Here is a 56,021-nt window from a genome sequence, read left to right as displayed (position 1 = left end):
CGTCGTACCACTCCACCAGGTTGCCGGCCGAGCCCTTGAGCGTGTTGGACACCGAGCGGCGCAGGCTGCCCGGTGCGGCGGCGGCGGACGGAGAGGTGGATGCACTCATGCGGTGGGCCTCATGGATGGACGTCACGGAGTATAGGCAGGCGCTTGCGAGGATCCTGTCGCGACGGCGGCCACGCCAGGCGTGCGCGCCATGCCCTCATTGCGCCTGCGGCGCGGCGAAGGCCTTGCTGTACATGCCCGAGCGGTCGAAGCAGCAGACCCGCCGCTTGCCCGCAGCGAGCATGTCGCAGGTGCTGGCGATGCGCTTGACCCGCGTCTGCGCCTGCTTGCCCGCGCCGATCCAGAAGATCCAGTCGCGGCGCGCCACGGTGGTCAGCGTGTCCCAGGCCACGCGCGCGGACGGATGCGCGGCCAGCGCGCGTGCCAGGTCGTCGGGCACCGCCGGTTCCGGCTCCACCGCCACCGGCGCGATCTCCAGCGTCACCGTGGCGCCGGGGTCCAGGCCCGCGGCCGCGCGCAAGGCCGGCTCCACCCGCAACCAGTGGCCACCGCGCCCATCCGGCTGCAGCGTCGCCTGGAACGGATGCCCACCGAACTGGCCTTCCACACTGGCCAGGCCGCGCGTCGGCAGGGCCGCGCTGGCCGCCGCGGGCAACCGCAGGAAATACCAGGTCGCGTCGGGCGGTGCGGCCGGACGCAGCAAGGTCGCCTGGAAGCGGATCGGGTCGGCGGTGCCGGTCATGCGCGGACCTTAGCACCGGCCGCGAGCGGTGCCATGCTGCACCTGCGCGCGGCGGTGGCGCGGCACGACCGGGTCCTGCCGGGCAGCAAACGCAGCGCCCTGCCCGCCGCGGACCGCCGCCGTCGGCGCCGCGGACAGGCACCGCGTCACGTTCCCCGCACCGCGCGAGCAGCGCCAAGGCCCCACCCCTTCAGTTCGACCCGGCATCGCCGCTATCCATGCGCCGGCCCGGGGACCAGCGCGATGCGCGCGTCACGCGGGCGCAGGCAACCTGCCTGCCCGTCCGCCGCCACCCACCGTCGATCCCTCTTCCTTCCCCCACTCCCCCGATCCCATGCACGTCCTTTCGCATCTGCGCATCGGCCAGCGCCTCGCGCTCGGCTTCCTCACGATCATCGTGCTGATGGTCCTGCTCACCGTGGTCGGCATCCAGCGCGTCCACAGCATCGACCGGCGGCTCACCGCGATCAACGAGGTCAACAGCGTCAAGCAGCGCTACGCGATCAACTTCCGCGGCAGCGTGCACGACCGCGCCATCGCCCTGCGCGACGTGGTGCTGCTGGACGATGCGGCCAGCCGGCAGGCGACCGAACAGACCATCGACAAGCTGGCCGGCGACTACGCGCGCGCCGCACAGCCGCTCGACGCCCTGCTCGCCGCCTCCACCGACGCCCAGGAAAAAGCGATCCTGCAGCGCATCCAGGGCATCGAGGCGCGCACCATGCCGCTGATCGCGCAGGTGCGGCAACTGCGCGATGCCGGCGACACCGTGCAGGCGCAGGCGCTGCTGCTGCAGCAGGCGCGACCGGCGTTCGTCGACTGGCTGGCCAGCATCAACGCCTTCATCGACCTGCAAGAGGCCAAGAACCGCCAGGCCGCCAAGGAGGCGATGGCCACCGCGCGCGGCTTCGCGTTGCTGATGGTCGGCTGCACCGTGCTGGCGCTGCTGCTGGGCGCGCTGATCGCCCTGCTGCTCACCCGCCGCGTGGTCCGCCCGCTGCGGCAGGCCCTGGGCCTGGCCGAGCGCATCGGCGCCGGCGATCTGAGCAGCCCGGACACCGCCACCACCCACGACGAGGCCGGGCAGTTGCTGCGCGCCATGCAGCAGATGCAGCGGCGCCTGCACGAGGTGATTTCCGCGCAACGCGAGATGGCCGCGCGCCACGACGCCGGCGCCATCAGCTACCGCATGGACGTGCAGCGCTTCCCCGGCGAGTACGGGCGCATGGTCGCCGACACCAATGCGCTGGTCGATGCGCACGTGCAGACCCAGCTGCGCATCACCGAGGTGATGGGCCGCTACGCCATCGGCGACCTCAGCCAGGACATCGCCCAGTACCCTGGCGAGAAGGCCGCGATCACCGCGGCGATGCAGCAGGTCAAGCAGAACCTGCACGCGATCAACGTGCAGATCCAGACCCTGGCCGAAGCCGCCTGCGCCGGCAACTTCGCCCACCGCGGCCAGCCGGAGAGGTTCGAGCACGCCTTCCGCACCATGGTCGAGAACCTCGACACCATGATGGCCACCGCCGACGCCAACCTGGCCAAGTTCTCGGCACTGCTGCGCTGCATCGCCGATGGCGACCTCACCGTGCGCATGAGCGGCAACTTCCATGGCGTGTTCGCCACCATGCGCGACGATGCCAACAGCACCGTGCACCGCCTCACCGACATCGTCGCGCACATCCAGCGCACCACCAACAGCATCGGCTTCGCCGCCGAGGACATCGCCAGCGGCAACCAGGAGCTGGCCAAGCGCAGCGAGCAGCAAGCGGCCAGCCTGGAAGAGACCGCCGCCTCGATGGAGGAACTGACCTCCACGGTGAAGCAGAACGCCGAGCACGCCCAGCGCGCCAACCAGCTGGCGCTGGGCGCGGCCGGCGTGGCCAGGGAAGGGCGCGACGTGGTCGGCCAGGTGGTGGCGACCATGGACGGCATCCAGGCCGCCTCCCGGCGCATCGCCGACATCATCGCGGTGATCGACGGCATCGCCTTCCAGACCAACATCCTCGCCCTCAACGCCGCGGTGGAAGCCGCGCGCGCCGGCGAGCAGGGCAAGGGCTTCGCGGTGGTGGCCGCGGAGGTCGGCACGCTCGCGCACCGTTCGGCCGGCGCCGCCAAGGAGATCAAGACCCTGATCGACGACTCGGTGCAGCGCGTGGCCCACGGCGCCACGCTGGTGCACCAGGCCGGCGCCACCATGGACCAGGTGGTGGCCAGCGTGCAGCACGTCACCGACCTGATGGGCCAGATCTCCGCCGCCTCGCACGAGCAGGCCAACGGCATCGCCCAGGTCAACCAGACCATCGCGCGCATGGACGAGACCACCCAGCAGAACGTGGCCCTGGTGGAAGAAGCCAGCACCGCGGCGCGCTCGCTGGAGGAGCACTCGGCGCAGCTGACCCAGGCGGTGGAAGTGTTCAAGGTCGGCGCCTACGTCTGACCGAGAGCGGCCGCGCCGTCCACCCAGGTGGGCGGCGCGCGGCCGGCCGCCCCCCGCGCGTGAACGCCAGGTGTCGGGTGATGCCGGCCATCGCATCGGTTGCCATGGCCGGCGCCGGCGCAGGCGGTACGATGGCGGCCTCCCACGTTCGCCCCCTCCCCGGAACCGCATGAAGGCTGGCCTCCCCGACGCCGCCGCGACGGCATGAGCCGCGCGTCGCACCGCGCGCCCGTCGCCGCCGAGACCCGCAGCGAACGCTGGCAGCGCTGGATCGCCTGGCTGCTCAGCGCGCTGCTGCACGTGCTTATGGCGCTCGCCCTGCTCTACGCGGCCAAGCCCACCATGTCCACGCCGCAGGGCGCGGCCGGCGGCAGCCGGATCCGCGTGGACTTCCTCGGCGACAGCGACAAGCCGGTGAAGCCGCTGCCGCCCAAGCCCAACCCGCCGCCGGCGTCCGCCGCGCCCAAGCGCACACGGGCCACCACCACCGTGCAATCCACCCTGGTCGCGCAGTCCGACGACCCGGAGCCGCCGCCCGATCGCGTCGACACGCCGAAAGCGGCGGATAAGCCCGCGCCCGCCCCGGCGCCACAGCCGCGTCCGGCACCGCCCGCCCCCACCCCGCCCGCGGACGCCCCGGCGCCGAGCCCGGCGCAAACCGCCGACAGCAATCCGCCGCCGCCGACCGAGCGGCGCCCGCAGACCTGGACCGGCCGCCCGCCCGGCGCGCTCGACACCGACACCGCGCCGGACAACAGCGGCCTGGCCGCCGGCCCCGGCAACCGCGGCAACCGCCACGACATGGACGCGGCCCAGCCCAGCCTCGAAGTCGGCGGCTACCTGGTCTATTACGACCTGGGCAGCGAGAGCCAGCTGCGCACCTGGCAGCAGCAGGGCATGAAAGAGATGTTCATCCTGCTGCCCGGCACTCAGTACCGCATGGTCTGCCCACTGGAGATCGCCCTGACCCGCGGCTCCGGCAAGTGCCGCGACCTGCCGCCGGACTCGCCGGAGTTGAAGGACATCGGCGATGCCCGCCAGGTCATCACCATGCTGCAGGTCTACCACCAGGGCGAACTGGTCTGGCGCGGGCCAGGGCCGTATCGCTGAGTTGCTGTGATTGGGCGATTGATGCGTCCAACCTCACTGCAGTCGGGACTGAAGTCCCTCCCACACAGAGCGCGCATCTGCCAGTGCTGCCGGCAGCGCTTCCTTCGCAGAAAAGCGCCCCGCGCGGCCTGCGCGACTGCCGCACGCGCGCTCGATGGCGTCGGCTGCTCCGCCCCCCGTAGGAGCGGCTTCAGCCGCGACGAGCGAAGCCTTCGTCGCAGCCGACATCACTGCAGTCGGGACTGAAGTCCCTCCCACAACGCGCCACCAGCCTTCCGTACTGCATCAGCGCCGGCAGGCCCGCTCGGGCTGCAGGAGCGGTTTCAACCGCGACCCAGGCGATGCGACGCGCAGGCGACATGGCGCGCGGTCGCCACCACCCGGCGCCCTCACGCCCGCTTTGCATTCGTCGCCGACGCGGTTGCTAGAGTCTGCCCGCGCCGCCGCGGCCGCCTGTCCCTGCTTTGCATGGACCGCCGGTTCGGCGTCTTTCCTCCATTGAAGGAGTCTCGACATGCCCTGGAAACTTCCCCTCGCAACGCTCGCCCTCGCAGCCGTCGCCCTGCCCGCGCTGGCCCAGTCCGACCGGCAGGTGGTCGAGGACATGCTGACCCGCTCGGCCAACGTCTGCCCCGGCCACAGCACCGAGCGCACGTCCCCGACGGTGAAGGCCGTGCCGGTGGGCGCGCTGCGGGTGATGCTCGACCGCGGCCTGGTGATGTGCCCCGACCGGCGCCTGGACGCCACCGCCCCGGCCGTGTTCTACGGCAGGCTCGGCGTGTTCGCCTGGAACCCCGAGGTCGCCGCCGGCTCCAGCGTGATCGTCAAGCAGATCGACGCGATGACCCGCAAGGACGAATACCCGTCCGAAACCCTGGTATGGGACGCCAAGGGCACCGCGCTGAAGCAGCAGACGGTGCCCGCGTTCGAACCCAAGCCCGGCGCTACCGTGCTGTATCAGGTGCGTTGAGGCCCTGCAGCTGGTCTGTGCGTGCACGGGCCTGCGATGAAGCCGGTGCGGCCCCCAGGGTCCGCCGGCTTTTTTGTGCCGCATGAAGGCCAGCAGTTCGCCGGGGCGCGACCGCGCCGCGATCGCGGGGACAGCCATGCCGCGCCATGCCGTGCAGAACCACCACGCTGTCCAGCTCGTGTCCTGCCGCCTTCCCCTTCTCGACACTGGAAATGACGCAACGACGCGCTCAATTATTTTGCTCAACGTCCGATTATCTTTAAGATCAAGATTATTAACTCCTGAAACATCCATGCGCGCCGTAGACAAATGCGGCCACACAGGCCTCGCCTGCGCACAATATCCGAATTCGGCCGAATTCGCGCGAAAACCAGCGGATGTTTCATCATTTCCTCAACGTCACTGTGGCGCATCGCACGCCATCGCCTCGACATGTGACCGGATTTTCCTACACCACATGTCGATTCCTGCGAGCGAATGCCACGCGAATCAATACCGCGGATAAACATTATCCCGCTGTGTCGCAAAAATAATGCAGACGACATAGTAGCGTCTGCGCCCTCCCCCCCCCCCGGGCGACCGGGCATCATTGCGAGGATGTTTCCATGGCCACACAGCGGAATCGGCTGGCGCTGCGCGCACTTTCCCTCATCGGCATCGCGGGCGCGTCGTTGCCCATCGCCGCCACGGCGGCGCCGGCGCGCGGCACCGTACTCAAGAGCAATGTCCTGACCAGCTACACCCGCCAGGCGATCGGTACCCTACTGGCCAACGACCAATCCCCCGACCAGGCCAAGTGCGACGTGCGCGTGGCCGAGTTCACCTACGCCACCATCGGCGTCGAGGGCGAACCCACTACCGCCTCGGCCGCGCTGCTTGTGCCGGGCGGCAGCCAATGCCCCGGTCCGTTCCCGCTGGTGAGCTACAGCCAGGGCACCGAGTCGCAGCGCCGCGCCGAACAGGCCAAGGAGATCCGCGATGCCAAGGGTGACGACACCATGGTCACCCACCTCGCCACCCAGGGCTACGTGGTGGTGAGCAGCGACTACCTCGGCATCGGCCAGTCCACCTACGCATTCCACCCCTACCTGCACGCCGCGTCCGAGGCCAGCGCCACCATCGATGCCCTGCGCGCCGCGCGCCAGGTGCTGCAACGACTCAACACCCCGCTATCGGGCAAGGTCATGCTGACCGGCTACTCGCAGGGCGGGCATGCCGCCATGGCCACCCAGCGCGAGATCGAAGCGCACCTGACCAACGAGTTCAACCTGGTCGCCAGCGCGCCGATCTCCGGCCCGTATGCGCTCAGCCAGACCTTCCGCGACAGCTGGAGCGGCCGCAACGCCGTGGGCGAGAACACCTTCGGCATCGTGCTGGCCAGCTACGCCATCGTCGGCATGCAGCACACCTACAAGAACCTCTATCTCGACCCGTCGCAGGTGTTCCAGGATCCGTGGGCCAAGCAGGTGGAGAAGCTGTTCCCCGGCAACCAGAGCCTGACCGACCTGGTGCTCGGCGACACCCTGCCGGGCGTGGACAAGATCCGCCAATACTTCCAGCCCGGCTTCTACAAAGACTTCGCCAGCAACGCCAACGACCCGTTCCTGCGCGACCTGGAGCGCAACGACCTGCTCGACTGGGCGCCGCGCACCCCGACCCTGCTGTGCGGCTCGGACAACGACGCCACCGTGCCGCTGAAGAACGCCACCACCGCCGTCGCCGCGTTCAAGGCGCGCGGCAGCAATCAGGCGACCGTGCTCGACCTGGGCACCGGCAAGCCCAGCGACAACAGCGCCCTGGAGCATCTGTTTACCCAAGAGGCCTGCACCATCGCCGTGCGCCAGCAACTGTTCGACAAACTTCGCTGAGGTCGCGGCGGGCGACAACGCAGGCGCACTCCTCCCCCGGCGCCTGCGATCGTCCGTCCCGCTTGCTGCCACGCCTGGGCGCAGGCGTGGCGGCGTTTTTCTGTGCGATGCGAGCGGCGCACGTGCCGGCGTCTCACGGCGAGGTTGGCGGCGGCGATGACGGCGCGTTGTGCTTTGCAACGCCAAAGCAGAGACGCCGACGCTAGGGCCACAACCGACTCAGACATCCGCATGACCGCAGATCGGCGAGGGTAGGCCGGCACCCGAGTCGCAAGCCGGCGCATAGTCCCCCACGCCCGTCATCACCCCGTGCCGAGACCGGCGCCGCGCAGCAACATCGACACCTGCTTTCGACGATTCCGCACATCGGCGATCGCCCGGCCTACGCCATACACCGACAACGGCGCCACCCAGCTCGCCCACAGCAGCAGCGCGATCAAGCCCGGCGACGGCGTCAGGCCCAGGCCGATCGCCGACGGCAACGACACCCGGAACACCACCGGCGCCAGCGTCGCCAGATAAGCGCGGACCATCCAGCGCTGGTGCCGCAGCACCTGCCCGCGCCAGATCGCCACCAGCCCCACCGACCCGGTGACCAGCCACGCCAGCGCCGTGGCCGCGAACGCCACCCGGATGGAAAGCGGCGCCGGCGAGGTCGCGATCAGCCCGACCGCCCCGACCATCGCCACCACCATCCCCGCGAAATACACCCTCCCCACCCAACGATGCAGCCGCGGCCAACGCCGCCACCGCTGCGTCGCGAACTGCAGCGCCCCCAGCAACAGGCCGACCGCCCCGCCACCGAGATGGCACCACAGCCACCCGCGGCGGGTCATGAACATGGCGTATGCAGGTGAATCTAGCGCCGCATACTTCAAGTAAACGTGGCGGACGAACTCGGCCGAAACCGCGGCCAGCGCGAGCCACAACAATGCCCACGCCACGCGCGTCACAGGCCTGCGTCGGCGCAGTTCGACACCCTCGCGTATCGGATCGACCCGCATGTCCGGCTCCCTCGGCTAGTCCGCTCTGGGGATGAAAACGCTAGCATGCCAACTACACTTTTTCTTGAGCTAGCCATGAAGGCAACGAAAGTCCATCTCGCCCTGCTTGCCTTGCTTGTTTCGGGGGTCGCTGGCGCCTCCGAAAGAAACGACCGTCCCGATTTGTCGCGCCTATTGTCCGATTCTGCGGATTTTTGCGAGAAAACTGGCAGTTTAGACAGGTCGTGCATCGATAGGCTGGACTATTACTTCGGAGTGATTTATGAGATGGACGAAACCGATTTGTCGACCAAGATCGATGAGCGCGCGATATTGGACATCGCGGAACTGCTGAAGAGCGACTACCCAAAGCTGTTCAGAGCGGCACGGATTCTTGGCGCGATGGGAAAGCGGGCAACGGTAGCGTTGCCGAGTTTGCGAGCTGCAGAAGCCGAGGCTGGCGTCGCGAGAGATCTAGACAGCTTGATCGGCAGCGAAGCACTTCAAAAGTCTCTCAGACTTAATATACAGCGGATAGAAGGCAAGCGTTGACTGCCCATATACCGTGTGAATCCAGCACTCACCGGGTTCGCCTGCGCTGCCGAACCATCTGCCGCGCCGCATCCAGCAGCCAGTACCCCATGGCTGCCGCCAGGGGAATCTCGATCACCCGCGAAGTGAGCGCGACGAAGCACACCAGCAGCAATACCGGCGCCACGCGCCACACGGGCTGGTGGAATGGATTCAGATAGTGCCGCTGGAAGCCGCGGACGCACGCGACGATCAGCAACGAAACCTGGGTCATAGTGCACTTTTTACCAGCCTGGCCTTGTCCAAAGGGGCCGACCCATCGGGCGATGCCTGAAGCTGACCGTAGAAGAAGTGCACTCTGACCGCGGTTTTCCGACCCCGGTTTTCCGGGTTCTTCGGGGGCGACTAATTACACAAAATTACGGACTTCATCTTGCGATGTCTCTTACATCAATCCTTGCGTCTTTCCAAACCTGACGGCTACTTGGGTCAGACCTATCTGGAAGTTCATAGGCGTCATCTTCAATTTCAAGATCTCCTATTTCATATCGTTTGGACGGAGGATATTTTGATCCATGAAAGGTACCGCTTACTCGGATGTATTTATAAGCAAAATCATCAAAGGCCTTTTCCTGCCTAGCCTCAGAGCCACGCAGTATAATAACGTTATCCTGCGATAGCGAATGCTTGTAATCCAGGTCGTTGGAGTAAAGGGAGAGTTGGTCTCTATCTATCACCAAAAACCCGCTCACAATTATTTCTTTTCCGTCATACTCATTTGGACTCATGGCCAAATCGCGAATCGTAGGAACACAAATTATATGGCCATTATCTTTTTTCGAACACCTTGATGGCAATGCTTTTTCAACCTCAGAGTTCTGGCACGCAGCCAAGATCGCTGAAATCATCATTCCACCCAGAACTTTCCGCAAACGGCTTTTCATACCATCCACCTCCTCTACCCAACCACACGCATCAGGAAACCGGGGTCGAAGATCACCATCTGTACCTCACTCACGGCCCCAAAGCCCAGCGAAATCGAACGAAAGCTGGCGGTAGTGGCGGATGGAGAGCAGATACACGGTGGAGGATTCTTCCGCCACCGTGTACAGCATCACGTAGTCACCGTGCAGGTAGATGCGCAACGCATCCGGCGCTCCCGCCGGCAATGCGGCCAGTTGCGCCAGCGCCTCGGCCGATTGAGGCGGCGTGTCCAGGTAGAGCCGGCCAATGCGCGGGAAACGCCGCAGGTTCGGGATCACGGTTGCCCGCAATTCGGCGAGCAGGTCGTCGAAGGCCGCAGCGACATCGGCGTCCAGCAGGAACGTTTCGATCGCGTCGAGGCACGCGAGGAAGCTCTCCGTCAGTTCGACGCGATGCAACGGTCAACCCCGCTTCTTGGTAGCCCGTTTGCCGGGGTCTGCGGGATGAGGCGCCTTGGCGGCCGCACGCCGCTGCTGCAGTTGGCCGATGGCCGCGTCGGCCTCTACGGTGCGGCCTGCTGCGATGTCAGCCAAGCCGCGCTTCGCATCGTCGAGCAACAGCAGATGGATGCGCTCGCGCTCGAGCCGGTGGTAGTAGTCCAGCCGGTCGGCGTCGATCAGCGCGACGTAGCTCTCGCCGTTCTTGGTGATGATCTTCTCGGCGCCGGCCTTCGCCTGGTCGGCCAGTTCGGAAAGATTGGCGCGCGCCAGGGTGAAAGGCACCACGTCGTTGACGGAAAAGCCCATGGCCGGCTCCTTTCACTATTGATTACAGGATTCTGTACAGGCTATCACCTGCATGGTGTCGCTGCCAGCGCACACGGAAGCTCATTCGGACAAGCCCAATGCGTGGCGATGGACAAAGCCGTACCAATGCAAGCCGCATCCTCCTCCTGAGCGCTGCGGGCGCTCCAGCCGCCGACCGGATTTCTGCGGCTCCGTCCTTGCCCCGCACTCTTGACCTCCCATACATCCAACCCATCGCATCCTCGCCCCGATTCCAACACCGGAGCGGGGACATGACGAAGTGGATGGGGGCGGCGCTGGCCGCGGCGATGCTGGTGACCGGCTGCGCCCGGGTGGAGGGCGAGAAGTTCGTCGGCCACTGGGTCAACGTGGAGTCCAAGGACGACACGATCGACATCGAGCGCAACGGGGAGTCGTTCATGGTGCGCAACACCACCCCGCGCTTCTTCACCCGCAAGCCCAAGACCGAGAGTTACCCGGCCATCTACAAGGACGGCGTGCTGCAGGTGACCAACGACGGGGAGACGGTGAACTTCGCCATCGATGAGGCCGATGGGCACCTCAACACCGGCAGCGACGAGTACCAGCGCGTGCCGGCCAAGTAATCGTGCGACGTCGAGCCCGGACCACCGGGCTCGCCTGGCCTGCCCGCATCGGAAGGTCCCTGCGGGTAGGGCATGGGTGCCGGCAGTTCGCCGGTTCCCGGGACGCGGCTTCGCTTACTCGCCAGTGGGCCGCTTGGTCCGCGTGGACCGGCGCTTCTCGCTCTCGAGCGCTTTCAGCTTGCGCGTTGCCTCTTCGAAATCGCGCTCTACCGGCGACGGTTCTTCCAACGTGCGCTGCCTGTAGCGGGCGAACTCGGCCTTGGAAAATTCCAATGCCTGTTCGCGGCCGATGCGGCCGGCATGGGTCAACACGTCGCGGTCGCTCAGGCGCAGGAAGTCGTCCAGCTTGGCGATCCATGCGGCCATGGTCATCGGCTTGCGGTTCATGGCCTGCAGCTCGGCGAACTCCAGGTAGGCGGTGACGATGCGGTTCAGTGCCTCCAGCTCCTCCGCGTTCAAGTAGCTCTTGGCGACGACCGCATCGGACGCACGCGGCGCGGCGCCCACCCAGTTGGTCATGCCGCTGTGCGGCTTGCTGGCGTCGGCGCGCTCCATGAGCAGTTCGGCGGCGGTGTGGCCATGGGCCGCCCAGTGCATCTTGTTCTGCACGGTGGCGAAGAAATGCTGGCTTGCTTCGGCCGACGGGTCGTAATCCACGCTGGTGGCGTAGATGTCCAGCACCTTGCGCCAGAACAGCTTCTCCGACGAGCGGATGTCGCGGATGCGGCCCAGCAGTTCTTCGAAATAGCCATCGTCAGGCCCGCGCTTGAGCCGTTCGTCGTCCAGCGCGAAGCCCTTGACCAGGTACTCGGACAGCCGCGCCGTCGCCCACTGACGGAACTGCGTGCCGCGCGCGGAGCGGACCCGGTAGCCGACGGCGAGGATGGCGTCGAGGTTGTAGTGATCGATGGTGCGGCGCACCTGGCGCTCGCCTTCGGCTTGAACTATCCGGAGTTTCCGGACAGTTCGTTCAGCTTCGACTTCTCCCTCTGCATAGATGTTCTGCAAATGTTCGCTGATGGTCTTGACCGAGACCTGATACAGCTCCGCGATCTGCGCCTGCGTCAACCACACCGACTCGCCTTCCAGCCGCACCTGGATCCGCGTCTGCGCATCCTCGCTGCGATACAGGATCAATTCCGAGGTGGGGGCTTCCTTGTCGTCGCTACGCATGCCGGCTCCTGATGCGGTTCGTCAAAACAGCGCGCCCTGGATCGGCGTGCCGGAGGGTGCGGGAAGGATATCGGCTGCAGGCGATCTCGGCGGCCGCTCCGCCCCACCCAACCGCCACGCCAACCCAGAGATCCGCGCCGCGTGCCGGGCCAGCGCAGCGCGCAGCACCGCTTCGCTGGCGGCGATGTGCAGCGCGCGGCGGGCGCGGGTGATGCCGGTGTAGACCAGTTCGCGGCTGAGCACGCGGGCGTCGCGTGCCGGCAACTGCAGCCACACTTCGTCGAACTCGCTGCCCTGGGCCTTGTGCACGGTCATGGCGAAGGCGCTTTCGTGCGCGGGCAGCGCGGCCGGGTGGAAGCCGCGGACCTGGCCGTCGCCGGCGCCGTCGAACCAGGCGACCAAGGTGCCCTGCGCGTCCTTCAGGCAGATGCCGACGTCGCCGTTGAACAGGCCGTGGCGGTAGCTGTTCTCGGTGATCAACAACAGGCGTCCGTGGAACCAGGGCGAGGCGGTGCCGAGGCGGCGTGCGCCGCTGGCGGTCTCGGCCAGCAGTTGTTCGATGCGTGCGTTGAGCCCGCGCGCGCCCTGCGGGCCGGCGCGCACGGCGGTGAGCAGGCGCAGGCGCGCGGCGGCGCGCAGGGCCTGCGCCGGATCGTCGGCGTCGCCGAGCGCGCGCCAATGCGCGAGCAAGGCGTCGCCGCCGACGGCGAGCGCGTCGTCGACGCCGTCATGGAAGTGCACGCCGGCGAGCTGGCCGTCGCGCAGCAGGCGCAGGGCGCCGTCGGCATCGCCGCTGCGCACCGCGTCGGCCAGCGGCGCCAGGGCGAAGTCCTGGGCCTGGCGGTAGCCGCGCAGCAGGTGCACGCGGTGCCCGGCGAGACCGCCGTGGTCGTGCGCGACCGCGCTGTGGCCGAGCAGCGGTTGCAGCGCCTGCGCGTCGTCGGGCTGCAGCGCGTCGCCGGGGCCGGCGGCCTGCAGGATCGCGGCGAGCACGTCGCCGGCTTCCACCGAGGGCAATTGGTCGGCGTCGCCGAGCAGGATCAGTTGCGCGCCGTCGGCCACGGCGTCGACCAGCTTGCACATCAGCGGCAGGTCGACCATGGAGGCTTCGTCGATCACGATCAGGTCGAACGGCAGCGGGTTGTCGGCGTCGTGGCGGAAGCGCGGCAGGTCGGGGATGACGCCGAGCAGGCGATGCAGGGTGCTGGCGCCGGCCGGCAGGGCCTCGGCCAAGGTGGGGTCGACGCCATCGGCGAGGGCGCGCGCCACCGCGGCGCGCAGGCTCTCGGCCATGCGTTCGGCGGCGCGGCCGGTGGGTGCGGCCAGGGCGATGCGCGGCGGTGGCAGGCCGGCGGCGCGTGCCTGGGCGAGGCGCAGCAGCAGCAGGCGGGCGATGGTGGTGGTCTTGCCGGTGCCGGGGCCGCCGGTGACCAGTAGCAGGGCGCGGCGCAGGGCCAGGGCGGCGGCCTGGGCTTGGCGGTCGGATGGGTAGGCGGCGGCCGTACCCTCACCCGCCCTGCGGGCACCCTCTCCCGGGGGGAGAGGGAAGAGCTGGGCGAACAGGGGCGCGAGGGCGGCGAGGTCGCTATGCGGCAGCGGCTGTGCGGCGAGGCGGCGCAGGCCCAGGGCGAGGCGTCGCTCGTACTCGCGGTAGCGGCGCAGGTAGAGCAGGCCGTGTTCGAGTACGAGTGGGCAGTCGGGGCTGGCCGGGTCTTCGGCAGCAGGTTGTGCGACCCAGCGCGAGGCGGCCAGGGCGCGGGTCCAGTCGTCTGCGGAGGGCAGCGCGGGGGCGACGCCGTCGCGGGTGTCGAGCAGGAGGCTGGCGCGAGCGGGGTCGAGGCCGGCGTGGCCGCTGGCCACCGCCAGCGAGGCCAGGGCGGCGCCGGCCAGCACCGGGTCGGGGGTGTCCGGGTCGAGGCGGCTCAGGCTGTGGGCGAAGGCATGGTCCAGCGTGCGCAGGGTGCCGCTGCGGTAGAGGGTGGCGAGGAGATTGGTGGGTTGGCTCACCGGGTGGCTCCGTGGGCGGACGTACCCTCACCCCAACCCCTCTCCCGGGGGGAGAGGGGCTTGAGCGGGCGCGGAGCGACGGTGCAGTGGCCGACGGCTAGGAGGTTGGTGGGTTGGCTCACGGGGTGGCTCCGTGGGCGGACGCGCCCTCACCCCAACCCCTCTCCCGGGGGGAGAGGGGCTCGGGCGGGGCACCGGCGAAGAGGGCGTCGACGCCTTCGATCAGGTCCGGGTCGAAGCGCCAGGCGTGCACGCCTGGCGACGGGTCGCGGGCGGCATCCAGGCCGCGGCAGAACAGGTAGCGCACGCCGCCGAAGTCGCGGGCGTAGTCGTAGGCGCCGCCCAGGCGGAAGCGCAGCCAGCGGTGCAGGGCCACGGTGTAGATCAGCGCCTGCAGGGTGTACTCGCTGTGTGCCATCGCCCGCGCCAGGGCGTCGGGGTCGTAGGCCGGCAAGCGGTTGGACTTGTAGTCGAGCACGTACCAGCGGCCGTCGTGCCGGTAGGTGAGGTCGATCAGGCCGGTCATCAGCCCCTCCAGGCGTTGCCGCGTGCCGAACGCCTGGCGCTCGCCGGCCACACCGAAGCGGTGCAGCAGCGCCAGCAACGCGTCCACGCGCGTCGGGCGCATCGCGAAGTGGAATTCCATTTCGTTGCGCCGCTGCTCCTCCGGCACCGCGGCCAGGCAGGTGCCCTCCGGCAGCGCCACGGTGAGGGTGTTGCCGACCAGGGCGGTGAGCATGGCGGTGCCGTCTTCCAGCTCGTCCTCAGCATAGCCGCCGCGCTGCAGGGCTTCGACGATGGCGGTGGCCTGCCCGGCCGGCGCCGGCTGGCCTGGCTGCCAGCTACGCCAGGCGGCGAAGTCGCAGCGCTCGAACACGTCGTGCATGGCCACGCCGAAACGGTTGCCGACGAAGCGGCGGTCGACCATGTCCACCTCCACCGCGGCGCTGACCGGCTCGCTGGCGGCGGGTTCGTCGCTGCCGCCGCTGCTGGGCACGGTGGCGCTGGCCATCGGGTCGCTGCCGGCGTCGGCATTGGCGAGCTGGGTGAAGCTGTACACCCACCACTCCGGCAGCACGCGCCGCTGCGGCACGCGCGCCGGCGGCACCGGCGGCGCCGGCTCGGGCGGCAGGCGCGGCAACTGCGCCGGCGGCGGGGTGCTGTCGATGGCGATGGCACCGGGCGCGGCGGCGGCCTGCAAGGCGTCGAGGTCGCGCAGCATCGGCGCCAGCGGCGTCCGCTCGTGCTGCGGAAACGCGCCGGTGGCGATCCACAGCGCGTGTTCGGCGCGGGTCAGGCCGACGTAGAGCAGGCGCGCGTCCTCGGCCCGCTGTTCCTGTTTCCACGCGGTTTCGGCCGTCTCCCAGGCCGGGTCGGACTCGCCGCCGCTGCGACCGGTGTTCCACTGCAATAGGCGCCCGCCCTGCGGCGCCGGCACCACGCAGTGGCGACCGGCGCTGCGCTCGCTGCGGCCGATGCCGGCGTACGGCAGGAACACCAGCGGATACTCCAGGCCCTTGCTCTTGTGCAGGGTGACGATCTGCACGCGGCGCGCATCCGACTCCAGCCGCAGTTGCTGCGCTTCGTCGCTGTCGTCGGCATTGGCGATGCGCCGCGCCAGCCAGTCGACCAGGCCATGCGGGCCGAGCGCGCGGGTGTCGGCTTCCTGCAGCAGTTCGGCCAGTTGCAGGTAATTGGTGAGGCGGCGCTCGCCGTCGACCAGCGCCAGCAGGCGTTGCCCGTGCGCGGCACCGAGGTCGCCGATCAGGGCGAGCGGGCCGCCGCGCTGCCAGCGTTCGCGCCAGTCCAGTGCCTGTTGCTGCCAGCGGCGGTGGCGCTCGCCGTCGTGGTCGAGCGCGGCGATGGCGGCGGCGTCCTCGCCGATCAGCACGGTGGCCAGTGCGGCGCGCAGGCGACCGTCGTCGCCGGGGTCGAGCAGCGCCTGCAGCAGCGCCAGCAGTTCCAGCGCCTCCTCGGTGGCGAACAGGCTGCGACGGCCGGCGGCGACCGCAGGAATGCCTGCCGCGGCCAGCGCCTGCTGGATGCGCGTGGCCTCGCCGTGGCTGCGCACCAGCACCGCGATGTCGCCGGCCTGCACGGGGCGGCCGAGCAAGCTCGCGCTGCCGTCGCGCGCATCGGCCAGCCAGCCGCGGATCGCCGCGACGCAGGCGGCGGTGCACAGCTCGCGGGCGCGGCCGGCGCTCCACGGCTTGGGCTTGCCCGGCCCCTTGGCGGTGGCCGGTGGCGGCGGTGGTTCCGGTGCGCGCCAGACGGTCAGCGCCGGGGCCGGCACGCCATCGCGCTGCAGGTCGGCATCGACGCGCTTGCTGCCCGGCTGCACCGGGTGGAAGGCGATGCCTTCGGTGAGGAAGGCCTCGGCGTAGCCGGCCTGCGCGTACAGCGCGTCGATCGCCGCCAGCAGCGCGGGGCGCGAGCGGAAGTTGTGCGCCAGCGGCGGCGCGCGTTCGGCGTCCGCGGCGGCGGCCAGGTAGGTGCGCACGTCGCCGCCGCGGAAGCCGTAGATGGCCTGCTTGGGGTCGCCGATCAGGGCGAGCAGCGGCGGCGTGTCGTCCGCTGTGGACAGCGATGGCGCGAACGCCGCGTCGTCCTGCGCCACGGCGGAGCTAGTCGTCTCCGGGGCGAACACCTTGCGAAAGATCGTCCACTGGCGATCGTCGGTGTCCTGGAATTCGTCGACCAGGGCCACTGCGTACTGCGCGCGCAGCCGCTGCGCCAGGGCGGCACCGTGCGGGCCTTCCAGCGCGCGCGCCACGCCCTCGACCAGGTCGTCGTAGGTCTGCACGCGGCGCTGGCGCTTGAGATAGGCCAGCCGCTCCGCCGCGTCGGCGCGCAATGCGTGCAGCAGGCGGATGCGGCGTTGCGTGCGCCACTGCGCCAGCTGCGCCAATGCGGCCATGTAGCCGTCGATGGCGTGACTCAGCGGCGAAGCCGGGGTGCGCTCGGCGTGCTTCTTGTTGGTGCCGGCGGCCAGGTCGGCGGCGGTGAGCTTGACCAGCTTCGGGTGCGACGGCGCGTCCGCCGATGGCGCCGCGGCGAAGGCATCCAGCCAGTGCCACAGCGCGGTCAGCCAGTCGGGCTTGTAGCTGACCTTGCTCAGCACGCCGGCATCCATCGCCGCGGCGATCGCTTCGAAACAGGCGGTGCCGTGCGTGCGGAACGCCTCGGCCAGCGCCACGCCGGCGCGCTGCGCGGCCTGCTGCAGCACGGCGCCGTCCTCGGCGGCGAAGACAGGGGCGGCCGGCAGCAGGGTCGGATGCCGCACCAGTTCGCGCAGATCGATGGCCATGCCGTCCGGCCCGCCCGGCCACAGCGCCACCAGGTCCTCGGCCATCGCCGGATCGGCGGCGCGTTGCCGCCACAGGTCGGCGGCGACGTCGCGCAGCAGTTCGCGGTCGTCGGTGAGCAGTTGCGGCGCGGCGAAGGCCTGGCCGCTTTCCAGCGCATGCTCGCGCAGCACGCGCGCGCAGAAGCCGTGGATGGTGAAGATGGCAGCGAGGTCGATGTCCTCGGCGGCCTGCTGCAGGCGGCGGCGCAGGGCGGCCGGAGTTTCGGTGCTGGCGGCCAGGTGCGCGGTGAGGATGGCGCGGGTGAGGGCGACGTCCGGGGGGGCTTGTTGCGGGGTTGGGCGCGATGGGTCGGTCGCGATATCCGTCGCGGCTGAAGCCGCTCCTACGAGGCTTCCATCGGCGTCCGGCACCAGCGTCGCAGCCAGCGCCAGGCGCTCGCGGATGCGCCGGCGCAGTTCCTGGGTGGCGGCCTCGGTGAAGGTGACGGCGAGGAGTTGGCCCAGGCGCAGGCCGCGTTCGACCACCAGGCGGGTGAACAAGGTGGCCAGGGTGAAGGTCTTGCCGGTGCCGGCGCTGGCCTCGATCAGGCGCACGCCGTGCAGCGGCAACTGCAGATAGGGGTCGCGGTCGGGTGCGGCGCTCATTCGGCGTCTTCCTGGGTGCCGCGCCAGCGCTGCCAGCTCTCGCTCAGCCGCTCGGGATCGAGTGCGGGGCCGGCGTCGCCCTGTTCGAGCAGGCCGAACACGCGCTGGCTGGTGGCGGCGAACTCGGCGAAGCGCTGCGCATCGGCGAACGGGTCGCGGCCGCGGCCGACCAGGCGCAGTTCGGGGCTGTCCGCCTCGCTCCAGCCGAAGCTGGCCTGCCATTGCGCGGCAGCGTCCTTGATCGCCTTGTCGAGATCGCCGGCGCGCGCGGCCTGGTAGTACTTCCAACTGCTGTACGGCGCGAACGCCAGCGGCGCCTGCCGGCCATGCTGGTACAGCTGCAGCAGTTCGCCCAGTGCCTGCTGCGCCTGGGCGGCGGGCAGCGGCTCGCGGTCCATCGGATGCGGGCCGAGGCTGTCGTCGTGGTCGAAGAAACGCACGTAGGGCGCGCGTTCTCCGGCGGCGCGCAGCAGCAACCATTCCAGCCCGTGGCGGATCGCGCTGCGCCCGCTCAAGGCGCCCACCTGCACGCGCGCCACGCCAGACGCATACCAACCCGGCAGGCGGCCATGCAGCGCGGTGCCGTCGAGGTCCACCTGCAGCCGCGGCGCCAGCGGCGCGTCGTCGCCGCCACGCCACTGCCGGAACGCCTCGGCGTACGGGCGCAACTGGCGCACGCGCTCGTCGAGCTGGCGCCGGCCCAGCGGCCCGGACGGCAGCAACGCGCGGGCGCGCAGGCGTTCGTACAGGGCCTCGGTGTCCTCGCGCAGCACCGCCTCGAACACCTGCTGCTGCAGGCCATACTGATCGAGCCCGCGGCTGGGCGCCAGCAGCGGTTCCAGATCGCTGTCGGCCTGCGCCGGATCGGGCAGGCGCAGGCCCAGGCGCTGGCGCAGGAACTGCCCGGCCGGATCGACCAGCAGCCGGCGCAGATCGTCGATGGACAGTTGCGCGGGCAGCGCATCGTCGGCCGCGGCCGGCAGCGCGTCGATCCATGGCGCCAGCGGCTGGCGCTGGCCGACCAGGCTGTCCACCGCCGGCCGCCACTGCCGTCGGTAGCTGAACCGGCGCGGATCGGCATCCTCGGCACCGGTGGCGCCGAACGCGGCGGCAGCGAACGGCTGCAGCGGATGCCGCACCACCAGCGCCGCGGCGGCGGCCGGGTCGGCGTGGTACTGGGCGGCGCAGGCCAGCAATTCGCCGACCAGCGGCGAGGGTTCGCGCACGCTGCCGTCGCGCGCGTCGGCGCCCAGGTAGCTCAGGTAGAACACCTCCTGCGCCGAGGCGAACAGCTGCAGGAACAGGAAGCGGTCGTCCTCGCGCGTCGAGCGGTCGCCGTGGCGGCGGCGGGTGGTGCCCAGTTCGGCGGTGAGGCGGTTGAGCCCGGCGGCCGGATCGCGGCGCGGGAAGTCGCCATCGTTCATGCCCAGCAGGCAGATGACCCGGAACGGCAGCAGCCGCATTGGCACCATGCGGCCGAAGCTGATGCCGCCGGTGAGCAGCGGCGCGCGCGTGTCCGATTCGCCCAGCACCGCGGCGAAGTGCGCACGCACCACCTCGGCCGGTACCGCCTCGGTGTAGTCGGCACGCGCGGCGTCGCGCGCGAACTGGTCGATCAGCGCGCGCAGGCGCTCCAGCGCGCGCTGCTGGCGCGGTGCCGACGGACTCTGCGGCAGCAGCGCCTCGAGCAGGCCCAGCAGCACTTCGCGCCACTGCGCCGGCGGCATCGGCTCGGCCAGCGCGGCCTGGTGGCGGTCGAGCACGCGCAGCAGGCGCAGCAGCGTGTCCAGCGCGGCCAGCGCGCTGCCTTCCAGTTGCGGCCACGGCGCCACGCCGTCGATGTCGTCCTCGGCGCCGCTGGCGTGGCCGAGCAGCAGCCGGTCCAGGGCGAAGCGCCAGGTGTAGGCGTCGTCGGCCGGCGCCTGGTGGCGCTGCCGGTGCGCCGCATCCAGCCCCCAGCGCGCGCCGGCGGCGTGCAGCCAGGCGCGCAGGCGTTCCAGCCCGGCCTCGTCGAGGCCCGCGGCCTCGGCGATCGGCGCGCTGGCGAGCAGGTCCAGGATCTCGTGCAGGCCGAAGCGTGCGATCGGCAGGCCGAGCAGCGCCAGGAACACTTCGGCCAGGGGCTCGCTGGCCAGCGGGCTGGCGTCGGCCAGTGCATAGGGCAAGGCGTCGTCGCCGGCGTGGCCGCCGAACACCGCGTCCAGGTACGGCACGTAGGGGTCGATGTCCGGCGACAGCACCGCGATCTCGCGCGGCTGCAACGGCGGCTCGAAGCGCGGGTCGTCCAGCAGCGCACGCAGTTGGTCGTGCAGCACCTGCAGTTCGCGCAGGCGGGTGTGGCAGGCGTGCACCTGCAGGCTGGGATCGTGCGGGTCCACCGCGGCCAGCGGTGCCGGCCGCGCCGGCGCGCGGCGATGGAACAGATCGCTCTGCATGCGCCGCAGCAGGCTGTCGCCGAGGCCGCCCTCGGCCAGCGCGCGCCGGCCCGACTCCAGCGGATCGGCATAGACCGCGATCTCGGCCAGCGGATGCACCACCTCGTAGTCGCCGATCAGCGCCATGAAATCGCGCCCGGCCGCGCCCCATGCCTGCAGCAGCGGGTTCTCCTGCACCTGCTCGGCGAACAGGTCCACCGCCCCGCCCTCGCGGCGGCGCTGCCACAGCGTCTGCAGATCACCCCAGTATCCCTGCGCCGGCGTCGGCAGGTAGAAGTGCAGCGTGCCGGCGCGCGCCTGCGTGGCCAGCACGCGCAGCACGTCGGGGGAGATGTTGAGCACGGCGAAGGCGAACAGGCGCCGCGGCAGGCCCTGCGGCAACGGCCCGTCCGGGCGCGCGTAGCGGTCCAGGTACTGGCCGATGCGCCGCGCGCGATAGGCGCGGCCGCTGGCGATGCGCCGCCACAGCCGCGCCTGCGGATCGTCCGGGTCGGCGCCGCCTTCCCAGCGCAGCAGCCAGTCGCGGCGCCAGGCCTGGTACTTCTCGAACACGTTGCTCAGCTCGCCGGCCAGGCTCCACGGCTTGAGCGCATCGCCGTCGGCCAGATAGCCGGCCAGCGGCGCCAGCGCCGCGTCGCTGCCCAGGTCGCCCTGCAGCGCCGCGTACAGGCGCCAGTGCATGGTCGCCATGTCCAGATCGTCGGCCGCGGCGCCGAGATTGCGCTCCAGCGCGCGCGCGACGAATTCGCCGGGGGTCAGGAATTCCAGGTTCGCCGCCACCCCGTGCACTGCGGCCAGGGTGGATTGCAGCCAGCGCCGCATCGCCACCTGCGGGATCAGCACCACCTCCGGCGCCAGCAAGGGCTGCCCCGGCGGCGGCCGGCGCAGTTCTTCGGCGAGCAGGGCGGCCAGGGTATCCAGCGCGTTGGACGGATACAGCCGGAAATCGGGCGCGGACGGGGCAGGCATGTGCCGGGCATTGTGCCGGATGCGGGCAGGTGGTGCTTTCGGGCGCAGCCTTGTGCATCCAAACATCGCGGGTCGCTTCGCGCCGGACCCTCACCCCAACCCCTCTCCCGATGGGAGAGGGGCTAGCCGCTCCCTTCTCCCCTCGGGACCATGGCCCCCTTTTTGGGGGAAGGTGCCCCGAAGGGCCGGATGAGGGTACGGGCGCCAGCCTGGTGCACCCAAACATCGCGTGTCGCTACGCGCCGGACCCTCACCCCAATCCCCCGGGGGGAGAGGGGCTCAAGCGTCAGTACTTCTTCTCGACGTTGAACATCCAGGTCTGGTCGCTGCCGCTGTCGCCGTCGGTCACGCCGCGGTACTCCACGCGCGTGGACAGGCCCTGATCGGTGCTGAACACCACGGCCACGCCCAGCATCAGCCGGTTGCGGTCGTACACGCTCTGCCCGGTGCGATACAGGGTGCCGCCGATGATGTCGGCATACCCCAGCGCGGCATCACCACGGCCCTGGAAGTCGTGCTGGTACTCGAGCCGGAACTGCGGGGTCAGCCGGCCCCAGGTCATCTGCCGGCGCCATTCCAGGCGCAGGCCGAGGTTGCCGGTGGTGGTGGCCACGTCCATGTCCTCGTAGCGCAGCGCGTACGGCGCCATCGCCGCTTCGCTGTAGGCGTCGAGCGTGGCGCGCGCGGCATCCACCCGCGCATACGGGGTGATCTGCCAATCGCCGCGCTGCAGGTCGGCACCGGCCGACAGCGACGCGATCCACTGGTGGCCGCTGCGGTCGCCTTCGGCCAGCGCGCCGTTGTCGGTGACGTAGCGGCGCAGGTCGTAGGACAGCAGCTGATAGCCGACCAGGGTGTCGAAGAACAGCGTCTGGCCCGGGTGATAGCTGGCATACAGCGCCAGCGTGTACGCGGTGGACTTGCTGTGGCTGCCGTCGCGGCCGACGTCGCTGTCGTCGCGACCGAAGCCCACGCCCGCGCCCAGCGCAAAGGCCGAGGAGACGCGGTAATCGGCGCCCAGGCTCAGGCCATCGGTCTGGAAATCCACGCCGGCGCGCTGCGACTGCTTGTCCAGGCTGCCGGAGCGGATCGCGCCGCCCACCCACAGGCCGAGGTCGCCTGCCGCGGTGGCATCGCGTGGTGCCGCCGACGCGGTGTCGGCGCCGCCGTCCATGGCGCCGTCGCGCAGGTCGCGGTTGGCCGGATCGCACGCCTGCGCGTCGAGGTAGCGGTCGCTCTGCAGCGTGCGGTCGCGCTGGCGGCATTGCGAGGTGGCCTGGAAGCTCACGCCGTTGTCGAAGCCGCGCGCACCACGGTGGGTCGCTTCCAGGCGGCGCTGGAAGTTGTCGATCTGCGCCTTTGCAAAGCGCCGGGTGGACTCGGCCTGCGCGTCGATCAGGCCACGCACCTGCGCATCCTGGGTCGGATCCGGGCGTGGCGCGATCACGAACACGATGTTCGCCTCTTCCGAGGTCGCATAGGCGTTGGACAGGGTGAAGCGCACCGTGGCGTTGCCGGAGAAGGCCGGGTTCGGCACGAAGGTGAGCATGAAGCCCGGGCCATCGTCCGCCGCCGCGGTCGGCACCCCGGCGGCCTTGGCCGCTGCCCGGGTGATCGTCGCGGTACCGGCGTTGGCCGGCAGCACGGCAACCACGGCAGCAGCCACGAACGGGCCACCGGTGGCGTCGCGGGTGACGTCCAGGGTCTGCGCCTGCCCGGTCACCGCCGGCACCGTCACCGACACCGCGATGGGGCGGGCGTTGACGGTGATGGTGACCACGGCCGGGGCCGAACTGCCGCCCGCGCCGACGGCGGTGTAGTGCACGCTGTCCACGCCCACGTAGCCGGGCGCCGGCGTGTACACCAGGCGCACGCCATCGACCGTGGCGGTGCCGTGGCTGGGCGCCGTGGCGATGGCGATGCTGTCGATGCTGCCGGTGTCGTTGCCGGTGACCGCCAGGGTCAGCGCGGTATCCACGAGGGTGGCGCCGGTGTCGTTCGCCGCCACCGGTGCCGGCACCGCCGAGGCGATGGTCAGGGTGTAGGCCTGCGTCGCCGAGAAGCCGTTGGCGTCGCTCACCTTGATACTGAAGGCGAAACTGCCGGCCGCGCCCGGCGTGCCGGACAGCACACCCGCCGTGGTGAGGCTCAGCCCGGTCGGCAAGGCGCCGCTGACCACGCTGTAGCTGTACGGCGCGGCGCCGCCGCTGGTGCTCAGGGTCTGGTTGTACGCGGTGCCCGCGGTGCCGGCAGGCAAGGTCGGCTGACTGGGGGTCAGGGTCGGCGCGGCGATGCTCAGCGTGTAGCTGCGGCTGGCCTGGCCGGCCACACCGGCGGTGCTGTCGGTGACCGTGGCGGTGAAGACGAAACTGCCCGCCTGGGTCGGGGTGCCGGACAGTACGCCAGCGGCGCTCAGGCTCAACCCGGCCGGCAGTGCACCGGTGGCGATGCTGTAGCTGTAGGGCGCGGTCCCGCCGGTGGCGCTGAGTGCCTGGCTGTAGGCACTGCCCGCGGTACCGGCCGGCAGTGCCGGCGGGGCCAGGGTCAGCGTCGGCGACGCAACCATCAGGGTGAACGCCTGCGCCGCAGTGAAGGCGTTGGCGTCGGTGACGCGCACGGTGAACGCGAAATTGCCGGCCGTGGTCGGCGTGCCAGACAACACACCACCGGCACTCAGGCTCATCCCGCTCGGCAAGGTACCGGCATTGAGCGTGTAGCTGTACGGCGCAGTACCGCCGCTGGTGCTCAGCGCCTGACTGTAGCTGGCGCCGATCGCCGCTGCCGGCAACGTCGGCGGGGTGATGGCCAGGGTCGGCGAGGCGATGGACAGGGTGTAGGCGTGCGAGCCACCGAAACTACCGGCGTCGGTGACGCCGACGACGAAGGTGAAGCTGCCGGCCACAGTCGGGGTTCCGGCTAGGACACCGGCACTGCTCAGGCTCAGGCCCGCAGGCAGGGCACCGGAGCTGAGCGCGTAGGTGTAGGGCGCCGTCCCGCCGCTGGTGCTCAACGTCTGGCTGTAGGCGGCACCCGCGGTTCCGGACGGCAGCGTGGCCGGAGCGACGGTCAAGGTCGGCGCGACGATCGCCAGCGTATAGCTGCGCGACGCCTGGCCCGGGGTTCCGGAGGTGCTGTCGGTCGCGGTCAGGGTGAAGCTGAAATTGCCGGTCACGGTGGGCGTGCCGCTGAGCGCGCCGCTTGCGCTGTTGACGGTCACGCCCGCCGGCAAGGCACCGGCAGTGACCGCATAGGTGTACGGCGCGATGCCGCCGCTGGCCTGGTTGATCGATGCGCTGTACGCCTGGCTGGCGGTGCCGTTGGGCAGGGTCGTCGCCGGCAGCGTCAGGGTCGGCGACGCCACCGTCAACGTGTAGGCGCGGCTACCGCTGATGGGCGACGCGCCGCTATCGGTCGCGGACACGGTGAAATTGAAATTGCCGGTGCCGCTGGGCGTGCCGGACAGGACGCCGGCGGAACTCAGCAGCATCCCTACCGGCAACGTGCCGGTGGTGATCGCGAAGCCATACGGCGCGGTCCCGCCACTGGCACTCAGGGTCTGGCTGTAGCTGGTGCCGGCGGTGGCCGCCGGCAGCGACGTCGGCGAGATCGTCACGACCGCATCGTCGTTGAGGATCGTGCCGGTCGCGGTGGCGCGGGCGATGGTGGCGTTGCTGGCGCCGGACAGCGTCACCGTGAATGTTTCATCCGGCTCGACCGTAGTATCGCCGTTGACCGTGACCGCCACGTTCTGCGTGGTGGTGCCGGGCGAGAAGGTCAGCGTGCCCGAGCGCGCGACATAGTCGCTGCCGGCGTTGGCGCTGCCGTCGGCGGTCGCATAGTTGACCGTAACGGTCTGGCCGCTGGCGGCGCTGAGGCTGACGGGGAATGTGGCCGTGGTGACGCCGCTGTTGCCTTCGGTGACGCTGACGTCGCCGATCGAGAGCGCCGGCACCGCATCGTCGTTGACGATGGTGCCCTGGCCCTGCCCGTCGGCGACGGTGGCGCCACTGACATTCGTGACGTTGACGAAGAAGGTTTCGTTCGGCTCGTTGAGCGTGTCGCCGATCACCTGCACGGTGAAGGTGGCACTGCTGCTGCCAGCCGGAATGGTCAGCCCGTTCACGCTGGAGGAGATGTAGTCGGTGCCCGCGGTCGCGGTGCCGTTGGCGGTGGCGATGTCGAAGCTGACCCCGCCGCTGCCGGCCGGCTGGCTGAGCGAGACGGTGAAGGTGAACGCGGTGTTGCCGGCATTGCCTTCGTTCTGCGACACGTCGTTGATCGACAGCGCCGGCTGGTCGTCGTTGAGGATGGTGCCGGTGGCGCTGGACGGCGAACCGACGGTGTAACCGCTGCCCGCGTTGAGGCTGATCACCACGGTCTCGTCCGGTTCCACCGTGGTGTCGGGCGTAGGATCGACGGTGATGGTGCCGCTGGTCTGGCCGGCCGCAATCACCAGCGGCGAGTTGACCGCGGCGTAGTCGGTCCCCGAGGTCGCGGTGCCGCCCACGCTGAAGCCGATCGACAGCGCCGACGGCGACGCCTGGCTCAGGGTGACGGTGTAGACGAGGTTGGCGCTGCCATCTTCGGCGACGCTGGCCGGCGACACCGCGATGCTCGCCGAGGGATAGTCGTCGTTGACGATGGTGGCGGTGGCGCTGGACGGGTTGCCGATCGAGTAGCCGGTACCGTTGGCCACCTGGAAGATCACGGTCTCGTCCGGCTCCACCGTGGTGTCGGCGACCGGGGTGACGCTGAAGCTTGCGGACGTCGCGTTGGCCGGCACCACGACGCTGGTGACCGCGCCAGTGTAGTCGGTTCCGCTGGTGGCCGTGCCGCTGCGGGTCAGGTTCACCGTGGTCGCCGAACTATTGGTCGAGCTCAGCGTCACCGTGTAGACGAAGGGCGTGCCGCTGTCCTCGTTGGCGCTGGACGGGGAGACCGTGATGCTGGCGCTGCGCGAGGGGTTGATGGTGATGTTGAAGACGACCTGGTTGTTGTCCTCGTCCAGCAGGTAGAACGAGTCCGAGGTCGCGCCGTCCCCGTTGTTGGTATACGTCACCGTCTGCGTGCCAGAACCGGACTGCTGGCTGAGCACGAAACTGCCGTGCGAAGGCTGCACAAGAGGATCGGTCATGCCACCGTTCGAGGTCCCGTCGCAGTCGCTGACGTCGAACGTCACCGATTGGCCCTGGTTCACGGTCGCGGTTTTAGGCGACGGGCAGTACAAAGCCAGGCAAACCTGCGACGTCGTCATCAACAGCAGCGCCATCAGCCAACGCAACATCCTTCGCACGCCGCTCGATGCGGAGCATTTTGTAGACATATTTCGATTCCCCCAAAACGCGCCACCCCATGGGCGCTGGCAGCCATCCTGGTGCCTCGGACTTCGCGGAACATTGGCCCAGCAAGCATCAGCCATGCGCGTCGCGCGGCCATTGGAACAGCAAATCCGAAGCCGCGTAAAGCAACAAATGCGTCACGTCTGTCTGGTTCAGCAAAATCGTCGCTTGCAAGTCGCCGAAGTCGTGATTTAGTAGTCTGGCGCCAGACACGAGGTCTGGCGCCATCCACTCCGGGGGGAGATCCGCATGAGCGAGTTCTTCATCGGTCAGATCATGCTGACCGGTTTTGCGTTTGCGCCAAAATATTTTGCGCAGTGCAACGGGCAATTGCTGCCGATCAATCAGAACCAGGCCCTGTTCAGTCTGCTCAGCACCCGCTTCGGCGGCGACGGCAAGACCACCTTCGGCTTGCCGGACATGCGCGGACGCACGCCGGTAGGCTATGGGCCATCGGCCGACCCGGCGTGGCAGCCGCCTGCGGTGCCGATGGGCCAGGCCGCCGGCGCGGAGACGGTGACGCTGATAGGCGACAACCTGCCCCCGCATATCCACCTGATGACTTGCAGCAGCGCCAACGGTGACAACCGCATACCGACCGGCCGCCTGTTCGCCAACAACTACATCCCTACTGGAACTCCGCATGCGCTGTACGCTGCGCCAGGCGCAACGGTGCCGTTGGCGCAGTCCACCATCGCCAACAGCGGCGGCGGCCAGGCGCACCCGAACGTGCAGCCGTACACCACGATCAATTTCTGCATCGCGCTGTCTGGCATCTTCCCTTCGCGCAGCTAGGCGCATCCGCATCCGGGCACGCGGCGCACAGTCGTGCGCGTGGTGCCTCATCGACCAGGAAGCATCTCATGGGTACTCCCTTCATCGGCGAAATCCGCATGTTCGGCTTCGGCCGTACGCCCCAGGGCTGGCAGGCGTGCGACGGCTCGCTGCTGCAGATCTCCGAATACGAACCGTTGTATGTGCTGCTCGGCACCGCCTACGGCGGCAATGGCACCAGCACCTTCGCCGTGCCGGATCTGCGCGGTCGCCTGCCGATCCACCAGGGCCAGGGACCGGGCCTGAGCAACTATCCGCTCGCCCAGCGTGCAGGCACCGAGACGGTGACATTGACGGAGCTGCAGATGCCGGCGCACACGCATACCGCGCAGGCCACCACCGCCGCGGCCACCACCACCGCGCCCACCGGGCTGTTGCCGGCCGCAGTCAACGGGAGCCAGTTCTATGCAAGCGACGTCACCGGCGCCACGATGCTGGCGCTGTCGCCACAAAGCACGTCCTTCGCCGGCGGCAACCAACCGCACGACAACGTCATGCCGACGCTGACGGTGCAGTACTGCATCGCCACCACCGGCATCTTCCCGCAACAGGCCTGACCTCTGCGCCGCGCCGACAAGGCTGCGGCACGCATCCGCTCATCGGAGGAATCCGCTCATGACCGAACCCTATATCGGCGAAATCCAGCTGTTCGGCTTCGACTACAACCCGTACGGCTGGGCGTTGTGCAACGGCGCCACCCTGCCGGTCACGCAGAACACCGTGCTGTATTCCCTGCTCGGCGTGGCCTACGGCGGCAATGGCACCACCACGTTCCAACTGCCGAATTTCGTCACGCGCGCCGGCTGCCAGCAGGGCGCGGGGCCGGGCCTGACGCCGCACACGCTGGGCAGCAACTTCGGCTCGGCGTCGGTGAGCCTGCAGAGCACGCAGATCCCGATGCACCAGCACGGGGTCACTGCTGCCTCGCAGCCGGATGGCACGAAGAAAACCGCTTCGCCTGCGAGCGGTGTCGCCCTGTCGACGCTGAACGTGAATACCGAGCGTCCGTTCCTGGCCGTCGCGCCGAACACGCAGTTCTCCCCGACCATGTTGATGCCCACCGGCATCGGCCAGGCGCACGAGAACCGGCAGCCGTATCTGGCGGTGAACTTCTGCATCGCCTTGCAGGGCAACTATCCGGTCTTCAACTGAGGCCGGCGTGATGTCGATCGTCGCCTCGCCCGGCTTTCCGCAACGGGACGCCGGGTGGGCGGCGCCCGCTGCGCTGCAGGCACGCGGCATCGGTCTGCGGCCGGCGCGGTCGGCAGACCTGGACTGGCTGCGCGATCTGTACGCCAGCACGCGCCGCGACGAGTTGGCCGCAGTCCCCTGGCCGGAGCCAGCCAAGCGCGCCTTTCTCGACCAGCAGTTCGCCTTGCAGCATGCGCACTATCTGCAGCACTTTCCCGGCGCGGACTTCCTGATCGTGGAAGACGCGCACGCACGCCTTGGGCGGCTGTATCTGGACCGCAGCGCGGATCCGCACGTCCTGATCGATATCAGCCTGCTGCCGGACTGTCGCGGCCACGGCATCGGCGGCGCGCTGATCGCACAGGCACAGGCGCTCGCGCATGCGGATGGGCGCGCACTGACACTGCACGTGCTGCATGCCAATCCCGCAGCGCAGCGGCTCTACGCGCGGCTGGGCTTCGTCGCTGGCGAGGCCGGCCAGACCCATCTGGCCATGCGCTGGGATGGCACCGGCGCACGGCCGGACGCGCGCGTCAGTTGAACACCGCCTGATACAGGAAGCCGTCGCGTTCGCGCGCCACCGGCACCAGGAAGATCCCGATCTCGCCCAGACGCGGATGGCGCATCTGGTAGGTCTGCTGCGGAAACAGGAACGACGAGCCGTTGCGGAACAGCAGCGAGAACGGCGCACGCCGTGCCGCAGGCGGCGTCGGCAGCGGCCGCGCCTCGACCAGCACGAACGCGACCTCACCTTCGTTCAACTGCGCCGAGAACGTCTCGTTCACGCTTCCGGCGAAGTGTTCCAAGCTCAACAACTCCATCCTTGACTCCAGGTGTGGTTCGGCACGGTCGCCCTGCCGGCATCGTCGCGTGCCGTGACGAACCGCACAAGCGCTGTTCCGGCATTTGTCCACAACCGGGCGTGCGGCGGCGGCGCACCGGGCGCGCCACCGGGCCGGACGCCGACGCGGCGGCATGACACGCTGTTGCATGAACAGGGCGAAGCGGGCGCGCACACCGGCCCGCGCGGTGCCACAATACTGCACGGGCCAGTTCGGTTAAGTTCAGCCGAACGGATCGATCCTATGTTGTATTTTTGTTAAAGGCCGCAATGGCGTCTTCCGAATCCAATCTGGTGCAGTTGTCGGGCGTACGCATCGAGCGCGGCGGCCGCGCGATCCTGCGCGACGTCTCGCTGAGCGTGCCGCGCGGCAGCATCACCGCCGTGCTCGGGCCCTCCGGCAGCGGCAAGTCCACGCTGCTGGCCGCCCTGACCGGCGAACTGGTGCCCGCCGCGGGCACGCTGGAAGTGTTCGGCAAGCCGCTGCCGCGCGGCAGCCGCGCGCTGCGCGAGACCCGCAAGAGCATCGGCGTGCTGCTGCAGGGCAACGGCCTGCTCACCGACCTGAGCGTGGCCGAGAACGTGGCGCTGCCGTTGCGCGCCCATACCCGCCTACCCGAGCCGGTGCTGCAGCGGCTGGTGGCGCTGAAGCTGCACGCGGTGGGCCTGCTGGCCGCCGCCGATGCCTGGCCGCGCGAGCTGTCCGGCGGCATGGCGCGTCGCGTGGCGCTGGCGCGGGCGCTGGCCCTGGATCCGCCGCTGATGATCTACGACGAACCGCTGACCGGCCTGGACCCGATCGCCTCCGGCGTGATCATGAGCCTGATCCAGCGCCTCAACCATACCCTGGGCCTGACCAGCATCATCGTCAGCCACCACGTCCACGAGACCCTGCCGATCTGCGACCAGGCCGTGGCCATCGCCAACGGCGGCGTGGTCTTCGCCGGCACCCCGCAGGCATTGCAGGCCAGCAGCGATCCGCTGCTGCAGCAGTTCCTGCACGGCCGCCCCGACGGCCCGATCCCGTTCGATGCGCCGCAGCGCGCGCGGAGCGCCGCCTGATGGCCATCGTTGCCCCGATCCGTTCCCTGGGCCGCGCCGGGCTGTTCTTCCTGACCGTGCTGCGCGGCTCGCTGCCGACCCGCGACCTGCTGGCCGAGCTGATCCGCGAGATCTACAAGGTCGGCGCGCGCTCGCTGCCGATCATCGCCGTGGGCGGCGCCTTCGTCGGCCTGGTGCTGACCCTGCAGGGCTATCGCACGCTGCAGACCTACGGCGCCTCCGATGCGCTGTCGACCCTGCTCGGGCTGTCGCTGTACCGCGAACTGGCGCCGGTGCTGACCGCGCTGCTGTTCATCGGCCGCGCCGGCAGCTCCATCGCCGCCGAACTGGGCCTGATGCGCGCCACCGACCAGATCAAGGCGCTGGAGCTGATGGCGATCGACCCGGTGGCCAAGGCGGTGGCGCCGCGCTTCTGGGCGGCGGTACTGACCGTGCCGCTGCTGACCGGCATCTTCTGTTCGCTGGCGATCAGTGCCAGCTACTTCGAGGCCGTCGGCGCACTCGGCCTGGACCGCGGCACGTTCTGGTCGGCGCTGTCGAGCAGCGTGGATTTCTGGGACGACTTCGGCGTGGCGATGCTGAAGTCGGCGGTGTTCGGCGGCACGGCGGCGCTGGTGGCGGCCTATGTCGGCTTCCATGCCGAGCCGACCATCGAGGGCACCTCGGTGGCCACCACCCGCGCCGTGGTCAACGCCTCGCTGCTGGTGCTGATGTTCAATTTCGTCATGTCGGCGCTGCTGTTCCGATGAGCGGCGCCAACGCGGGGCCGGCCGGCGACGGCAGGCTCCGCGGCAACATCCCGGTCGCGGCACTGGCGCCGCGGCCACGCTGAATCAACAAGGTAGACACGTTATGGCTCTCCGTGGTCCCCGTCTCGAGTTCGCCGTCGGCGCCTTCCTGCTGCTGGGCCTGGCCTCGCTGCTGGTGCTGGCGCTGGCTTCCACCAACCGCCAGTGGGGCTTCGGCGGCCACCGCTACGACCTCATCGCGCGCTTCTCGCAGATCGGCCAGCTGCGCGCGCAGGCGCCGGTGAAGATCGGCGGCGTCATCATCGGCCAGGTCGCCAAGATCGACCTGGACCCGACCAAGTTCGACTCGGTGGTGACCCTGTCCATCGACGACAAGTACAAGGACCTGCCGGCCGACACCTCGGCGGCGATCCTGACCAGCGGCCTGCTCGGCGAGAGCTATGTCGGCCTGCAGCCCGGCGGCGACCCCGACACGCTCAAGCCCGGCCAGGAAATCGCCTTCACCCAGCCGGCGGTGGACCTGATCCAGCTGGTCGGCAAGTACATGTTCGGCGGCGGCAGCGCCGGCGGCGACAAGAACGCAACACCCGCTGCCGCACCCTCGGCCGACCCCACCACGCCCGCAACGGAACCCAAGCCATGACGATCAAACTGCTTTCCGCCGCTCTCGCCGCCGCGCTGGCCGTGGCCGCGCCCTCCGCCGCCCTGGCCCAGGCCGCCGCGCCGGCCGCCTCCGCCAGCCAGGCCGGTTCGGCCAGCAAGGTGGTGCTGGAGAACAGCACGCGCATCCTGACCACGCTGGAACAGCGCCGCAGCGAGTTCAAGAGCAACCCGACCGCGCTGCGCCAGTTCATCGACAGCGAGATGAACAAGTCCTTCGACCGCGACTACGCCGCCCGCCTGGTGCTGGGCGTGCACGGCCGCGGCGCCTCCGACGCCGACGTCAAGCTGTTCGGCGACGCGATGGCCGACAACCTGATGCAGCGCTACGGCACCTCGCTGCTGACCTTCGAAGGCAAGCCACAGGTGCGGGTGAAGTCGGAAACCCCGCTGCCGGGCGGCCGCGGCGTCAAGGTCTCCACCGAGCTGCTGCGCAGCGGCGGCGACCCGGTGCCGGTGGACTACCTGCTGCGCAACACCGGCGCGGGCTGGAAGATCTTCGACGTCATGGTCGAGGGCGTGTCCTACGTGCAGACCTTCCGCAACCAGTTCGACACCCCGCTGCGCAACAAGTCGATCGCCGAGGTCGCGGCCGAGCTGCGCAACGGCACGCTGCAGGCGGCGCCGGCGGGCAACAGTGGCAAGTGATGCGCCGCAGCTGCGCCGCGACGGCGACACGCTCGCGCTGAGCGGCGTGCTCGACCGTGCCGCGGCCACCGCGTTGTGGCCGGCGGCGCTGCGCGCACTGCCGGGCGCACGCGCGCTGGACCTGCGGGCGGTGTCGCGGGTGGACAGCGCCGGCCTGGCACTGCTCGCCGAACTTGCCGCGCGCCTGCGCGCCCAGGGCCAGGCCGAGGTCGCCATCCATGGCGCCCCGGCCGGCCTGACCGACCTGAGCGCCGCCTACCGGCTGGCCTCGACCCTGGATTTCCACTCTCCCCCTGCGGCGAGCTGACACATGAACGTGCTGCGTATCCTCACTTCCCTCACCCTGGCCGCCGCTCTGGGCGCCTGCGCCGGCGCGCCCAAGCGCACGCCGCCCCCGCCTCCGCCGCCCGTGGCGCAGTCGGCGCCGGCCGCCAGCGACAACGTCGCGCCCACCGATGCGAGTGCCATGGCGGCCACCGCGGACGGCACGGCCGGCATGGACGCCAGCGCCCCGGCAGCATCGAGCGCGCCGGTGGCGGCGCCCCCGGCGAACGCCACGGGCACTGCATCGGCCAACGGCACGCCGACCTCGGCCGAGGACGATTACGCCGCGCTGTACGGCAGCGACCCGTACAACCCGGTCGCCGATCCGACCCTGCCGGCGGGCGTGCCCGCACCGCAGAGCTACGACCCGTGGGAGAAGTTCAACCGCAAGGTGCATGCCTTCAACAACGTGGTCGACCGTGGTGTGGCGCGGCCGCTGGCGCGGGCCTACGTCAACGTGGTGCCGCGGCCGGTGCGGCTGGGCGTAACCAACTTCTTCGACAACCTCAGTTCGCCGCTGACCATGGTCAACCAGTTGCTGCAGGGTCGGCCGCTGCAGGCGGGGCAGACGCTGAGCCGGTTCCTGATCAACAGCACGCTGGGCATCGGCGGCATCTTCGACCCGGCCACCGACGCCAACCTGCCGCGCCGCAGCGAGGACTTCGGCCAGACCCTGGGCGTGTGGGGCTGGCGCCGCTCGCGCTACCTGGAACTGCCGTTGTTCGGCCCGCGCACGGTGCGCGATGCGTTCGGCCTGGTCGGCGACGCGCCGCTGTCGCCGCTGCAGCAGATCGAAGAGGACCGGGTGCGCGTCGGCCTGCAGGGCCTGCAGTTGGTCGATACACGGGCGCAATTGCTGTCACTGGACAGCATGCGCGACCAGGCGCCGGACGAGTACCAGCTAACCCGCGATGCGTGGCTGCAGCGTCGCAACTATCAGATCGAGAGCGACATGCGCGGGCACAAGCGGCAGGACGACGATCTGCCAGCCTATCTGCGCGAAGAAGAAACCAATCCGACGGTGCCGGTGGACGCGATGCCGGTCCCGGAGTGGCGCGGCGGTCGCTAGTCTGGCGCACGACTCACCTGTGAAAAGCCCGGCTTCGGCCGGGTTTTTTTGTGTCTGAGGCTTTTGCTGGTATCGCCTGTGGGCGCAGAGCGATGTGCGGGAATGAGCGCTCGGTTTGCAGTGGGTGATCAAGTGTCGCGGCGTACGTAGGCGAGCAGCCGATGTTGCTGTTGCTGTTGCTGTTGCTGTTGCTGTTGCTGTTGCTGTTGCTGTTGCTCTTGCTGTTGCTGTTGCTGTTGCTGTTGCTCTTGCTGTTGCTGTTGCTCTTGCTGTTGATTTACCGGGGTCCCCTCGGCGCGGCAGCCGCGGCGGGCGAATACCCGAAGGGCGACGCGCAGGATGCGCGTCGTTTTTCGCCGGCACATGGATGTGCCGTCGAAAAATGCCCGTCGTGACTGCGAACCTGGAGCGCGAAGCGCGGAAGGCGCGCTGCGGGGTGTGCTTTCTTTTGGTTACTTTTCTTTGCACAAGCAAAGAAGCGCTTCTCAGCAGCCGAAGGCTGATCAAAGTAACTCGCCGCTAGGCGAAAGCTTTGCTCTTGCACTTGCTGCCACGGTGGCGGCCGCTGAATCGTAGGAGCGGCTTTAGCCGCGACAGACAGAACGGACTCTCGCTGTCGCGGCTAAAGCCGCTCCTACAGATCTTCTCGTCCGATAGACCAACTTCAATCAACAGCAGTAGCAACAGCAAAAGCTCTAAAGGCTTTCGCCCTGACGGGCGAGTTACTTTTCTTTGCTCGCGCAAAGAAAAGGTAACCAAAAGAAAGCGCGCCCTGCCTTCGCGCCCTCCGCGCTACGCGCTCCGGGTCCGCGTCCATCACGGGGATCCGCGGAAGGGGCATCCTGCCCCTGCCGCGGACGGCGTACATCCATGTACGCCGCCCTTCGGGTGTTTCCCCGCGCTGGCCGCCGCTTCGGAAGGGAACCCCGTAAATCAAAAGCCAGAGCAACAACCAAAGCCAAGCAACAGCCGAGGCAACAGCAACAGCGACGGCGACGGCGACGGCGACGGCGACGGCGACCACGTCGATGCTGCAGGCCTTGCGTAGGAGCGGCTTCAGCCGCGACAAGCGACGCTGGAAAACAACCACGTCGGCAACCTCTCCGGCTCGGTCACCAACTAGCTAGACGCCACAACAGCACCTTCTCTGCCAGGCACCGCCTGATGGTCTCAAGCGCAGCGCACCGTTACCCCAGCGCCGCATCGATCGCCGCACGCAGGCGCGGATCCTCGGCGGTGACGTCCGGGGCGAAGCGCGCGCGGACCTGGCCGTCGCGGCCGACCAGAAACTTCTCGAAGTTCCACAGCACGCCCGGCGCCGGATTCGGCTCGATACCATAGCCGGCCAACTTCTCGCGCATCGGACCCTCGCCCTCGGTCTGCGGCTGCGCGGCGATCAGCGCGCGGTACAGCGGATGCGTGTCCTCGCCGGTAACCGCGATCTTTGCGAACATCGGGAAGGTCACGTCGTAGGTGAGCTGGCAGAACTGCTGGATCTCCGCCTCGCTGCCCGGCTCCTGGCCCTTGAAGTCGTTGGCCGGGAAGCCCAGCACTTCCAGCCCCGCAGCCTGCTTCTCGCGGTACAGCGCTTCCAGGCCTGCGTACTGCGCAGTGAGGCCGCACTTGGAAGCGACGTTGACGATCAACAGCACCTTGCCCGCGAACTCGGCCAGGGTGGCCGGCTGGCCATCGATGCGGGTCAGCGGGATGGCGGTCAGCGAATCGGACATGGGGCATTACCTCGGTCGAAAAGGAGCGTCAGCATAGTCGTTGCGGCTACGGCGCAGCGGACGCCCGGGACCCGTCACTCAGCGCCGCGACAGGCGACTGTCCGCTGACCGGATGTCCCACCTTGGCGCACCGCACACTCCATCCACGTTCACGTGACGACACCTCTTAGCCGCGTGCACTCAGCCGGATTCGTCGCCTGTCGCCTCGTCCGCCTCGGCATCGTCCAACGGCAGCGACAGTTCCAGCAACGGCACGGCCTGCGCATCGGCCAGGGTCTCGACGCCGCGCAGGCGACGCTCGATGGTGCGGGTCTTGCGGCTGGCCTCGCCCAGGCTCTTGCCGACGGTGCTGATCTGCTTCTCGGCCTTTTCCAGGATGCCGGCGAACTTGCCGAACTCGCTCTTGACCGCCGCCAGCACGCCCCACACCTCGCTGGAGCGCTTTTCGATGGCGAGCGTGCGGAAGCCCATCTGCAGGCTGTTGAGCAGGGCGGTGATGGTGGTCGGCCCGGCGACGACGATGCGGTGCTCGCGCTGCAGCAGGTCGGCCAAGCCGGGGCGGCGCAGGGTCTCGGCGTACAGGCCCTCGGTAGGCAGGAACATCACCGCGAAATCGGTGGTATGCGGCGGGGCGATGTACTTGTCGCCGATCGACTTGGCCTGCACCCGGATCGCGCGCTCCAGTTGCGCCCCCGTCGCCTGCACCAGTTCCGGATCGCCCTGCTCCTGCGCGTCGAGCAGGCGCTCGTAATCCTCGCGCGGGAACTTGGCGTCGATCGGCAGCCACACCGGCGTGTCTTCGTGGCCGCGGCCGGGCAGGCGCACGGCGAAATCGACCATCTCGTTGCGCTCCGGGCGCACCCGCACGCCACGCGCATACTGCTCCTGGGTCAGGGTCTGCTCGAGGATGTTCTCCAGCTGCACCTCGCCCCAGCCGCCGCGGTTCTTGACGTTGCTCAGCACGCGCTTGAGGTCGCCGACGCCGGTGGCCAGCTGCTGCATCTCGCCCAGGCCGCGCTGGACCTGCTCGAGCCGTTCGGAAACCAGCTTGAACGAGGCATCCAGGCGCGTGTTGAGGGTGGTCTGCAGCTTCTCGTCGACAGTGCCGCGCATCTGTTCGAGCTTGGCCGCGTTGTCGGCCTGCAGTTCCTTCAGCCGCTCCTCCAGGGTGGCGCGCATCTCGCCCATCCGCTGCTCGTTGCGCTGGACCAGGTCGCCCAGGCGCTGGCCGAGTGTGTCGGCGAAGCGCTGCTGCGCGTCCGCGCCTTCCTGGCGGCCCTTGCGCGCGTCCTCGAGCAAGGCCTCGCGCAGCGCGCCCAGCTGCGCGTCGATGCGCGCGATCAGTTCGGCCTGCTGCTGGCCGAACTGGGCCATGCGTGCGTCCTGCTGCTGGCCGAAGGCGTCGAGCTGGCCGCGGATCTCGACCAGGCGCTGGCTCAGCAGCTCGGCCATGCGCTGCTGCGCGGCGCCGGCCTCGACCCGGCCGCGCCGCGCGTCCTCGGTCAGCGCTTCGCGCAGCAGGTCCAGCCGCTGATCGGTGCGAGTGGACAAGTCGGCCAGGTGGCGGGCGAAGCCTTCGCTGCGCGCGTCCTGCTGGCGGGCCAGGCTGTCGAGCTGCTCGCGCAGTTCGCCGCGGCCGCTGCGCTGCTCCTCGCGCAGGGCCGCCTCCAGCGCGGTGTGGTTGCCCCGCCGCAGCAACACGGCCAGCAACAGGGCGATGACGGCGCACAACAGGCCGGCGAGGATCAGGAAATGGGCATCGTTCTGCATGCGGCCAGTGTAGCCGGCCGCGTCTCAATCGCTGCGCCACGCGCCGGCACGCGGAGGAGAGCGGATATACCTTGGTATCGCCGCCATGGCCTCATGCAGGCTGGTGCACACCTGGGCCGCATGCCAAGCTTTGCGCCACCCGCTCCTGGCCCGGCCAGTGAGCGGCACCGCGGCATCCGACCGCGCCAGACCGTCGCGCTCCGCGCGATCCGTTCCCCCCTGACACCGGAGGCGAGCATGGACCCCGATCCGCATCGACGCGGCGTCAGCGCCGCATTCCCCCACCGCTCCCCTCGCCTGGTCGCTGCCCGGCACTGAGCCGGAAGACGCCCGCTGCCCGCACGCTGCGACGTCCTTTCCGGCCACGCGCCGCAAGGAGGTCGTCATGTTCGTGTTCTCGCTGTTTTCCCGTCGTTTCCGCCTGCAGCGCTGCCTGCAGCGCGCGCTGCGCGCCGCGGTCGCCATGCGCCGCACCGAAGCGCTGCGCCATCTGCTCGCCGCCCATGGCGCCCGCGCCTTCGCGCTGGCGCTGTCCGCGCAGTCACCGCGGGTGATGGCCGATGCACTGTCGCTGCTGTCCGTCGCCGACCGCATCCGGGTCCGCGCGCGGCTGCCGCATGCGGCGCAGCGGCGCCTGCACGAGGCCGGGGTGAGTGCCCCGGCGGCGCACTGGCTGCCTGCCGCGCTGGCGTGGCGGCCCGGGGTGCGCTGAGTCGCATCTGTCCGTCGCCACGATGCGAGCTGCCATCTCGCCGCGGCATCATCGGCCCCCGTCCCTGCCCACTCCCTTCCCCGGAGCCGCCATGCGCGCTCCCCTCGCCCACTGGAACGCGCCCTGATGGAAGCCCTGCGCCTGTTCAATCTCGGCTCGCTGCTCGACACCCTGGTGAGCCTCACCGCCGCCTTCGTGCTCGGCGCGATCATCGGCTTCGAGCGCCAGGTGCGCCAGCGCACTGCCGGGCTGCGCACCAACACCCTGGTCGCGGTCGGCGCGGCGATCTTCGTCTCGCTCGGCGACCGCCTGTTCGAGATCCATGGCGGCACCCAGGGCGCGGTGCAGGTGGTGGCTTACGTGGTCTCCGGTATCGGTTTCCTCGGCGCTGGCGCGATCATGAAGGAGGGCGCCAACGTCACCGGGCTCAACACCGCGGCCACGCTGTGGGGATCGGGCGCGGTCGGCGCCTGCGCCGGCGCCGGGCTGGTCGCCGAGGCGGTGCTGGCGGCGATGTTCGTGCTGCTCAGCAACACCCTGCTGCGGCCGATGGTCAACCGCATCAACCGGCATCCGCTGAAGGAATCTTCGCTGGAAGCCACCTACATGTTCTATGCGATCTGCGCGCGCGAGGTGCACGGCGAGGTGCGCGAGCGGCTGATCGAACTGCTGGAGGAGGCGCACTACCCGGCGCGCGAGGTCGAGCAGCATCCGTTCGGGCAGCGGGACGTGGAGATCGCCGCGACGCTGTATGCCACCGCGGTGCGCGCCGAGGAACTGGATGAAGTTGTGCAGCGCCTGGAGGGCGAACCGGGTGTACAACAGGCGTTCTGGAACGCCGGCGCCGAAGCCTGAGCCAGCCATGCCCAACCTCGTCACTTCCATGCCACGCCGCCGATGATCGCCTGGTTCAAGCCGCTGCCGCCGCACCGCCGCCTGCTCGGCCTGGCCGCGCTGGGCCTGGCGCTGGGCGCGATCTTCGTCGCCGACACGGTCACCGACTATGCGGTGGCGGCGGCGCTGTTCTACACCGTGGCGATCCTTGGCGCGGTGCGGCTACTGGCACCGGCCGGGCTTGGCGTACTGGCCGGCATCTGCGTGGTGCTGGTCGTGCTCAGCTTCCATCTCACCCATGCCGGCGCCTACCGGGTCGGCGTGATCAACTCGGCGATCAGCATCGTGGTGGTGGCGATCACCGCCTCCATCGCGGTGCGCATGGAACGGGCCAAGGCCGCCGCGCACGCGGCGCAGGCGCAGTTGCTGCGGCTGGCGCGGGTGCGCAGCCTCGGCAGTCTCACCGCCTCGATCGCGCACGAGGTCAACCAGCCGCTGGCGGCCATCGTCACCAGCGGCAATGCCTGCCAGCGCTGGCTCGACCAGCAGCCGCCGAACCTGGACAAGGCGCGCGCGGCGCTGGCACGCATCCTGGCCGACGCCGAGCGCGCCGGCGAGGTGATCGCGCGGGTGCGCAGCCTGACCCGCGGCGAGGCGCCGCAGCAGCGCGCCTTCGATCTCAACGCCGCGGTCAACGAGGTGATGGCGCTGTCACAGGGCGAACTGGAGCGCAGCGCGGTCAGCGTGCACACCGAACTGTCGGCGCTGCTGCCGCCGGTGTCGGCCGACCCGGTGCAGATCCAGCAGGTGATTGGCAACCTGCTGCTCAATGCGATCGAGGCGATGGCCGCCACGCCGCCGGCACAGCGGACGCTGCGCATCGTCAGCGAACGCGAGGACGCACGCTCGGTGCGGCTGAGCGTGGCCGACAGCGGCGAAGGCCTGTCCGCACAGGCGCAGGCGCACCTGTTCGATGCGTTCTGGACCACCAAGCAGGGCGGCATCGGCATCGGCCTGAGCATCAGCCGCAGCATCGTCGAGGCCGGCGGCGGCCGCATCTGGGCCGAACCGGGGCGACCGTGCGGCGCGGTGTTCCACGTGTGCCTGCCCACCGCCAGCGGAGTGCGGCCATGACCGCCGACGCGAGCGCACGCCCGGTGGTGTACCTGATCGACGACGACGCCTCGATCCGCGCCGCGCTGGAAGACCTGTTCGCCTCGGTGGACCTGCAGGTGCATGCCTTCGCCTCGACCCGCGACTTCCTGGCGCACACACGCGTCGACGCGCCGAGCTGCCTGGTGCTGGACATCCGCATGCCCGGACAGAGCGGCATGGACTTCCACCGCACCATGCACGAGGCCGGGCTGGCGCTGCCGACCATCTTCATCACCGGGCATGGCGACATCCCGATGAGCGTGGAGGCGATGAAGAACGGCGCGATCGAGTTCCTGACCAAGCCGTTCCGCGACCAGGACCTGCTCGATGCGATCGGCCAGGGCATCGCCCGCGACCGCGCGCGCCGCGCCGCCGAGGCCGCGCAGGCCGAACTGCAGGCACGCTGGGCGCGGCTCAGCGCCGGCGAACGCGAGGTGGTGGAACTGGTGGTGCAGGGCCTGCTCAACAAGCAGGTGGCGGCGCAACTGCAGCTCAGCGAGATCACGGTGAAGGTGCGCCGCGGCAATGCGATGCGCAAGCTCGAGGTCGGCTCGCTGGCGGAGCTGGTGCGGCTGGCGGAGCGGCTGGGTCGGTAGAACACGTCCTGGCGCACAGGTATTCGGTAGGAGCGGCTTCAGCCGCGGCAGGCGTCATCGGGAACGCCCGTCGCGGCTGAAGTCGCTCCTACGCGACAGAGAGATACAGCGGTCTCCGCGCGATAAAGCCGGACACGCGCTTCGCATCGACCAGCACAAGCGCCGTGCCATACCACGCCGCAGGCATAGCTTTGCTGCACCGCATTCGGCGACACTGCCGGGCTTGTCACTTCCGCACCCGAGGCCCGCATGTCGTTCCTGTTCCGGCGCAAGTCGCTTGACCTGGTCACCGTCCACGAGGCCGGCCGGCGGCTGGTGCCCTCGCTGAGCTGGCCGCATCTGGTGGCGCTGGGCATCGGCGCGATCGTCGGCACCGGCATCTACACCCTGATCGGGACTGGCGCGCAGTTGGCCGGGCCGGCGGTGCTGGTGTCGTTCGCGGTGGCCGGGGCGATCTGCGCCTGCGCGGCGCTGGCCTACGCGGAGATGGCGACGATGATGCCGGCCGCCGGCAGCGCCTACACCTACAGCTACGTCGCGCTCGGCGAGGCGATCGCCTGGGTGGTGGGCTGGAGCCTGATCCTGGAGTACTCGCTGGTGGTCAGCACGGTGGCGGTGGGCTGGTCGGGTTATTTCGTCGGCTTCCTGCACTGGGCAAGCGCGCAGACCGGGTTCGACATGAGCCTGCCGGCGGCGCTGACCGCCGGGCCGCACGCCGGCGGCATCGTCAACCTGCCGGCGGTGCTGATCACCTTCGCCGTGGCCGGCCTGCTGATGGCCGGCACCAAGGAAAGCGCCACGCTCAACGCGGTGCTGGTGGTGCTGAAGCTGATCGCGCTGGGCATCTTCGTGGCGGTGGCGCTGCCGGCGTTCCAGAGCGCCAACCTGCACCCGTTCATGCCCTATGGCTTCCCCAAGACGGTGAGCGCCGACGGCGCCGTGCACGGAGTGATGGCCGCGGCGGCGATCATCTTCTTCGCCTTCTATGGCTTCGATGCGATCTCCACCGCCGCCGAGGAAACCAAGAACCCCAAGCGCGACCTGGCGATCGGCATCGTCGGCTCGATGATCGGCTGCACCCTGATCTACATCCTGGTGGCGCTGGCCGCGGTCGGCGCGATGCGCTACGACGTGTTCGGCGCAAGCGCCGAGCCACTGGCATTGATCCTGCGCCAGTTGGGCCAGCCCGATGCGGCGGCGGTGATCGGTGCAGTCGCGGTGATCGCGCTGCCGACCGTGCTGCTGGCCTTCCTGTACGGGCAGAGCCGGATCTTCTTCGTGATGTCGCGCGACGGCCTGCTGCCACGCGGGCTGTCCAAGGTCAACGCGCGTACCGGTACGCCGGTGGCGACCACGCTGTTCACCGCGGCGCTGGTGGCGGCGCTGGCCGGCGTGGCGCGGCTGGACGAGATCGCCGCGCTGGCCAATGCCGGCACCCTGGCCGCCTTCATCGCCGTGGCCGCCTGCATGCTGGTCCTGCGCCGCCGCGAACCCGGCCGTGCCCGCACCTTCCGCACGCCGCTGGCGTGGCTGGTCGGGCCGCTGGCGATCGGCGGCTGCCTGTACCTGTTCTGGAGCCTGCCGGATACCACGAAGATCTGGTTCGGGTTGTGGAACGCGCTGGGCGTGGTCGCCTACCTGCTGTACGGCCGCCGCAACAGCCTGCTGCAGCGCGCGCAGACCCCGCGATGAGTCCGCAATTCCAGGCTGCCCTGGCACGCCACATCGGCAGTGCCTATGCGCGCCAGCTGGCGCTGGCCGACGTGCTGGCCGAGCGGCGCTGGCAGGTGGACCTGGGCGAAGGCCGGGTGCACTTCGGCGAGGATCTGTCGTTTCCGTTGCAGTTGCTGGGCACCGCCGCCGAGGCCAGCGCCAGTTGGCTGTGGGCCTGGGCCAACACCGCCAGCAACCTGCCGCCGGCCCTGCTGACCGACGCGATCGCGCTACGCGCGTACGGGGAGCGCGAAGGCATCGAAGAGTTAGTCGAACCATCCTCGGCAGTGGGCGCGGACGCCGGCCACCACATCGCCCTGCTCGCCGGCGCCCTGCGTGGGCGCTGCTACTACCGCGCGCCGTACGATGGCGGCGCGCTGTTCTTCCTGCTCGAGGACGTGCCGGCCGCGGTCTTCGCGCCGTGCGACGACGCCCGCGTGCTGCGCCTGCTCGGCGAATTGCCGATGCAGTTCGAACTCGACCACCGCGCCATGACCGACGGCTTTCTGGCCAAGCAGGGCTTTGCGCTGCAGCGCGAATCCGCGCAGACCGTGGCGACCCGTGGCAACAGCCGCATCGTCCTGGCGTTCGATGCGCAGGGGCGGCTGACCGGCGTGCAGGGGCAACTGGCCCCGGCGCAGGCCACCGCCGCAGCGGTCACGGCGAAGCCGGCGCCTGCCTGGCAATTCTGGAAGCGCAGGCGCTGACTGACGTGGCGGCGCGGCGCATGCTCGCGCCGCCACACCCGGCCGTTACCACCAACGCACGCCTTCGAACGGGTTCCAGCTGACGCTGCCCTTGCGCTGGTCCAGGTAGTAGGCGTAGTTGGCGGCCATGCCGACCAGCAGCGAGTAGGCGATGCCCAGGCCGCGGCCGAGCGCGTCGGGCAGGAACGCCGCGACGATGCCCAGCACCAGCGAGATACCGATCAGCCCCAGCGCCTTGCGCCACATGCCGAGGATGAAGAAGTAGATGAAGCCGAAGAACAGGGCGAAGAAGTTCATGTTGATCTTCAACCGCTCCATGAACGGCAGCGCCTTGAACGCGGCCTTGTACTCGGGCGTGGAGGGGGCGCCGTACCGGTCGAAGAAGTCGAAGCGGAACTGCCACTTGGGGCTGAGCGGGGCGCGTTGCGGAAGATTAGGGGTTTCCATGGCGGGAGCATCCGTGTTGTAAACGTTTTCAGTTTACCTGAATGGGGCGGCGTGCGCCAAATGGGCGCGGGCTGTAGCACCAGTTTGGTGCGGGTACGGGAGTTGGGATTGGTGATTTGGGATTGGCAAAAGCGAGCTCAGCGCGGACCCACTCACCCGCCTGGGGCGGGCTTCCCCCTGTGACAGCCGCCGGTTCATCGCGTCGGGACTGAAGTCCCTCCCACAGGGCCTGCCTGTGCGTGCCGCATCCGCTGGCGAAATGCCCACTTGTAGGAGCGGCTTCAGCCGCGACGCGCGAAGCAACGGCCTCGTTGGCTTTTGTGGCAACCGTCCTTCATCGCGTCGGGACTGAGTCCCTCCCACAAGACTTGCCTGCGCGTGGCGCATCCGCTGGCGAGTACCCACGTGTGGGAGCGGCTTCAGCCGCGACGCGCGGGGCAACGGACTCGCGGATTCTGCGGTAACCACCGGTCAGCGCGTCGGGACTGAAGTTCCTCCCACAGGGGCCGACATACCGCGAACCAACTCCGCGGATTGCAGCGTGCCGCCAAGTCGAGCCGACGGAGAAGACCGCTATTGCGCCCGGAAGCCGCCAAGGCGCTGGCCAAGCGCGATCGCTGCAGCCACATTGCGTGCCGCCGCGCGCAGGGCATCCGCGGCGTCGGCCAGCGCCGCCTCGCGGGTGGAGATCCGCTGCACCGCGCCGAACAACGCGTCGATTCCTTGCGCATGCAGGTCCGCCGCGCCGTCGCCCAGGCCGCCGGCGATGGCCAGCACCGGCACGCCGTGACGTCGCGCGATGCGGGCGAGGCCGACCGGCACCTTGCCCTGCGCGCTCTGCCCGTCCAGGCGGCCCTCGCCGGTGACCAGCAGATCGGCGCCGGCCAGGTGCGCTTCCAGCCCCAGCGCCTGCGCGACGATCTCCACGCCCGGCCGCAGGCGCGCGCCGAGGAAGGCGACCAGGGCCGCGCCGATGCCGCCGCCCGCGCCGGCACCGGGCAGTTGCGCCACCGCCACGCCCAGGGTCCGTTCGATCGCCTCGGCGTAGTGCCGCAAGCCGGCATCGAGCTCGGCGACCATCGTCGGGGTGGCGCCCTTCTGCGGGCCGAACACCGCCGAGGCGCCGCTCGGCCCGGTCAGCGGGTTGTCGACGTCGCAGGCGACCTCGATGGTGCAGTCGCGCAGCCGCGGGTCCAGCCCGTCCAGGTCGATGCGCGCCAGCGCGCCCAGCGCCGCGCCGCCGGCGGCCAAGTCGCGGCCGTGCGCATCCAGCAGGCGCACGCCCAGGGCCTGCGCCATGCCGGCGCCGCCGTCGTTGCTGGCGCTGCCGCCGATGCCGATGAGCAGCCGGCGCGCGCCGGCATCCAGCGCGGCCAGGATCAGTTCGCCGACGCCGCGGGTGCCGGTCAAGCGCGGGTCGCGCACATGCGGCGGCACCAGCATCAGCCCGCTGGCCGCGGCCATCTCGATCAGCGCGGTGTCGCCGTCCTCGCTCAACCCGAACTGCGCCGCCACCGGTTCACCCAGCGGCCCGGTCACCGTGCAGGCGACCCGACGTCCACCGGCGCCGGCCACCAGCGCGTCCACCGTGCCCTCGCCGCCATCGGCGAACGGCAGCAGCACGTACTGTGCGTCCGGGAACACGCTGCGGAAGCCGGCCGCGATCTGCGCCGCGGCCTGCGCCGCCGACAGGCTCTCCTTGAATGCGTCCGGAGCGATGACGATCTTCATGCAGCGGCGGCGGCGAACGCCGGCCGGCGCGCCCGGATCAGGCCGTCACGCAGGCATCGCGGTTCGGCCTGGCGCATGCGCGGCGCGCTAGTCCAGCACGCGGCAGAACACCGCCTTGAGGTAGCGCGATTCCTGCACGTGCGCCATGAACGGATGGTCGGCGCCGGCGCCGGCCACCTTCAGGATCTGGATGGTGCGGCCGGAGAAGTAGGCGGCACGGCGCAGCATGTCCAGGAACTCGTGCTCGGCGACCAGGCCGGTGCAGGAGAAGGTGGCGAACAGGCCACCCGGGGCGACCACGCCCAGCGCCAGCTTGTTCATGTCCAGGTACTTCTTCAGCGCCGGGATCACCTGGTCGCGGTCGCGGGTCATCTTGGCCGGGTCCAGGATCACCACGTCGTACTGGTCGCCGCGGGCGGCGGCATCGCGCAGGTACGGGAAGATGTCGGCCTGCACGAACTTGGGCCGCACGTCGTTGAGGCGCGCGTTGCCCTTGGCGATCTCGATCACATCCTCGTCGATGTCCACGCCGACCACCTCGGTGGCGCCGCGGACCTTGGCGTACACCGCGAAACCACCGGTGTTGCAGCACAGGTCGAGCACGCGCTTGCCCTCCACCTGCTGGCTCAGCCACTGCCGGTTCTCGCGCTGGTCGGCGAAGAAGCCGGTCTTGTGCGCGCTGGCCGGGTCGGCGCGGAAGCGCACGCCGTATTCGCTGATGATCGCCGGCTCCGGGCGCTCGCCGCTGCTGGACACCGGCCGGTAGTCGAAGCTCTCCTGCTTCTGCACGTGCTCCTCGGCGAAGCTGTAGAAGCGCGCGCCGGGGAACTGCGCGCGCAGCGCGGCATAGATCCACTCGCGGTGGCGGAACATGCCGGCGCTGAAGAATTCCACCACCAGCAGGTCGCCATAGCGGTCCACCACCAGGCCGGACAGGCCGTCGCCCTCGGCATGTACCACGCGCCAGGCATCGCTGACCGCGTCCAGCTTGAGCACGTCACGGCGCAGCGACACCGCCTCGGCGATCTTGCGCGCGAACCACGCTTCGTCGACCGCGATGTCGGGGTGGGTCTCGAGGATGCGCACGGCGATGCGCGAGTGGCCGTTGTAGAAGCCGCGGCCGATCCAGTCGCCGTCCACCCCGACCACGTTCACCAGCGCGCCCGGCTTGGGCCTGGCGGCGGGTTTTTCGACCAGTTTCTGGAAGATCCAGGGATGGCTGGAGCGCCAGGCGTTCTTGAGGCGGACTACGGGCAGGGGACTATTCATGAACGCCATTGTAGCCGCCCCGATTGACGGCACCGCCGGCAGCCGCAAGAATGCCCACAGAAGGGGAGTAGCTCCCGACGTTGTCGCCGTCAATTCGAGTCCGCGGGCTCCGGTGCAACGGCAACCGGTCCGCCGGTTGCGAGCGAGACCTTCGCCGCAGTGGCGAAGGCACCCTCTGGACGACATCCGTCGTCTCCGTCCGGAACGCCTCCGCCAACGCGGCCCCGAGGTTCCCTGTTCACTGACGGAAAATTCCCAATGGAAACGATAGGCAACGTGTGGTTGTGGAGCGGTTTCGCGATCGTGGTGGTCGTGGCGCTGCTGGCGGACCTGGTGCTGATGCGCCACGGCGGTCCGCACAAGGTCACCTTCAAGGAAGCGCTGTGGTGGAGCATCGGCTGGATCGCGCTGGCGCTGGCGTTCAACGCCGGCCTGTGGTGGTACCTGCGCGAGACCATCGACGTGGCCACCGGCAACCGCCTGGGGCTTGAGTTCCTGACCGGCTACCTGGTCGAGAAGTCGCTGGCAGTCGACAACATCTTCGTGTTCCTGATGATCATGAGCTACTTCGCCGTGCCGGAGGAGCAGCGCCAGCGCGTGCTGGTGATCGGCGTGCTCGGCGCGATCGTGCTGCGCGCGGTGATGATCTTCGCCGGCTCGGTGCTGCTGACCAAGTTCCACTGGCTGCTGTACGTATTCGGCGCGTTCCTGCTGCTGACCGGCATCAAGATGTGGTTCTCGGCGGGCAAGGAGCCGGACCTGGAAGCCAACCCGGTGCTGCGCTTCATGCGCAAGCATCTGCGCCTGACCCCGCAGTACCACGGCAACGCGCTGAGCGTGACCCAGGAAGGCAAGCGCTGGTTCACCCCGCTGTTCGCGGTGCTGATGCTGATCGCGATCACCGACGTGATCTTCGCGGTGGACAGCATCCCGGCGATCTTCGCGATCACCACCGACCCGTTCATCGTGCTGACCTCCAACGTGTTCGCGGTGCTAGGCCTGCGCGCGATGTTCTTCCTGCTCGCGGGCATGGCCGACCGCTTCCACCTGCTGCCCTACGGCCTGGCGATCGTGCTGGTGTTCATCGGCACCAAGATGCTGATCATCGACCTGTACAAGATCCCGGTGCTGGTGTCGCTGCTGGCGGTGGCGGTGGTGATCGGCGCCACCGTGGTGCTGAGCCTGCTGCGCCCGGCCAAGCCGGCGCACTGACCCGGCACCTGTGCCGCGGCCGCGGATTGTCCCGCGGCCGCGGCCAGTCCCTCCCACCGGCGGCGCCTTGCCTTGGACGCCCGGCGCCGCCATCCAGGGAGCATGGACACCTCTTCGCTCCCCTCGCCCACGCCCGACCCCGATGCGCAGGGCCGCTTCGACCGCGCGCGGATCCTGCGCGCGTTCAATGTCAGCCTGGCCTTCGTGGCGGTGCTGGTGGCGGTGTTCGCCAGCCAGGGCCTGTTCGACTGGCGGCCCTGGGCGGTGGCCCCGCATACGGCAGCGGGCCTGCTCGGCGTGCTCACCGCACCGCTGCTGCACGGCTCGCTCGAGCACCTGGGGGCCAATGCCGGCGCCCTGCTGATTCTGGGCACCCTAGCCGGCAGCGTGTATCCGCGCGCCACCCTGGCCGGGCTGCCCTTGCTGTGGCTGGGCTCGGGCCTGGGCGCCTGGTGGCTCGGCGACCCCGGCAGCCATCACCTGGGCGCCAGCGGCGTCGCCCACGGCCTGCTGTTCCTGGTGTTCGTGCTTGCACTGCTGCGCCGCGACCGCGCGGCGATCGCCGCCAGCATGATCGCCTTCCTGTTCTACGGCGGCATGCTGGTGACGGTGCTGCCGCACGAGGACGGGGTGTCCTGGCAATCGCACCTGGGCGGCGCGGTGGGCGGGGTGGTCGCGGCGCTGCTGCTGCGCCACCGCGATCCGCTGCCGCCACGCAAGCGCTACAGCTGGGAGGACGAGGACGACACCGACGACCTCCTTGTCGCCGACGACGAACTGGAACCGCCAGCACCGACCCAGGTGCCGGTGCTGTGGCAGCCGCCGTCGGCTCCGCGCGGGGTGGTGCTGCGCTTCCCGCCGCGTGGGGAGCGTGACGGGGGCTGAGGTGGGCAAGGCATGCCTGCCATACACATGGGGGCATCCGTAGAAGCGGCTTCAGCCGCGACGCCTTCCCGGGAACGCCCGTCGCGGCTGAAGCCGCTTGTGTCAAATAAGGGTCTATCGTTGCAGGTGAGAGCGGAGTGCGGCAGGCCGTTTAGCCGCAGTGCCAGCAAGCACGAGTAGGAGTCAGCGCCGCCGCACTCCGGTTCTCCTGCCTGACAAGCCCGAACAGTTGCCCGAGTGACGAGCTCGAACTCCACAAGCATGGGCATCGGCAGGAGCGCTCTCGTCCATGAGTCTACTGCGGAGAACGTCTATGCGGCGCCATGTCGGGATCGATGTATCCAAGGCCGAGCTGGTCATTCATGTCCTGCCGGACGAGCAGGCCTGGACCCAGCCCAATACGCCACAGGGGCAGCGTGCGCTGGCCCAACGTCTGGCTGGGATGGACTGCGAGCGGATCGTGCTGGAAGCCAGTGGCGGCTACGAACATGCCGTGCTGCAAGTGTTGCGGCAGGCCGACCTGCCCGTGGTGCGGATGCCTGCCGATCGTCCGCGCAAGCTCGCCCAGGCCTTGGGCCTGCATGCCAAGACCGATGCCCTGGACGCGCGCCTGCTGGCCATCGCCGCCCAGCACATCCCGACCATGCCCACGCCCGTGGCACCCGAGCACCAGCAGTCTCTTCGCGAACTGCTGGACCTGCGTGCCACCCTGGTGAGCCAGCGTGATGTCCATCGGCGGCGCCTGGAGCACATCACCAGCGCCAAGGTGCAACACCGCTGCCGAGAGGTGATCGCCCTGCTGAACCAGCAGATCCAGACGTTGACGCAGGAGATCGAGCGGCAGGGCAAGACCTGCTCAAGCCTACCCAAGGTGCCTGGGCTCGGGACGATCCTGCGCGCGGTTCTGGCCGCGCGGCTGCCAGAGCTGGGCACGCTGCCGCCACGCAAGCTCGCTGCCCTGGTCGGGCTGGCCCCGTTCAATCACGACAGCGGTTGCTGGAAAGGCCAGCGCCGCATCAAAGGCGGACGTGCCGACGTGCGGCGCGTGCTGTACATGGCCACCTGGGCCAGCATCCGCGCCAAATCCCCCTTGGCCAACACTTACGCGCGCCTGCGCGCAGCGGGCAAGCCGGCCAAGGTCGCCATCGTCGCCTGCATGCACAAGTTCCTGCGCTGGCTCAATGCCATCGCGCGCGATCAGGCCTCGTACGCTCCTCCTGTCATCGCAGGTGCATGACAGTTGACTCCTACAGCGGTCGCGCGCCGCAGCATGTCGCCACGGGCGACCCGTCACTGCATCGCGCCGTACACTGACCGGTCCGCCATCGCTGTCCGAGTTCGCATGTCCGTGTCGCCCGCCTGCCGTGTCCGCTCCGCCGCCGCCGTGCTGGCGCTCGCCCTGGCCGCCTGCAGCGGCCCCGCGCTGCGTGCGCCGGCACCTGTCCCGGCCAAGGCGGTGGGCTATCTGCCGGCCGCGGCGGTGCCGGACAGCCTGCAGCTGCTGCCGGCGCCGCCGGCGGCCGGCTCGCCGGGCGAGGCCTTGGACCTGGCGGTCAACCGCGAGGCGCTGGCCCTGCGCGGCAGCGCGCGCTGGCAGCAGGCCGCGCACGATGCCGATCTGAGCTTCCCAAACGGCGCCGGCCAGTTCGCCTGCGCGCTGGGCCTGGCAATCGACGCGCAGCACACCCCGCACCTGTACACCCTGCTGGAGCGCAGCCGCATCGACGCCAGCGCCGCCACCAAGGCGGCCAAGCGCCAGTACCAGCGCCCGCGGCCGTTCCTGCGCAACCAGCAGGCGGTGTGCACCCCGGACGATCTGGACGACCTGCGCCAGAGCGGCTCGTATCCGTCGGGGCATAGCGCCATCGGCTGGGCGTGGGCGCTTACCCTGAGCGAGATCGCGCCCGAGCGCGCCGATGCGCTGATCGCGCGCGGCCGCAACTACGGCGAGAGCCGGCTGGTGTGCAACGTGCACTGGCAGAGCGACGTGCTCGCCGGCCGCTTCATTGGCGCGGCCACGGTGGCGCGGTTGCACGACGACCCGGCCTTCCGCACCGACCTGGCCGCGGCCCGCGGCGAGATCGCCGCCGCGCGCGCCGCCGGGCAAACGCCGACCAGCGACTGCGCCGCGGAGGCCGGCGTCCTGCGGATGCGGCCGGCCAGCGCGCTGTAGGCACGGCGTTCGGCCGCCTGCACCGCCCCCTGTCTTTGGGCAGATGCGAACGGTCCGGGACGGCAGGCTAGACTCGCGCGACTTCTCTCCAAGGACCTGCACCCATGACCCAGTGGTATTTCCTGACCGGCAGCGAACAGACTCGCTCCGGCCCGTTCGACGATGCCGACGCGGTCGCCTTCGCCCGCAACAACCCCACGGCGCTGGCCTGGTGCCAGGGCCAGAGCGGCTGGCTGCCGGTGGCGCAGATCGCCGCGCTGCAGGGCGGCGCGTCCTTCCTGCCGCCGGGCCTGCCGCCGTTGCCCACCGCCGCCAGCCGCGCCGACCAGATCGACTACCGCATCGTCGGCCACGAGATGCAGTTCGTGGAGATCGAGTTGGACCCGGGCGAGAGCGCGGTGGCCGAGGCCGGCGCGCTGATGTTCAAGGACGCGGCGGTGCGGATGGACACCGTGTTCGGCGACGGCTCCAACGCCGACCAGGGTGGGCTGATGGGCAAGCTGCTGTCGGCCGGCAAGCGGCTGGTCACCGGCGAGAGCCTGTTCACCACGGTGTTCACCCACCAGGGCCACGGCAAGGCCAAGGTCGCCTTCGCCGCGCCCTACCCCGGCACGGTGCTGGCGATGAAACTGGACCAGCACGGCGGCCGCCTGATCTGCCAGAAGGACAGCTTCCTGGCCGGCGCGCGCGGGGTCTCGCTGGGCATCCACTTCCAGCGCAAGGTCATGACCGGCCTGTTCGGCGGCGAAGGTTTCATCATGCAGAAGCTCGAGGGCGACGGCTGGGTGTTCGTGCACGCCGGCGGCTGCGTGGTCGAGCGCGAACTGGCCGCCGGCGAGCGGCTGGACGTGGACACCGGCTGCGTGGTCGCGTTCCACGCCTCGGTGGACATGGACGTGCGCCCGGTCACCGGCATCAAGAGCATGTTCTTCGGCGGCGAAGGCATGTTCCTGGCCACCCTCACCGGCCCCGGCAAGGTCTGGCTGCAGTCGCTGCCGTTCTCGCGCCTGGCCGGACGCATGCTCGCCGCCGCACCGCAGGGCGGCGGGCAGAACCGCGGCGAAGGCTCGGTGCTGGGCGACTTCGGCCGGATCCTGGACGGCGACAACAGGTTCTAAGACGGCATGCTTGAGCCCCTCTCCCCCCGGGAGAGGGGTTGGGGTGAGGGTCCGAGGCGCGAAGCGCCTCGCAGACTCGACCTCCGCGCTGTCACTGAAGCGCCCGGACCACCCCCGCATGACCTCCAGTCGTGGGCGGTGCAGGAGGATGCCGCTATGCTCGCGCCGGCTCCTTCCTCCTTTCCGCGACGCTTCCATGACCGTGTTCCGTTCCCCGCGCCTGCTGCTGTCCCTGTCCCTGTTCGGCCTGCTTGCCGCCTGCGGCGGCGAACCCAAGCCGGCCCCGCCGGCCCCGGTGGTGACCGGACCGGCGCCGCTGCCCGCGCCGGCGGCCAAGCCGCTGCGCATCGGCATTGCCCTGGGCGGCGGCGCGGCCAAGGGCTTCGCCCATATCGGCGTGATCAAGATGCTGCAGGCCAACGGCCTGGAGCCGACAGTGGTGTCCGGCACCAGCGCCGGCAGCGTGGTCGGCGCGCTGTACGCCAGCGGCATGCACGCGTTCCAGATGCAGCAGGCGGCGGTGGCGCTGGACGAAAGCAGCATCCGCGACATGCGCCTGTTCTCCGGCGGCCTGGTGCAGGGCCAGGCGCTGCAGGACTACGTCAACGCCCAGCTCAAGGGCAAGCCGATCGAGAAGCTGGCCAAGCCGTTCGCCGCGGTCGCCACGCGGCTGGAAGACGGCGAGCGCACCGTGTTCGTGCGCGGCAACGCCGGCCAGGCGGTGCGCGCGTCCAGCAGCATCCCAGGCGTGTTCGAACCGGTGACCATCGGCAAGTTCCACTACGTGGACGGCGGCGTGGTCAGCCCGGTACCGGTGGACGCGGCGCGCCAGCTCGGCGCCGACTTCGTCATCGCCGTGGACATCTCCAGCAAGGCCAGCGGCAAGAACCCGGGCAGCATGCTCGGCACCGTCAACCAGTCGATCGCGATCATGGGCCAGCGCCTGGGCCAGCAGGAACTGGGCCGCGCCGACATCGTGATCCGGCCCAAGGTCAACGACATCGGCGCGGCCGACTTCGCCCAGCGCAACGCCGCGATCCTGGAAGGCGAGAAGGCCGCGCTGGCGGCGATGCCGCAGATCAAGGCCAAGCTGGCGCAACTGCAGCAACAACGCAGCGACGCCGCCGCCGCGGCGGCAAAGGCCGCGCAACCGGCGCCGCCGCCGTGCGAGCCGCAGTCGCGGCTGGGCCGCCTGCTGCGCCGCGACGACCCCTGCAAGCCCAAGGATTGACCCGCCGCGTCACTAGCAGCATATCGGCTCAGCCTCCCCTCTCCCCTCCGGGAGAGGGCCGGGGGTGAGGGTCCGGCCGCCATGCACCGCTCCGAAGCACACGACGATCCCTCGCCGTCTCATCCAACCTGGCGCTCCTGTCGAGGCCGCAGTCCCTTCCAGCAAGACGCGCTGCGGACCTGATCGCAGCGCCACAGGGTCAGCTTCGCTCAGATCCGCGGCACCGCCGCACTCTGCCGATGTGCGTCCTGTTGCTGCACGGTCTGCTGCACCGCGACCTGCTGCGCCTGGACAAGTGCCTGCTGCCGATCGAACTCGGCAAGCCGCTCGAAGGACTGCGCGACCGGCGTGCGGATCGCCTCTTCGGTGGACATGTGCGCGCGCAGGTGCGCCGGATCCTTCGGATCGCCCTGCACGACGAACACCAGCTCGCCCGGCTGCGCCGTGCGCCCGTGCTCGCTCAACAGCACGTGATCCACTCGCTGCAGACCGTTGCGTGCGGCAAGGTCGGTGACGCTGGCCGCCATGCAGGCGCTGTCCGCATCGGGGCTGCGTCCCAACTGCCGATCCAGCGCCTGGATGCCGGCGGCGCACTGCTGGTACAGCCCATGACGCGGATGGCCTGGCTCGGTGGGATCGGACGTGCGCGCGGCCTGCGCGACCGCCGGACCCACCTGCACCGGATCGGCTTCGGCCAGCGTCTGCGGGCTGCGCAGGATCGGCTGGTGGCGATACGGATCCTCGGGGTGGAACTGTTCGCGCAATTGCTGGCGCTCCAGGCGCAGCGCACGGGTGTCGTCGAGCTCGCGCAGCTGTTGCGGGTCGCGCACCGGCTGGGCGATGGTCTGCTCGCCACCGGACACCCAGTTGGTCCATTGCCCGGTTCGCGCATCGCGCTCGTAATAGAAGCTCTGCGCGCCGATCCGTTCCGGATCGATGATCGGCCGCGCTTCGTGCGCAAGCAGGCGCGCAGCGGTCATGCGCCCGGTGTAGGACATCACGTCGAGTTGCGCGTCGTCGTACTTGCGCACGTCGTTCATGGTGAAACCGGCGCGGCTCAAGCCGAGTGCGGAATTGTCGAGCATCATCGACCAGACCTTTTCCGCCTCGGGCTCACCGCCATGGCGGCGCGCGGCGTCGAGCAGTTCGCGCGGCGTCCAGCCATTGGGGTTGATGTGGTGCTTCTGGAAGGTGGCGTCGTGGACGGCTTCGACATCCTTGACGGGAAGATTCAGAGCCTGCGCGGGTTGGCCATTGTCGAAGTAGCTTCGCCGACTCTCGAAGTCGCTCTTCATCAAATCGATGCCGAATTTGTTCCACTGCCGTTCGCTCATCGCGACGCCGTCACGACGGGCCTGGCTCTCGGCGAACGCGTTTGCCGTGGCGCCGGGTGCGTTATCGTTGCGGACGACACCGAGCGCGAGCAACCCGTAGCCGTCGTTGCCTTGTTTGTTTGCGAGGTAGTTCCAATAAAGCTCTCGATTTCCCTGTTCGGCGTAGTAACCGAGAACTGCGATATCGCGCTTGTCCAGATCACTCATTCCCAGAGCTCCCTTGTCGTTTGCCTACAGAACTACCTGTTCTGCGCCCGATTCCCTTTCACCATGAACTTCTCCAGATAGCTACGCGCTGCATCCTCGATTCTCTTCCAGTCCGGCAATGCCGCGCGCACGTAGCGCACCTCCACGAGCGTACTGACGTCGGGGAGCACGAAGATATGACGGCACTCTGGAAGTTCGGCGTCTTGGCTACGCACCAATTTTCCTTTCTGGTACTCCACACCGGTTTCGGCCACTACATGCGAGGTGCATTTGATGAAGGTGCGAATTTCGCCATGCGCATCCCGTTCGACATACCAATCATCGTGCTCCTCCGCGTTGAACACAGGCGCCGACGACCGGTATCCCTTTGCCTTGTAGTAGGCAAACACTTTCGGAAGATCCGCATAGTAGGGCGTCAGACCATATACCGGGCTTTGCCTGAGACGGCTCTGCAGGTGCTCTGCCGGATTCTCCTTATCCGCGGAATAGCCGGTATAGCGCCTGCGTAGCGCCTCGTGCACGTCCACCCGATCCAAATAGTGATACCCGATATCGACCGTCCGCGTCGACACATCCAGGCGCAGATGCGCGCGTTCGCCCGGTGCGAACGGCCGCAGCGACGGATATTCCAGGTACAGGCCGAAACTGTCGTCGAAGTTCGGCCCCATCTGGTCGCCGAAGTAGTTGGCCGGAATGCGTAGCTTGTACGGACCCAGGCATGCCTCCATCAGTGGCGGCGGTGTCTTGAACGGATCCTGTGGGCCGAGCTGGCGCTGTCTCACGCAGCCCTGGGCGTTGGTGGAGGTGGCCGCCGGCGTGTCGGCAGAGCCGGACTGGGCGCACCCTGCCAGGGGCAGGATGCCGGCAAGCAACAAGCACTGGGCCAAGCGCGTGGCGGGTCGCATCTGCATCCTCCGATGATGGCGGCGGCAGTATAGACGCGCAGTGCCGGC

Annotated in this window: 50 protein-coding genes and 1 pseudogene (1 of these 51 cut by a window edge); 30 read left to right on the top strand and 21 right to left on the bottom strand. The window is 69.5% G+C overall.

All coding sequences use genetic code 11. The annotated features are described in order from the left end of the window. Positions 1-109, bottom strand: partial view of an MFS transporter gene (locus tag AC1G9L_RS00780; RefSeq protein WP_019800469.1) — the start only. Its footprint begins 1,241 nt before the window's first position; the window shows 109 of its 1,350 coding nt (coding positions 1-109); it begins with the start codon at positions 107-109; its stop codon lies beyond the left edge, outside the window. 96 nt (positions 110-205) lie between these two features. Continuing rightward, positions 206-751 (bottom strand): YdeI/OmpD-associated family protein, encoded by a 546-nt coding sequence (locus AC1G9L_RS00775; protein ID WP_481069994.1) that lies wholly within the window; start codon positions 749-751, stop codon positions 206-208. Between the two features lie 334 nt (positions 752-1,085). On the opposite strand from AC1G9L_RS00775, the gene AC1G9L_RS00770 reads away from it, so the two are divergent. The 4 genes from AC1G9L_RS00770 (at position 1,086) to AC1G9L_RS00755 (ending at position 7,142) form a co-directional block, all read left to right on the top strand. Continuing rightward, positions 1,086-3,194, top strand: coding sequence for a methyl-accepting chemotaxis protein (locus tag AC1G9L_RS00770; protein ID WP_481069993.1), 2,109 nt, complete (start codon positions 1,086-1,088; stop codon positions 3,192-3,194). A gap of 204 nt (positions 3,195-3,398) precedes the next feature. Further along, entirely contained in the window at positions 3,399-4,304 is a 906-nt protein-coding gene (locus AC1G9L_RS00765) for a type II toxin-antitoxin system RelE/ParE family toxin (protein ID WP_481069991.1), read from the top strand. Between the two features lie 514 nt (positions 4,305-4,818). Further along, positions 4,819-5,274 (top strand): hypothetical protein, encoded by a 456-nt coding sequence (locus tag AC1G9L_RS00760; protein ID WP_019799272.1) that lies wholly within the window; start codon positions 4,819-4,821, stop codon positions 5,272-5,274. A 605-nt stretch (positions 5,275-5,879) separates the two neighbouring features. Then, entirely contained in the window at positions 5,880-7,142 is a 1,263-nt protein-coding gene (locus tag AC1G9L_RS00755) for a lipase family protein (protein ID WP_019800071.1), read from the top strand. Positions 7,143-7,444: 302 nt separating this feature from the next. Here the strand turns inward: AC1G9L_RS00755 and AC1G9L_RS00750 are convergent, their stop codons facing one another. After that, on the bottom strand, positions 7,445-8,146 hold the full coding sequence (locus AC1G9L_RS00750; protein ID WP_481069990.1) for a DUF2306 domain-containing protein: 702 nt from the start codon (positions 8,144-8,146) through the stop codon (positions 7,445-7,447). Between the two features lie 75 nt (positions 8,147-8,221). On the opposite strand from AC1G9L_RS00750, the gene AC1G9L_RS00745 reads away from it, so the two are divergent. Then, positions 8,222-8,677 (top strand): hypothetical protein, encoded by a 456-nt coding sequence (locus tag AC1G9L_RS00745; protein ID WP_019800069.1) that lies wholly within the window; start codon positions 8,222-8,224, stop codon positions 8,675-8,677. 28 nt (positions 8,678-8,705) lie between these two features. Here AC1G9L_RS00745 and AC1G9L_RS00740 read toward each other — a convergent pair whose 3' ends face one another. The 4 genes from AC1G9L_RS00740 to AC1G9L_RS00725 all read right to left on the bottom strand — a co-directional run bounded on the left by AC1G9L_RS00740 (position 8,706) and on the right by AC1G9L_RS00725 (position 10,386). Next, positions 8,706-8,930, bottom strand: a complete 225-nt coding sequence (locus AC1G9L_RS00740; protein ID WP_019800068.1) for a hypothetical protein — start codon at positions 8,928-8,930, stop codon at positions 8,706-8,708. 154 nt (positions 8,931-9,084) lie between these two features. Next, positions 9,085-9,600, bottom strand: coding sequence for a hypothetical protein (locus AC1G9L_RS00735; RefSeq protein ID WP_481069988.1), 516 nt, complete (start codon positions 9,598-9,600; stop codon positions 9,085-9,087). 66 nt (positions 9,601-9,666) lie between these two features. Next, positions 9,667-10,038 (bottom strand): type II toxin-antitoxin system RelE/ParE family toxin, encoded by a 372-nt coding sequence (locus AC1G9L_RS00730; RefSeq protein ID WP_019800067.1) that lies wholly within the window; start codon positions 10,036-10,038, stop codon positions 9,667-9,669. 3 nt (positions 10,039-10,041) lie between these two features. Beyond that, positions 10,042-10,386, bottom strand: a complete 345-nt coding sequence (locus AC1G9L_RS00725; protein ID WP_019800066.1) for a type II toxin-antitoxin system prevent-host-death family antitoxin — start codon at positions 10,384-10,386, stop codon at positions 10,042-10,044. A gap of 272 nt (positions 10,387-10,658) precedes the next feature. Between AC1G9L_RS00725 and AC1G9L_RS00720 the strand changes: the two genes are divergently transcribed. Next, on the top strand, positions 10,659-10,991 hold the full coding sequence (locus AC1G9L_RS00720; RefSeq protein ID WP_010341478.1) for a hypothetical protein: 333 nt from the start codon (positions 10,659-10,661) through the stop codon (positions 10,989-10,991). A gap of 114 nt (positions 10,992-11,105) precedes the next feature. Here the strand turns inward: AC1G9L_RS00720 and AC1G9L_RS00715 are convergent, their stop codons facing one another. From AC1G9L_RS00715 to AC1G9L_RS00690, 6 genes and pseudogenes are all read right to left on the bottom strand, one after another. After that, a complete protein-coding gene (locus AC1G9L_RS00715; RefSeq protein ID WP_019800065.1) occupies positions 11,106-12,164 on the bottom strand; it encodes a RhuM family protein in 1,059 nt (352 codons plus the stop codon). Between the two features lie 21 nt (positions 12,165-12,185). Next, positions 12,186-14,171: an exodeoxyribonuclease V subunit alpha gene (gene recD / locus AC1G9L_RS00710; protein ID WP_481069986.1), complete on the bottom strand. Its 1,986-nt coding sequence runs from the start codon at positions 14,169-14,171 to the stop codon at positions 12,186-12,188. Positions 14,172-14,289: 118 nt separating this feature from the next. Continuing rightward, complete coding sequence (gene recB, locus AC1G9L_RS00705; RefSeq protein WP_481069985.1) at positions 14,290-18,123, bottom strand: exodeoxyribonuclease V subunit beta; 3,834 nt, start codon at positions 18,121-18,123, stop codon at positions 14,290-14,292. Continuing rightward, a complete protein-coding gene (recC, locus tag AC1G9L_RS00700) occupies positions 18,120-21,527 on the bottom strand; it encodes an exodeoxyribonuclease V subunit gamma (protein ID WP_481069983.1) in 3,408 nt (1,135 codons plus the stop codon). Before recC ends, recB begins: the two co-directional genes overlap by 4 nt. A 286-nt stretch (positions 21,528-21,813) precedes the next feature. Beyond that, the gene (locus AC1G9L_RS00695; RefSeq protein ID WP_481071224.1) at positions 21,814-24,429 is read right to left on the bottom strand and encodes an autotransporter family protein; all 2,616 of its coding nucleotides are present in this window, start codon (positions 24,427-24,429) and stop codon (positions 21,814-21,816) included. Further along, positions 24,409-26,754: pseudogene (locus AC1G9L_RS00690) on the bottom strand (beta strand repeat-containing protein); the annotation flags it as partial. The pseudogene AC1G9L_RS00690 and the gene AC1G9L_RS00695, both read right to left, overlap by 21 nt. Between AC1G9L_RS00690 and AC1G9L_RS00685 the strand changes: the two are divergent. From AC1G9L_RS00685 to AC1G9L_RS00665, 5 genes are all read left to right on the top strand, one after another. Continuing rightward, positions 26,660-27,061 (top strand): hypothetical protein, encoded by a 402-nt coding sequence (locus AC1G9L_RS00685; RefSeq protein WP_481071226.1) that lies wholly within the window; start codon positions 26,660-26,662, stop codon positions 27,059-27,061. The pseudogene AC1G9L_RS00690 and the gene AC1G9L_RS00685 sit on opposite strands and share 95 nt — an antisense overlap. 54 nt (positions 27,062-27,115) lie before the next feature. Continuing rightward, entirely contained in the window at positions 27,116-27,661 is a 546-nt protein-coding gene (locus AC1G9L_RS00680; RefSeq protein WP_019799783.1) for a phage tail protein, read from the top strand. 68 nt (positions 27,662-27,729) lie between these two features. Next, the gene (locus AC1G9L_RS00675) at positions 27,730-28,257 is read left to right on the top strand and encodes a tail fiber protein (protein WP_019799784.1); all 528 of its coding nucleotides are present in this window, start codon (positions 27,730-27,732) and stop codon (positions 28,255-28,257) included. A gap of 58 nt (positions 28,258-28,315) precedes the next feature. Continuing rightward, complete coding sequence (locus tag AC1G9L_RS00670; protein ID WP_019799785.1) at positions 28,316-28,852, top strand: phage tail protein; 537 nt, start codon at positions 28,316-28,318, stop codon at positions 28,850-28,852. A gap of 10 nt (positions 28,853-28,862) precedes the next feature. Then, positions 28,863-29,432: an N-acetyltransferase family protein gene (locus AC1G9L_RS00665; RefSeq protein WP_481069982.1), complete on the top strand. Its 570-nt coding sequence runs from the start codon at positions 28,863-28,865 to the stop codon at positions 29,430-29,432. Here the strand turns inward: AC1G9L_RS00665 and AC1G9L_RS00660 are convergent. Beyond that, positions 29,425-29,712, bottom strand: a complete 288-nt coding sequence (locus tag AC1G9L_RS00660; protein WP_010341087.1) for a DUF6916 family protein — start codon at positions 29,710-29,712, stop codon at positions 29,425-29,427. The genes AC1G9L_RS00665 and AC1G9L_RS00660 overlap by 8 nt on opposite strands. Before the next feature lie 290 nt (positions 29,713-30,002). Here AC1G9L_RS00660 and AC1G9L_RS00655 point away from each other — a divergent pair, with 290 nt between their 5' ends. The 7 genes from AC1G9L_RS00655 (at position 30,003) to AC1G9L_RS00625 (ending at position 34,639) form a co-directional block, all read left to right on the top strand. After that, on the top strand, positions 30,003-30,794 hold the full coding sequence (locus tag AC1G9L_RS00655) for an ABC transporter ATP-binding protein (protein WP_481069980.1): 792 nt from the start codon (positions 30,003-30,005) through the stop codon (positions 30,792-30,794). Then, entirely contained in the window at positions 30,794-31,543 is a 750-nt protein-coding gene (locus tag AC1G9L_RS00650; protein ID WP_010341089.1) for an MlaE family lipid ABC transporter permease subunit, read from the top strand. Before AC1G9L_RS00655 ends, AC1G9L_RS00650 begins: the two co-directional genes overlap by 1 nt. A 103-nt stretch (positions 31,544-31,646) precedes the next feature. Beyond that, a complete protein-coding gene (mlaD, locus tag AC1G9L_RS00645; protein ID WP_019796169.1) occupies positions 31,647-32,186 on the top strand; it encodes an outer membrane lipid asymmetry maintenance protein MlaD in 540 nt (179 codons plus the stop codon). Then, a complete protein-coding gene (locus AC1G9L_RS00640; RefSeq protein ID WP_019801090.1) occupies positions 32,183-32,851 on the top strand; it encodes an ABC transporter substrate-binding protein in 669 nt (222 codons plus the stop codon). The genes mlaD and AC1G9L_RS00640 overlap by 4 nt, the downstream gene beginning before the upstream one ends. Beyond that, positions 32,841-33,158 (top strand): STAS domain-containing protein, encoded by a 318-nt coding sequence (locus tag AC1G9L_RS00635; protein ID WP_010341093.1) that lies wholly within the window; start codon positions 32,841-32,843, stop codon positions 33,156-33,158. Before AC1G9L_RS00640 ends, AC1G9L_RS00635 begins: the two co-directional genes overlap by 11 nt. Positions 33,159-33,161: 3 nt before the next feature. Beyond that, positions 33,162-34,244 (top strand): MlaA family lipoprotein, encoded by a 1,083-nt coding sequence (locus AC1G9L_RS00630; protein ID WP_481069979.1) that lies wholly within the window; start codon positions 33,162-33,164, stop codon positions 34,242-34,244. A 161-nt stretch (positions 34,245-34,405) separates the two neighbouring features. After that, a complete protein-coding gene (locus AC1G9L_RS00625) occupies positions 34,406-34,639 on the top strand; it encodes a hypothetical protein (RefSeq protein ID WP_481069977.1) in 234 nt (77 codons plus the stop codon). 792 nt (positions 34,640-35,431) lie between these two features. On the opposite strand, the gene AC1G9L_RS00620 is transcribed toward AC1G9L_RS00625, so the two are convergent. Continuing rightward, the gene (locus AC1G9L_RS00620; protein WP_019800128.1) at positions 35,432-35,974 is read right to left on the bottom strand and encodes a glutathione peroxidase; all 543 of its coding nucleotides are present in this window, start codon (positions 35,972-35,974) and stop codon (positions 35,432-35,434) included. Positions 35,975-36,154: 180 nt separating this feature from the next. Next, a complete protein-coding gene (locus tag AC1G9L_RS00615; protein WP_481069976.1) occupies positions 36,155-37,744 on the bottom strand; it encodes a DNA recombination protein RmuC in 1,590 nt (529 codons plus the stop codon). Between the two features lie 385 nt (positions 37,745-38,129). Here AC1G9L_RS00615 and AC1G9L_RS00610 point away from each other — a divergent pair, with 385 nt between their 5' ends. The 6 genes from AC1G9L_RS00610 (at position 38,130) to AC1G9L_RS00585 (ending at position 43,461) form a co-directional block, all read left to right on the top strand. Continuing rightward, the gene (locus tag AC1G9L_RS00610; protein ID WP_040901942.1) at positions 38,130-38,456 is read left to right on the top strand and encodes a hypothetical protein; all 327 of its coding nucleotides are present in this window, start codon (positions 38,130-38,132) and stop codon (positions 38,454-38,456) included. A 126-nt stretch (positions 38,457-38,582) separates the two neighbouring features. Continuing rightward, positions 38,583-39,311 (top strand): MgtC/SapB family protein, encoded by a 729-nt coding sequence (locus AC1G9L_RS00605; RefSeq protein WP_010343028.1) that lies wholly within the window; start codon positions 38,583-38,585, stop codon positions 39,309-39,311. Positions 39,312-39,353: 42 nt separating this feature from the next. Further along, a complete protein-coding gene (locus AC1G9L_RS00600) occupies positions 39,354-40,424 on the top strand; it encodes a sensor histidine kinase (RefSeq protein WP_481069974.1) in 1,071 nt (356 codons plus the stop codon). Further along, the gene (locus AC1G9L_RS00595; protein WP_019799506.1) at positions 40,421-41,041 is read left to right on the top strand and encodes a response regulator; all 621 of its coding nucleotides are present in this window, start codon (positions 40,421-40,423) and stop codon (positions 41,039-41,041) included. The genes AC1G9L_RS00600 and AC1G9L_RS00595 overlap by 4 nt, the downstream gene beginning before the upstream one ends. A gap of 249 nt (positions 41,042-41,290) precedes the next feature. Continuing rightward, positions 41,291-42,733 carry an amino acid permease gene (locus tag AC1G9L_RS00590; RefSeq protein ID WP_019799507.1) on the top strand — a complete coding sequence of 481 codons (1,443 nt, stop codon included), beginning with the start codon at positions 41,291-41,293 and terminating at the stop codon, positions 42,731-42,733. Beyond that, the gene (locus AC1G9L_RS00585) at positions 42,730-43,461 is read left to right on the top strand and encodes a DUF6882 domain-containing protein (RefSeq protein WP_019799508.1); all 732 of its coding nucleotides are present in this window, start codon (positions 42,730-42,732) and stop codon (positions 43,459-43,461) included. Before AC1G9L_RS00590 ends, AC1G9L_RS00585 begins: the two co-directional genes overlap by 4 nt. Before the next feature lie 45 nt (positions 43,462-43,506). Here AC1G9L_RS00585 and AC1G9L_RS00580 read toward each other — a convergent pair whose 3' ends face one another. The 3 genes from AC1G9L_RS00580 to AC1G9L_RS00570 form a co-directional block, all read right to left on the bottom strand. After that, positions 43,507-43,908, bottom strand: coding sequence for a DUF2628 domain-containing protein (locus tag AC1G9L_RS00580; RefSeq protein WP_019799509.1), 402 nt, complete (start codon positions 43,906-43,908; stop codon positions 43,507-43,509). A gap of 573 nt (positions 43,909-44,481) precedes the next feature. Then, on the bottom strand, positions 44,482-45,639 hold the full coding sequence (locus AC1G9L_RS00575) for a glycerate kinase (RefSeq protein WP_481069973.1): 1,158 nt from the start codon (positions 45,637-45,639) through the stop codon (positions 44,482-44,484). An 87-nt stretch (positions 45,640-45,726) separates the two neighbouring features. After that, the gene (locus tag AC1G9L_RS00570) at positions 45,727-46,908 is read right to left on the bottom strand and encodes a class I SAM-dependent rRNA methyltransferase (RefSeq protein WP_481069971.1); all 1,182 of its coding nucleotides are present in this window, start codon (positions 46,906-46,908) and stop codon (positions 45,727-45,729) included. Between the two features lie 258 nt (positions 46,909-47,166). Between AC1G9L_RS00570 and AC1G9L_RS00565 the strand changes: the two genes are divergently transcribed. From AC1G9L_RS00565 to AC1G9L_RS00540, 6 genes are all read left to right on the top strand, one after another. Beyond that, a complete protein-coding gene (locus tag AC1G9L_RS00565; protein WP_017913055.1) occupies positions 47,167-48,120 on the top strand; it encodes a TerC family protein in 954 nt (317 codons plus the stop codon). 102 nt (positions 48,121-48,222) lie between these two features. Continuing rightward, positions 48,223-49,005 (top strand): rhomboid family intramembrane serine protease, encoded by a 783-nt coding sequence (locus tag AC1G9L_RS00560; RefSeq protein ID WP_019801773.1) that lies wholly within the window; start codon positions 48,223-48,225, stop codon positions 49,003-49,005. 313 nt (positions 49,006-49,318) lie between these two features. After that, entirely contained in the window at positions 49,319-50,242 is a 924-nt protein-coding gene (locus AC1G9L_RS00555; protein WP_481069970.1) for an IS110 family transposase, read from the top strand. A gap of 105 nt (positions 50,243-50,347) precedes the next feature. Next, complete coding sequence (locus AC1G9L_RS00550; RefSeq protein ID WP_481069968.1) at positions 50,348-51,178, top strand: acid phosphatase; 831 nt, start codon at positions 50,348-50,350, stop codon at positions 51,176-51,178. 104 nt (positions 51,179-51,282) lie between these two features. Beyond that, a complete protein-coding gene (locus tag AC1G9L_RS00545; protein WP_019801807.1) occupies positions 51,283-52,296 on the top strand; it encodes a TIGR00266 family protein in 1,014 nt (337 codons plus the stop codon). A 196-nt stretch (positions 52,297-52,492) separates the two neighbouring features. Next, positions 52,493-53,527 carry a patatin-like phospholipase family protein gene (locus AC1G9L_RS00540; protein WP_019799816.1) on the top strand — a complete coding sequence of 345 codons (1,035 nt, stop codon included), beginning with the start codon at positions 52,493-52,495 and terminating at the stop codon, positions 53,525-53,527. A gap of 209 nt (positions 53,528-53,736) precedes the next feature. Here the strand turns inward: AC1G9L_RS00540 and AC1G9L_RS00535 are convergent, their stop codons facing one another. Together AC1G9L_RS00535 and AC1G9L_RS00530 are read right to left on the bottom strand one after the other, a co-directional pair. Further along, positions 53,737-55,068, bottom strand: a complete 1,332-nt coding sequence (locus AC1G9L_RS00535; RefSeq protein ID WP_481069967.1) for an XVIPCD domain-containing protein — start codon at positions 55,066-55,068, stop codon at positions 53,737-53,739. Between the two features lie 32 nt (positions 55,069-55,100). Beyond that, positions 55,101-55,973, bottom strand: coding sequence for a hypothetical protein (locus AC1G9L_RS00530; protein ID WP_481069965.1), 873 nt, complete (start codon positions 55,971-55,973; stop codon positions 55,101-55,103). Positions 55,974-56,021: the final 48 nt, after the last annotated feature.

The organism is Xanthomonas sp. NCPPB 1132, assembly GCF_056629235.1.
This window is presented reverse-complemented; position numbering and strand designations above follow the sequence as displayed.

Excerpts from the sequence above, each read along its gene's own strand:
- AC1G9L_RS00765 (WP_481069991.1), top strand. The coding sequence starts at position 3,399 with ATGAGCCGCGCGTCGCACCGCGCGCCCGTCGCCGCCGAGACCCGCAGC.
- AC1G9L_RS00665 (WP_481069982.1), top strand. The coding sequence starts at position 28,863 with ATGTCGATCGTCGCCTCGCCCGGCTTTCCGCAACGGGACGCCGGGTGG.
- AC1G9L_RS00545 (WP_019801807.1), top strand. The coding sequence starts at position 51,283 with ATGACCCAGTGGTATTTCCTGACCGGCAGCGAACAGACTCGCTCCGGC.
- AC1G9L_RS00535 (WP_481069967.1), bottom strand. The coding sequence starts at position 55,068 with ATGAGTGATCTGGACAAGCGCGATATCGCAGTTCTCGGTTACTACGCC.
- AC1G9L_RS00775 (WP_481069994.1), bottom strand. The coding sequence starts at position 751 with ATGACCGGCACCGCCGACCCGATCCGCTTCCAGGCGACCTTGCTGCGT.
- AC1G9L_RS00620 (WP_019800128.1), bottom strand. The coding sequence starts at position 35,974 with ATGTCCGATTCGCTGACCGCCATCCCGCTGACCCGCATCGATGGCCAG.
- AC1G9L_RS00680 (WP_019799783.1), top strand. The coding sequence starts at position 27,116 with ATGAGCGAGTTCTTCATCGGTCAGATCATGCTGACCGGTTTTGCGTTT.
- AC1G9L_RS00670 (WP_019799785.1), top strand. The coding sequence starts at position 28,316 with ATGACCGAACCCTATATCGGCGAAATCCAGCTGTTCGGCTTCGACTAC.
- AC1G9L_RS00580 (WP_019799509.1), bottom strand. The coding sequence starts at position 43,908 with ATGGAAACCCCTAATCTTCCGCAACGCGCCCCGCTCAGCCCCAAGTGG.
- AC1G9L_RS00735 (WP_481069988.1), bottom strand. The coding sequence starts at position 9,600 with ATGAAAAGCCGTTTGCGGAAAGTTCTGGGTGGAATGATGATTTCAGCG.
- AC1G9L_RS00565 (WP_017913055.1), top strand. The coding sequence starts at position 47,167 with ATGGAAACGATAGGCAACGTGTGGTTGTGGAGCGGTTTCGCGATCGTG.
- recB (WP_481069985.1), bottom strand. The coding sequence starts at position 18,123 with ATGAGCGCCGCACCCGACCGCGACCCCTATCTGCAGTTGCCGCTGCAC.
- AC1G9L_RS00655 (WP_481069980.1), top strand. The coding sequence starts at position 30,003 with ATGGCGTCTTCCGAATCCAATCTGGTGCAGTTGTCGGGCGTACGCATC.
- mlaD (WP_019796169.1), top strand. The coding sequence starts at position 31,647 with ATGGCTCTCCGTGGTCCCCGTCTCGAGTTCGCCGTCGGCGCCTTCCTG.
- AC1G9L_RS00760 (WP_019799272.1), top strand. The coding sequence starts at position 4,819 with ATGCCCTGGAAACTTCCCCTCGCAACGCTCGCCCTCGCAGCCGTCGCC.
- AC1G9L_RS00610 (WP_040901942.1), top strand. The coding sequence starts at position 38,130 with ATGTTCGTGTTCTCGCTGTTTTCCCGTCGTTTCCGCCTGCAGCGCTGC.
- AC1G9L_RS00720 (WP_010341478.1), top strand. The coding sequence starts at position 10,659 with ATGACGAAGTGGATGGGGGCGGCGCTGGCCGCGGCGATGCTGGTGACC.
- AC1G9L_RS00570 (WP_481069971.1), bottom strand. The coding sequence starts at position 46,908 with ATGAATAGTCCCCTGCCCGTAGTCCGCCTCAAGAACGCCTGGCGCTCC.
- AC1G9L_RS00755 (WP_019800071.1), top strand. The coding sequence starts at position 5,880 with ATGGCCACACAGCGGAATCGGCTGGCGCTGCGCGCACTTTCCCTCATC.
- AC1G9L_RS00770 (WP_481069993.1), top strand. The coding sequence starts at position 1,086 with ATGCACGTCCTTTCGCATCTGCGCATCGGCCAGCGCCTCGCGCTCGGC.
- AC1G9L_RS00550 (WP_481069968.1), top strand. The coding sequence starts at position 50,348 with ATGTCCGTGTCGCCCGCCTGCCGTGTCCGCTCCGCCGCCGCCGTGCTG.
- AC1G9L_RS00625 (WP_481069977.1), top strand. The coding sequence starts at position 34,406 with ATGTTGCTGTTGCTGTTGCTGTTGCTGTTGCTGTTGCTGTTGCTGTTG.
- AC1G9L_RS00605 (WP_010343028.1), top strand. The coding sequence starts at position 38,583 with ATGGAAGCCCTGCGCCTGTTCAATCTCGGCTCGCTGCTCGACACCCTG.
- AC1G9L_RS00590 (WP_019799507.1), top strand. The coding sequence starts at position 41,291 with ATGTCGTTCCTGTTCCGGCGCAAGTCGCTTGACCTGGTCACCGTCCAC.
- AC1G9L_RS00715 (WP_019800065.1), bottom strand. The coding sequence starts at position 12,164 with ATGCGTAGCGACGACAAGGAAGCCCCCACCTCGGAATTGATCCTGTAT.
- AC1G9L_RS00585 (WP_019799508.1), top strand. The coding sequence starts at position 42,730 with ATGAGTCCGCAATTCCAGGCTGCCCTGGCACGCCACATCGGCAGTGCC.
- AC1G9L_RS00540 (WP_019799816.1), top strand. The coding sequence starts at position 52,493 with ATGACCGTGTTCCGTTCCCCGCGCCTGCTGCTGTCCCTGTCCCTGTTC.
- AC1G9L_RS00600 (WP_481069974.1), top strand. The coding sequence starts at position 39,354 with ATGATCGCCTGGTTCAAGCCGCTGCCGCCGCACCGCCGCCTGCTCGGC.
- AC1G9L_RS00560 (WP_019801773.1), top strand. The coding sequence starts at position 48,223 with ATGGACACCTCTTCGCTCCCCTCGCCCACGCCCGACCCCGATGCGCAG.
- AC1G9L_RS00750 (WP_481069990.1), bottom strand. The coding sequence starts at position 8,146 with ATGCGGGTCGATCCGATACGCGAGGGTGTCGAACTGCGCCGACGCAGG.
- AC1G9L_RS00555 (WP_481069970.1), top strand. The coding sequence starts at position 49,319 with ATGCGGCGCCATGTCGGGATCGATGTATCCAAGGCCGAGCTGGTCATT.
- AC1G9L_RS00640 (WP_019801090.1), top strand. The coding sequence starts at position 32,183 with ATGACGATCAAACTGCTTTCCGCCGCTCTCGCCGCCGCGCTGGCCGTG.
- AC1G9L_RS00530 (WP_481069965.1), bottom strand. The coding sequence starts at position 55,973 with ATGCGACCCGCCACGCGCTTGGCCCAGTGCTTGTTGCTTGCCGGCATC.
- AC1G9L_RS00685 (WP_481071226.1), top strand. The coding sequence starts at position 26,660 with ATGCCACCGTTCGAGGTCCCGTCGCAGTCGCTGACGTCGAACGTCACC.
- recC (WP_481069983.1), bottom strand. The coding sequence starts at position 21,527 with ATGCCTGCCCCGTCCGCGCCCGATTTCCGGCTGTATCCGTCCAACGCG.
- AC1G9L_RS00595 (WP_019799506.1), top strand. The coding sequence starts at position 40,421 with ATGACCGCCGACGCGAGCGCACGCCCGGTGGTGTACCTGATCGACGAC.
- AC1G9L_RS00650 (WP_010341089.1), top strand. The coding sequence starts at position 30,794 with ATGGCCATCGTTGCCCCGATCCGTTCCCTGGGCCGCGCCGGGCTGTTC.
- AC1G9L_RS00675 (WP_019799784.1), top strand. The coding sequence starts at position 27,730 with ATGGGTACTCCCTTCATCGGCGAAATCCGCATGTTCGGCTTCGGCCGT.
- AC1G9L_RS00660 (WP_010341087.1), bottom strand. The coding sequence starts at position 29,712 with ATGGAGTTGTTGAGCTTGGAACACTTCGCCGGAAGCGTGAACGAGACG.
- AC1G9L_RS00630 (WP_481069979.1), top strand. The coding sequence starts at position 33,162 with ATGAACGTGCTGCGTATCCTCACTTCCCTCACCCTGGCCGCCGCTCTG.
- AC1G9L_RS00745 (WP_019800069.1), top strand. The coding sequence starts at position 8,222 with ATGAAGGCAACGAAAGTCCATCTCGCCCTGCTTGCCTTGCTTGTTTCG.
- AC1G9L_RS00575 (WP_481069973.1), bottom strand. The coding sequence starts at position 45,639 with ATGAAGATCGTCATCGCTCCGGACGCATTCAAGGAGAGCCTGTCGGCG.
- AC1G9L_RS00615 (WP_481069976.1), bottom strand. The coding sequence starts at position 37,744 with ATGCAGAACGATGCCCATTTCCTGATCCTCGCCGGCCTGTTGTGCGCC.
- AC1G9L_RS00740 (WP_019800068.1), bottom strand. The coding sequence starts at position 8,930 with ATGACCCAGGTTTCGTTGCTGATCGTCGCGTGCGTCCGCGGCTTCCAG.
- AC1G9L_RS00725 (WP_019800066.1), bottom strand. The coding sequence starts at position 10,386 with ATGGGCTTTTCCGTCAACGACGTGGTGCCTTTCACCCTGGCGCGCGCC.